At 61.9% G+C, this 57,671-nt stretch carries 53 protein-coding genes (1 of these 53 running past the window's edge); 52 read left to right on the top strand and 1 reads right to left on the bottom strand.

Annotation, left to right across the window (positions count from 1 at the left end):
* The 34 genes from OXG98_06555 to OXG98_06390 form a co-directional block, all read left to right on the top strand.
* Positions 1–197 carry the 3' portion of a type II toxin-antitoxin system VapC family toxin gene (locus OXG98_06555; protein MCY3771663.1) on the top strand. It extends 181 nt beyond the left edge of the window, so the window shows 197 of its 378 coding nt (coding positions 182–378); the start codon falls outside the window, past its left edge; its stop codon occupies positions 195–197.
* A 218-nt stretch (positions 198–415) separates the two neighbouring features.
* Positions 416–766 carry an NADH-quinone oxidoreductase subunit A gene (locus OXG98_06550; protein ID MCY3771662.1) on the top strand — a complete coding sequence of 117 codons (351 nt, stop codon included), beginning with the start codon at positions 416–418 and terminating at the stop codon, positions 764–766.
* Positions 757–1,227, top strand: a complete 471-nt coding sequence (locus OXG98_06545; protein MCY3771661.1) for an NADH-quinone oxidoreductase subunit B — start codon at positions 757–759, stop codon at positions 1,225–1,227. The genes OXG98_06550 and OXG98_06545 overlap by 10 nt, the downstream gene beginning before the upstream one ends.
* Entirely contained in the window at positions 1,227–1,868 is a 642-nt protein-coding gene (locus OXG98_06540; protein MCY3771660.1) for an orotate phosphoribosyltransferase, read from the top strand. Before OXG98_06545 ends, OXG98_06540 begins: the two co-directional genes overlap by 1 nt.
* A 13-nt stretch (positions 1,869–1,881) precedes the next feature.
* The gene (locus OXG98_06535) at positions 1,882–2,418 is read left to right on the top strand and encodes an NADH-quinone oxidoreductase subunit C (protein ID MCY3771659.1); all 537 of its coding nucleotides are present in this window, start codon (positions 1,882–1,884) and stop codon (positions 2,416–2,418) included.
* A 72-nt stretch (positions 2,419–2,490) separates the two neighbouring features.
* Positions 2,491–3,768 carry an NADH dehydrogenase (quinone) subunit D gene (gene nuoD / locus OXG98_06530; protein ID MCY3771658.1) on the top strand — a complete coding sequence of 426 codons (1,278 nt, stop codon included), beginning with the start codon at positions 2,491–2,493 and terminating at the stop codon, positions 3,766–3,768.
* A 1-nt stretch (position 3,769) separates the two neighbouring features.
* Positions 3,770–4,261, top strand: a complete 492-nt coding sequence (locus OXG98_06525; GenBank protein MCY3771657.1) for an NAD(P)H-dependent oxidoreductase subunit E — start codon at positions 3,770–3,772, stop codon at positions 4,259–4,261.
* Between the two features lie 4 nt (positions 4,262–4,265).
* Positions 4,266–5,642 carry an NADH-quinone oxidoreductase subunit NuoF gene (gene nuoF / locus OXG98_06520; GenBank protein MCY3771656.1) on the top strand — a complete coding sequence of 459 codons (1,377 nt, stop codon included), beginning with the start codon at positions 4,266–4,268 and terminating at the stop codon, positions 5,640–5,642.
* A gap of 7 nt (positions 5,643–5,649) precedes the next feature.
* Positions 5,650–7,260 (top strand): molybdopterin-dependent oxidoreductase, encoded by a 1,611-nt coding sequence (locus OXG98_06515; GenBank protein ID MCY3771655.1) that lies wholly within the window; start codon positions 5,650–5,652, stop codon positions 7,258–7,260.
* Between the two features lie 10 nt (positions 7,261–7,270).
* Positions 7,271–8,323 (top strand): NADH-quinone oxidoreductase subunit NuoH, encoded by a 1,053-nt coding sequence (gene nuoH, locus OXG98_06510; GenBank protein MCY3771654.1) that lies wholly within the window; start codon positions 7,271–7,273, stop codon positions 8,321–8,323.
* A gap of 16 nt (positions 8,324–8,339) precedes the next feature.
* Positions 8,340–8,909 (top strand): NADH-quinone oxidoreductase subunit I, encoded by a 570-nt coding sequence (locus OXG98_06505; protein MCY3771653.1) that lies wholly within the window; start codon positions 8,340–8,342, stop codon positions 8,907–8,909.
* 30 nt (positions 8,910–8,939) lie between these two features.
* Entirely contained in the window at positions 8,940–9,455 is a 516-nt protein-coding gene (locus tag OXG98_06500) for an NADH-quinone oxidoreductase subunit J (GenBank protein MCY3771652.1), read from the top strand.
* A gap of 29 nt (positions 9,456–9,484) precedes the next feature.
* Positions 9,485–9,787 carry an NADH-quinone oxidoreductase subunit NuoK gene (nuoK, locus tag OXG98_06495; protein MCY3771651.1) on the top strand — a complete coding sequence of 101 codons (303 nt, stop codon included), beginning with the start codon at positions 9,485–9,487 and terminating at the stop codon, positions 9,785–9,787.
* A 55-nt stretch (positions 9,788–9,842) separates the two neighbouring features.
* Positions 9,843–11,768, top strand: coding sequence for an NADH-quinone oxidoreductase subunit L (nuoL, locus tag OXG98_06490; protein ID MCY3771650.1), 1,926 nt, complete (start codon positions 9,843–9,845; stop codon positions 11,766–11,768).
* Between the two features lie 24 nt (positions 11,769–11,792).
* The gene (locus OXG98_06485; protein ID MCY3771649.1) at positions 11,793–13,397 is read left to right on the top strand and encodes an NADH-quinone oxidoreductase subunit M; all 1,605 of its coding nucleotides are present in this window, start codon (positions 11,793–11,795) and stop codon (positions 13,395–13,397) included.
* Complete coding sequence (locus tag OXG98_06480) at positions 13,394–14,860, top strand: NADH-quinone oxidoreductase subunit N (protein ID MCY3771648.1); 1,467 nt, start codon at positions 13,394–13,396, stop codon at positions 14,858–14,860. Before OXG98_06485 ends, OXG98_06480 begins: the two co-directional genes overlap by 4 nt.
* 211 nt (positions 14,861–15,071) lie before the next feature.
* Complete coding sequence (locus OXG98_06475) at positions 15,072–15,959, top strand: polyprenyl synthetase family protein (GenBank protein MCY3771647.1); 888 nt, start codon at positions 15,072–15,074, stop codon at positions 15,957–15,959.
* Between the two features lie 7 nt (positions 15,960–15,966).
* Positions 15,967–16,842, top strand: coding sequence for a glycosyltransferase family 2 protein (locus tag OXG98_06470; protein ID MCY3771646.1), 876 nt, complete (start codon positions 15,967–15,969; stop codon positions 16,840–16,842).
* A 6-nt stretch (positions 16,843–16,848) separates the two neighbouring features.
* Positions 16,849–17,835 (top strand): radical SAM protein, encoded by a 987-nt coding sequence (locus OXG98_06465; GenBank protein MCY3771645.1) that lies wholly within the window; start codon positions 16,849–16,851, stop codon positions 17,833–17,835.
* A 165-nt stretch (positions 17,836–18,000) separates the two neighbouring features.
* Entirely contained in the window at positions 18,001–19,146 is a 1,146-nt protein-coding gene (locus OXG98_06460) for a glycosyltransferase family 4 protein (protein ID MCY3771644.1), read from the top strand.
* 18 nt (positions 19,147–19,164) lie between these two features.
* Positions 19,165–21,108, top strand: a complete 1,944-nt coding sequence (locus OXG98_06455; protein ID MCY3771643.1) for an ABC transporter transmembrane domain-containing protein — start codon at positions 19,165–19,167, stop codon at positions 21,106–21,108.
* Between the two features lie 16 nt (positions 21,109–21,124).
* Positions 21,125–22,270 carry a glycosyltransferase family 9 protein gene (locus OXG98_06450; protein MCY3771642.1) on the top strand — a complete coding sequence of 382 codons (1,146 nt, stop codon included), beginning with the start codon at positions 21,125–21,127 and terminating at the stop codon, positions 22,268–22,270.
* A 103-nt stretch (positions 22,271–22,373) separates the two neighbouring features.
* Positions 22,374–22,874, top strand: coding sequence for a methyltransferase domain-containing protein (locus tag OXG98_06445; GenBank protein MCY3771641.1), 501 nt, complete (start codon positions 22,374–22,376; stop codon positions 22,872–22,874).
* A 103-nt stretch (positions 22,875–22,977) separates the two neighbouring features.
* On the top strand, positions 22,978–23,244 hold the full coding sequence (locus tag OXG98_06440) for a DUF4212 domain-containing protein (protein MCY3771640.1): 267 nt from the start codon (positions 22,978–22,980) through the stop codon (positions 23,242–23,244).
* A gap of 9 nt (positions 23,245–23,253) precedes the next feature.
* Positions 23,254–25,107 carry a cation acetate symporter gene (locus OXG98_06435; protein MCY3771639.1) on the top strand — a complete coding sequence of 618 codons (1,854 nt, stop codon included), beginning with the start codon at positions 23,254–23,256 and terminating at the stop codon, positions 25,105–25,107.
* Between the two features lie 18 nt (positions 25,108–25,125).
* On the top strand, positions 25,126–25,914 hold the full coding sequence (locus OXG98_06430) for a glycosyltransferase family 2 protein (protein ID MCY3771638.1): 789 nt from the start codon (positions 25,126–25,128) through the stop codon (positions 25,912–25,914).
* Between the two features lie 25 nt (positions 25,915–25,939).
* Positions 25,940–26,728, top strand: coding sequence for a glycosyltransferase family 2 protein (locus OXG98_06425; protein MCY3771637.1), 789 nt, complete (start codon positions 25,940–25,942; stop codon positions 26,726–26,728).
* A gap of 20 nt (positions 26,729–26,748) precedes the next feature.
* On the top strand, positions 26,749–27,774 hold the full coding sequence (locus tag OXG98_06420) for a glycosyltransferase family 2 protein (GenBank protein MCY3771636.1): 1,026 nt from the start codon (positions 26,749–26,751) through the stop codon (positions 27,772–27,774).
* Positions 27,775–27,823: 49 nt separating this feature from the next.
* Positions 27,824–28,867 (top strand): glycosyltransferase family 9 protein, encoded by a 1,044-nt coding sequence (locus OXG98_06415; protein MCY3771635.1) that lies wholly within the window; start codon positions 27,824–27,826, stop codon positions 28,865–28,867.
* Positions 28,868–28,890: 23 nt separating this feature from the next.
* On the top strand, positions 28,891–29,931 hold the full coding sequence (locus OXG98_06410) for a glycosyltransferase family 9 protein (protein MCY3771634.1): 1,041 nt from the start codon (positions 28,891–28,893) through the stop codon (positions 29,929–29,931).
* A gap of 86 nt (positions 29,932–30,017) precedes the next feature.
* Entirely contained in the window at positions 30,018–31,550 is a 1,533-nt protein-coding gene (locus tag OXG98_06405) for an Rne/Rng family ribonuclease (protein ID MCY3771633.1), read from the top strand.
* Between the two features lie 35 nt (positions 31,551–31,585).
* On the top strand, positions 31,586–31,912 hold the full coding sequence (gene rplU, locus OXG98_06400; protein ID MCY3771632.1) for a 50S ribosomal protein L21: 327 nt from the start codon (positions 31,586–31,588) through the stop codon (positions 31,910–31,912).
* An 18-nt stretch (positions 31,913–31,930) separates the two neighbouring features.
* The gene (gene rpmA, locus OXG98_06395) at positions 31,931–32,185 is read left to right on the top strand and encodes a 50S ribosomal protein L27 (GenBank protein ID MCY3771631.1); all 255 of its coding nucleotides are present in this window, start codon (positions 31,931–31,933) and stop codon (positions 32,183–32,185) included.
* A 4-nt stretch (positions 32,186–32,189) separates the two neighbouring features.
* Positions 32,190–34,409, top strand: a complete 2,220-nt coding sequence (locus OXG98_06390; GenBank protein ID MCY3771630.1) for a hypothetical protein — start codon at positions 32,190–32,192, stop codon at positions 34,407–34,409.
* Between the two features lie 89 nt (positions 34,410–34,498).
* Here OXG98_06390 and OXG98_06385 read toward each other — a convergent pair whose 3' ends face one another.
* Positions 34,499–36,319 (bottom strand): peptidylprolyl isomerase, encoded by a 1,821-nt coding sequence (locus OXG98_06385; GenBank protein ID MCY3771629.1) that lies wholly within the window; start codon positions 36,317–36,319, stop codon positions 34,499–34,501.
* A gap of 243 nt (positions 36,320–36,562) precedes the next feature.
* On the opposite strand from OXG98_06385, the gene rpmE reads away from it, so the two are divergent.
* The 18 genes from rpmE to OXG98_06295 form a co-directional block, all read left to right on the top strand.
* On the top strand, positions 36,563–36,766 hold the full coding sequence (rpmE, locus tag OXG98_06380; protein MCY3771628.1) for a 50S ribosomal protein L31: 204 nt from the start codon (positions 36,563–36,565) through the stop codon (positions 36,764–36,766).
* Between the two features lie 123 nt (positions 36,767–36,889).
* Positions 36,890–38,008, top strand: a complete 1,119-nt coding sequence (prfA, locus tag OXG98_06375; GenBank protein MCY3771627.1) for a peptide chain release factor 1 — start codon at positions 36,890–36,892, stop codon at positions 38,006–38,008.
* Positions 38,009–38,023: 15 nt separating this feature from the next.
* Entirely contained in the window at positions 38,024–39,004 is a 981-nt protein-coding gene (prmC, locus tag OXG98_06370) for a peptide chain release factor N(5)-glutamine methyltransferase (protein MCY3771626.1), read from the top strand.
* A 29-nt stretch (positions 39,005–39,033) separates the two neighbouring features.
* Positions 39,034–39,852 (top strand): pyrroline-5-carboxylate reductase, encoded by an 819-nt coding sequence (proC, locus tag OXG98_06365; protein ID MCY3771625.1) that lies wholly within the window; start codon positions 39,034–39,036, stop codon positions 39,850–39,852.
* A gap of 480 nt (positions 39,853–40,332) precedes the next feature.
* A complete protein-coding gene (mraZ, locus tag OXG98_06360) occupies positions 40,333–40,773 on the top strand; it encodes a division/cell wall cluster transcriptional repressor MraZ (protein ID MCY3771624.1) in 441 nt (146 codons plus the stop codon).
* Between the two features lie 38 nt (positions 40,774–40,811).
* The gene (gene rsmH / locus OXG98_06355) at positions 40,812–41,774 is read left to right on the top strand and encodes a 16S rRNA (cytosine(1402)-N(4))-methyltransferase RsmH (GenBank protein ID MCY3771623.1); all 963 of its coding nucleotides are present in this window, start codon (positions 40,812–40,814) and stop codon (positions 41,772–41,774) included.
* A gap of 36 nt (positions 41,775–41,810) precedes the next feature.
* A complete protein-coding gene (locus OXG98_06350; GenBank protein MCY3771622.1) occupies positions 41,811–42,233 on the top strand; it encodes a hypothetical protein in 423 nt (140 codons plus the stop codon).
* 12 nt (positions 42,234–42,245) lie between these two features.
* Positions 42,246–44,315, top strand: a complete 2,070-nt coding sequence (locus OXG98_06345; protein MCY3771621.1) for a penicillin-binding protein — start codon at positions 42,246–42,248, stop codon at positions 44,313–44,315.
* A 50-nt stretch (positions 44,316–44,365) separates the two neighbouring features.
* The gene (locus OXG98_06340; GenBank protein ID MCY3771620.1) at positions 44,366–45,847 is read left to right on the top strand and encodes a UDP-N-acetylmuramoyl-L-alanyl-D-glutamate--2,6-diaminopimelate ligase; all 1,482 of its coding nucleotides are present in this window, start codon (positions 44,366–44,368) and stop codon (positions 45,845–45,847) included.
* Entirely contained in the window at positions 45,840–47,258 is a 1,419-nt protein-coding gene (locus tag OXG98_06335; GenBank protein ID MCY3771619.1) for a UDP-N-acetylmuramoyl-tripeptide--D-alanyl-D-alanine ligase, read from the top strand. Before OXG98_06340 ends, OXG98_06335 begins: the two co-directional genes overlap by 8 nt.
* A gap of 4 nt (positions 47,259–47,262) precedes the next feature.
* The gene (ftsW, locus tag OXG98_06330) at positions 47,263–48,405 is read left to right on the top strand and encodes a putative lipid II flippase FtsW (protein MCY3771618.1); all 1,143 of its coding nucleotides are present in this window, start codon (positions 47,263–47,265) and stop codon (positions 48,403–48,405) included.
* Positions 48,398–49,798, top strand: coding sequence for a UDP-N-acetylmuramate--L-alanine ligase (murC, locus tag OXG98_06325; protein ID MCY3771617.1), 1,401 nt, complete (start codon positions 48,398–48,400; stop codon positions 49,796–49,798). The genes ftsW and murC overlap by 8 nt, the downstream gene beginning before the upstream one ends.
* 4 nt (positions 49,799–49,802) lie before the next feature.
* The gene (gene murB / locus OXG98_06320) at positions 49,803–50,729 is read left to right on the top strand and encodes a UDP-N-acetylmuramate dehydrogenase (protein MCY3771616.1); all 927 of its coding nucleotides are present in this window, start codon (positions 49,803–49,805) and stop codon (positions 50,727–50,729) included.
* Entirely contained in the window at positions 50,726–51,568 is an 843-nt protein-coding gene (locus tag OXG98_06315; protein MCY3771615.1) for an FtsQ-type POTRA domain-containing protein, read from the top strand. The genes murB and OXG98_06315 overlap by 4 nt, the downstream gene beginning before the upstream one ends.
* 17 nt (positions 51,569–51,585) lie before the next feature.
* Positions 51,586–52,806, top strand: a complete 1,221-nt coding sequence (ftsA, locus tag OXG98_06310) for a cell division protein FtsA (protein MCY3771614.1) — start codon at positions 51,586–51,588, stop codon at positions 52,804–52,806.
* 71 nt (positions 52,807–52,877) lie between these two features.
* Positions 52,878–54,050, top strand: a complete 1,173-nt coding sequence (gene ftsZ / locus OXG98_06305) for a cell division protein FtsZ (GenBank protein ID MCY3771613.1) — start codon at positions 52,878–52,880, stop codon at positions 54,048–54,050.
* A gap of 238 nt (positions 54,051–54,288) precedes the next feature.
* Positions 54,289–56,958, top strand: coding sequence for a valine--tRNA ligase (locus tag OXG98_06300; protein MCY3771612.1), 2,670 nt, complete (start codon positions 54,289–54,291; stop codon positions 56,956–56,958).
* A 5-nt stretch (positions 56,959–56,963) separates the two neighbouring features.
* The coding region (locus OXG98_06295; GenBank protein ID MCY3771611.1) for a PHP domain-containing protein at positions 56,964–57,671 on the top strand (708 nt) is incomplete at its 3' end.

Raw genomic sequence — 57,671 nt, 5'->3', positions numbered from 1 at the left:
AGACTCTGCCTCTCACAGAAAACATCGGACACAGAGCGTCCGTCTATATGGAAGAATACACGCTCAAGACGGCGCTGTACCTGGCCGACGCCCTGATTGCGGCAACCGCAGTCGAACATCATTTGACCCTCTGCGCGGCCAATAGAAAACATTATCGGGAAATCAACGATCTCAATCTGAAGATCTTCCGTTCCTGACCACGTTCGCGATGGCCGATTTCCCGACATCTCATGCATGGCGTATCTCGGAGAAGCAACGACTTAGAGACTCCTGAAGGGACGCTCAAAGATAAAATCGATTAGTCCTTGACAACTTCCCCCGGCGGTTTATCTTGATCGGCGAGTTCAAGGATAGATGTACCCAGGAAGTTGCGTTTCGTCGACCGATCTTTCCGTACATCCAGTAATTCGGTTCAATGTCCTACCTTCCCCTTATCCTGCTCGTCGTCCTCGTCCTCCTCGTGGCGGCCGTAATCGTTACCCTTTCCTCTTTCATCGGCAGAAAAAAAACCAGTGCATCCAAGCTAGCGTCTTACGAATGCGGCGTTCCGATCAAGGATTCCGCGCGAAAGAACTTCTCCGTCAAGTTCTACCTGATCGCCATACTTTTCATCCTTTTCGACGTGGAGATCATTTACCTCTACCCATGGGCCGTGGTTTATAGCGATCTTCAGTTATACGGCGCCGCGGCCATGGGCGTGTTCTTCCTCCTGCTCGTCATCGGATTCCTATACGAATGGAAACGGGGAGCCCTTGAATGGGATTAGAAGACCAGTTACAGGAAAACGTCATGACCACCAAGGTCGACGAGATGGTCGGCTGGGCCCGTAAGAACTCCCTCTGGCCCATGCCCTTCGGCACCGCGTGCTGCGCCATTGAGCTCATGGCGACCCTGGCTTCCCGGTTCGACCTGGCCCGCTTCGGAGCCGAAGCCATCCGGTTTTCCCCCCGCCAGTCCGATCTGCTGATCGTTTCAGGGCGGGTATCCATCAAGATGATGCCCGTGCTGAAGAAGATCTATGACCAGATGCCAGAGCCCAAGTGGGTCATCTCCATGGGGGCCTGCGCCTCCTCCGGCGGCGTGTTCAATACCTATACGCTGGTCCAGGGCGTGGACCAGTACATCCCGGTGGACGTGTATATACCCGGCTGTCCGCCCAGACCCGAGAACGTCATCCAGGCGTTGATGAAGATCCAGGAGAAAGTCGCCCAGGCTAAAGCGAACTAATGAACAGAAAAGCCATCGCAGAGCTCTTGCTCGAGATCAAAGCCGTCACCATCAACGTCGAAGCGCCCTACCATTATAGTTCCGGTATCATCTCGCCGATATACTGCGACAACCGGCTGATCATTTCCTGCCTGGAAGAGCGCAAGGTGGTTATCGACGCCTTTCTCGAGATCATCGACGCGCTCGATACGCCTCCGGATGTCATCGCGGGAACCGCCACCGCCGCCATTCCCTTCGCGGCCTGGGTTTCCGACCGGCTGGACCTGCCGATGGTCTACGCGCGTTCGGGCCAGAAGGGGTACGGCAAGGAGCATCGGATCGAGGGCACGCTGGTTCCGGGCCAGAAGGTGCTGTTCACCGAAGACCTCGTCACTACGGGCGGGGGCGTCCTGAAGGCCGCCGAAGACGCGGTCAAATTCAACGTGGAAGTGATCGGCGTGGCCACCATATTCGAGTATGGCCTTCCCGCCGCCGCGGAGGGATTTCAGAACGCGGGTCTGCCGAAATGGAGCATGGCGGACTTCGTGACCATTCTGGACGTGATGAGCGAACGGGGCGAGCTTTCGGACGACGACCGGAATATCGCCATGGACTGGCAGGCGGATCCGCGGGGCTGGGGCAGCAAGATGGGGTTCGAATAAAAAGGGGACGAACGTGGATAACCAGGAGGAACTCCAGACCGAAGGCGTTGGCCGGCCCGAATCAGACCCGGGCGCAGTCGCGATGCGCATCCGGGCCCGGTTCGGCGACGCGTCGGTCCGCAGCGGCAACGCGGTGGGTTGCGAAAGCGTCGTCGCGGAGCGGGATACGCTTCTTCCGTTCATGATCTTCCTGAGAGACGATCCGGAACTATCCTTCGATTATCTCGTCGACGTGACCGTCGTGGACCGTCTGCGGCTCGACGAGGCCATCCGGTTCGCCGTGGTTTACCAGCTCTATTCCTACAAACATAACCGCCGTTTCAGCGTCAGCGTTCCCGTGCCGGAAGCGGATCCCCGGATCCAGTCGGTGGTATCCGTCTGGCCGGGCGCCAACTGGCTGGAGCGGGAGGCGTACGATATGTATGGGATCGTCTTCGAAGGCCATCCCGACCTGCGCCGAATCCTGATGCCCGATGATTTCGGTTCCTATCCCTTGCGGAAGGACTATCCCCTCCATGGCAGGGGGGAGAGAGACAACTTCGTTTTCTAGCGCTCACTGTTTACCCCGGTTATGCCGGACTGCCTGGACCGCCCATCCCGGGCGGATCGGACGGACCGGTCATTGGAAGCACGTACCGTGAATGCCACGCCGATCGACAAGCTCTCCGAGGCGGACCTCGAGGAAATCCGGAACGAACGGGTGACCTTCGAGCGCACGCCCGACATGCCCTCCGAGCACATGATCCTCAATTTCGGTCCCCAGCACCCGGCGACCCACGGGACGCTGCACATGGTGCTTGAACTGGACGGGGAAAAAGTCGCGGGCGCCACGCCGCACCTGGGCTACCTGCACACCGGCTTTGAGAAACTGGGCGAGTACCGGAGCTACAACCAGTTCGTGACCCTGACCGACCGGATGAATTACCTGTCCCCCCTCTGCAACAACATCGGATACACCCACGCGGTCGAGAAGCTGATGAACATCGAAATCACGCCGCGCTGTCGTGTGGTAAGGGTCGCCCTGGCCGAACTTTCCCGCCTCGCCGACCACCTGCTTTGCGTCGGTACGGCCGCTCTCGATATCGGGGCTTTCACCGCCTTCCTTTACGGATTCCGGGCGCGGGAAGTGCTGTACGACCTGTTCGAAGCGGTATGCGGCACCCGGCTCACCACCAGCTATACGCGCGTGGGCGGGCTCCTGCGTGACGTACCCGAAAACTTCGCGGAAATGGCGCGGGAGTCCGTGGACGAAACCCTGCGGGCCACCGCGGAAATCGACCGGCTCCTGACGCACAACCGCATCTGGCGCGACCGGACCGAAGGCGTGGGCGTCCTTTCCCCGGAAGACGCCGTGGCCTGGGGCGCCACGGGACCGGTGCTCAGGGCGTCCGGCGTCGAATGGGACATCCGGAAGAACGAGCCGTACCTCGGGTACGAAGCCTACGATTTCGACCTCCCCATCGGCCGCAACGGGGACGTGTACGACCGCTATCTCGTGCGGATGGAGGAGATCAGGCAGAGTGCGAAGATCATCCGTCAGGCCGTGGAGGACCTGCCTGCGGGATCCGTGAACGCCGAGGAGGAGCACGCCGTATTGCCCGAGAAATCGGAAGTGTACGAATCCATGGAATCGCTGATCTACCATTTCAAGATGACCATGGAAGGACACGGGCCGACGCCGCCGGTGGGCGAGGTATACGCCGCCACCGAGGCGCCGAACGGAGAACTCGGGTTTTTCATCGTCAGCGACGGCAGCCGGGAACCCTACCGGATCCGGGTGCGTCCGCCGTCGTTCGTGAACTTTTCGATGTTCCCCATGTTGATCAGGGGGCATATGCTATCGGACGTGGTGGCGGTACTGGGCAGCCTGAACGTCATCGCCGGAGAACTGGACCGCTAGATTGGCGACACCGCTTGAGTTTACGGACGCGGCACGGGAGCGCGCCGAGAAGATCCTGGGCCGATACCCCGAAGAATACAGGAAATCGGCCGTCGTGCCGCTCCTGCATCTCGCGCAGGAAGAGTGGGGATACATCTCGCCCGAGGCCATGGCCTGCGTGGCAAGGCTGATCGGCTGCTCGCCCGTCAAGGTCGCGGAGATCGCGACGTTCTATCCCATGTTCAACAAGGAACCCGTGGGCGAGCACATCCTGGCGGTCTGCCACACGCTTCCCTGCGCGCTGACCGGCTGCGCGGGCATTTTCGATCACCTGTCGGAAAAGCTCGGCGTCGGGCTCGGGGAAACCACGGCGGATGGCCGATTCACCCTGCGGAAGTCGGAGTGCCTCGCGGCCTGCGACCGGGGCCCGGTGCTCCTGGTCAACCGCCGTCTGCACACCCATCTCACCACGGATAAGGTCGACGAGATACTCGAAGGTCTGGGAGAGAGATAGCGTAATGGCCGCAAAGCTCGAAATCCTGACGGCACCGATCCCGGCGGGCGCCGACCCCGGCGACATCGACGCCTACATGGCCGGCGGCGGTTACGGCGTGGTACGGAAGGCGCTCACGGCCATGAGCCAGGCCGAGTTGATCGAGGAGATCAACGCCTCGGGCATCAAGGGCCGCGGCGGGGCCGGGTTCTCGACGGGGATGAAATGGAACCTGTGCGCCGATCGCTATCCCCGCTACCTGTGCGCCAACGCCGACGAAAGCGAACCGGGCAGCTTCAAGGACCGGCTCTTGCTGGAATCGAAGCCCCACCAGATCATCGAAGGCATGATCATCACCAGCTACGCCCTGGGGATCAACCTGGGCTACGTCTATATCCGGGGCGAGTTCTTCCAGATCATCGACCAGATGGAAGCCGCCCTCGAGGACGCCCGCAAGAACGGCTTTCTCGGTGCCAACATACTCGATACGGGCTTCGACCTGGAACTTTACGTCCATCCCGGAGCCGGAGCCTACATCTGCGGCGAAGAGACGGGACTGATCGAATCCCTCGAGGGCAACCGCCCCTACCCCCGGCTGAAGCCGCCGTATTTCCCCGCCGCCATCGGTCTCTGGGGCCAGCCCACGATCGTCAACAACGTAGAAACCATGGCCCAGATCACGACCATCGTCGAAATGGGCGCGGAGGCCTACAAGGCCATCGGCACGGAGGAGGATACCACCGGGCCGCGGCTCTTCGGCCTGTGCGGCCACGTGAAGAACCCCGGTATCTACGAGTACGATTCCGATGTCACGCTGCGGGAACTGATCTACGACGCGGCCGGCGGCATCCGGGACGACAACCGGCTGAAAGGCGTCATTCCGGGCGGTATCTCGGCGCCGATCCTGACGCCGGAGGAAATCGACACGCCCATGGGATTCGGCGCCCTGGGCAAGCTGGGGTCCATGGGCGGCACCGGCGGCATCATCGTGATGGACGAGACCACCAGCATGGTGGACGCCCTGCTCAACGCGTCGTCCTTCGCCGCCCACGAGTCCTGCGGCCAATGCACGCCCTGCCGCGAAGGGGTGCCCTGGATGAACGACATCCTGCGGCGGATCCGCAACGGACAGGGCCGCGAAGAGGACCTGGACCTGCTGCTCGATATCTGCAAGCAGATACACGGCCACACCGTCTGCGTATTCGGACAGGCGCCGGGCGTCTGGCCTGTACGCACGATACTCGTCAAGTACTGGCCCGAATTCAGGGCCTGCATCGAACGGAAAGAACTGGTCGTCCTGCCCGTGGAGGAATCGTACCTGCGGCCCGGCCAGTATGAACACATACCTCCCTTGCCCGGCAATTTCCGTCTAAAGACAGATGAAGCCGACGCGGCTGGATGAGATCCTCATGGCGACCATTACCATAGACGAACAGCAGTACACCGTGGAAGAGGGGCGCAACCTGATCGACGCCGCGGCGGACCTGGGCATCGACATCCCCCATTTCTGCTATCACCCGGGCCTGGCGCCGGACGGAAACTGCCGGATGTGCCTCACCGAGATGGAGATCCGGCCCGGACAGTTCGGCATCGTCACCTCGTGCACGATACGGATCAAGGACGGGATGAACTTCCGGTTCAATTCCCCGGCGGTACTGGACAACCGCAAGGGAATCATGGAGTTCCTGCTCATCAACCACCCCCTGGACTGCCCCTGGTGCGACCAGGCTGGGGAGTGCAAGCTGCAGGACCATTCCTTCGACCACGGCCGCGGCCACAGCCGGTTCGTCGAGACCAAGCGCGTCCCGCCGAAGAAGGACCTCGGTCCGCACATCACGCTGTACACGACGCGCTGCATCCTGTGCCAGCGCTGCACCCGTTTCTGCGACGAGATCTCGGGAACGTCGGAACTGGGCGTCGTCCAGATGGGAAGCAAGTCCGAGATCGCGACCTTCGAAGGCCTTCCCCTGGACAACAAGATGTCAGCGAACGTGGCGGACATCTGTCCCGTGGGCGCCCTGGTCACCAAGGATTTCCTCTACAAGCCCCGCATCTGGCATTATGAAAAGGTGGACACCGTGTGCCCGGGATGCGCCACGGGGTGCAACACCACGCTGGAAGTCCTGCACCAGAAGATCTACCGTACCAAGCCCCGGCACAACGAGGCGGTAAACGGGTACTGGATGTGCGACGAAGGGCGGTTCTGCTACCACGGCTGGCAGGACGCGGACCGGCTGACGGCGCCGCTGATGCGGGTGGACGGTGAACTCGTGCAGGCCACGTGGCCCGATGCCATGGACGCGGCCATCAGCGGCATCCGGGCCGTCCTGGACGGTGAAGGGGATTCCGCCATGGGGGTGGTCGGATCGTCCATGGCGACCAACGAGGAGAACTACCTGCTGTGCAAACTGGGCGCAGAGGCCTTCGGATCGCCTCGGACCGGCCTCGCCCGCAAGCCCGATGGAGAAGCGTGGACGTCGAAAAGCGGATTCCACATCGACGCGGACAGGACGCCCAACACCCGGGGCGCGAGTGACATGCTGGGCGCCGACTCGCTGGACGACCTCCTGCAGGGTATCGGCGACGGGACAATACAGGGGCTCTACGTGCTGGGCGGAGATATCGGCCAGACCCTGTCGCCGGAGGTGGCGGAGGCCTTCCGCAAGCTCGAATTTCTGGTGGTGCACGACATGCATCGCTCCGACCTCGCCGACCTGGCCGACGTGGTCTTCCCCGGGACGACTCCCTTCGAGAAGAACGGTACCATGACCAATGCGAAGGGCCGCGTGCAGCGGCTGAACCCCACCTTTCCACCGCCCGGCGGCGCGCGCGAGGACGGCGCGATACTCAGGTATGTGGGACAGCGCATGGGAGCCGACCTGGGTGGGACGGAGCCCGCAGAAATCCTGGAGGAAATCGCCGGCCGCGTGGAAGGATACACGGGACTCACCTATGACCTGATCGGCGATCAGGGCGCCATGAAGGGCGGCGAAGAACCGTCCGAGGCAGCGGGAGGTTAGTGGATTGGTCGTGGACCCCATAATCCTGGAAGGTGCCATCGCCCTGGTCAAAATCGGCATTCTGCTGGTGGTGGTGTTCACAACCGTTGCCTACCTCACCTTCATGGAACGCCGGGTGAGTGCCCTGATCCAGGACCGGCTCGGCCCCAATCGCGTCGGTCCCATGGGTCTGCTGCAGCCGCTGGCCGACGGCATCAAGTTCATGTGGAAGGAAGAGTTCATACCGGCAAACGCCGATCGTATCCTCTTCGCCATCGCTCCGGCCCTTATCCTCGTTCCCGCCCTGCTGATCTTCGCGGTGATTCCCGCGGGCGGCGAAGTGACCATTCCGGCTTTCGATCTCTTCGGCCTGCAGATCCAGGAAACCACGACCACGCTGCAGATCATCGATCTGAACGTCGGGATCCTGTATGTCCTGGGCATGACCTCCATAGCCGTGTACGGGATCGCCCTGGGCGGGTGGAGCGCCAACAACAAGTTCACCCTGCTGGGCGGGATACGGTCGTCGGCGCAGATGATCAGCTACGAGCTCTCGCTGGGCCTGTCGATCGTCGGCATCCTCATGCTCACGGGATCGCTGCAGATGAGCCAGATCGTCGCGGCGCAGGACGGGTTCCTCGACTGGTTCATCTTCCGCCAGCCGCTGGCCTTCGTGATCTTCGTTATCGCGGCCTTCGCCGAAAACAACCGCCTGCCTTTCGACCTGGTCGAATGCGAGCAGGAACTCGTCGGCGGCTACCACACGGAATACAGCAGCATGCGTTTCTCCATGTTCATGATCTCGGAATACGCCAGCATGATCGCGGCCTCCGCCCTGATGGCGACCCTCTTCTTCGGCGGATGGCACATGCCCTTCGAGGACCAGGTCGGGTCTGGCCTGGTGACGCTGTACCAGGTGGCGGGATTCCTGCTCAAGACGGGTTTCTTCCTTTTTGTCTATATCTGGGTGAGGTGGTCGCTGCCCCGGTTCCGGTACGACCAGCTGATGGCGATCGGATGGAAGGTGCTGCTGCCGCTGGCCCTGTTGAACGTCGTAATCACCGGTATCTGGATGCTGGTCTGATACGGGAGTGTGATCCATGGCAATCGTCGTTGAAGCGCGCAAGATGACCCTGTCGGAAAGGCTGTACCTGCCGGCGGTGATCAAGGGCATGCTCCTGACCCTCGCGCACCTCTTCAGGAAGAAGATTACGATGCAGTACCCGGAGGTGCAGAAGATCCTGCCGCCCGGCTACCGCGGCGCCCATCGGCTCAACAAGGACGACCAGGACCGGATCAAGTGCGTGGCGTGCGAAATGTGCGCCGTGGCCTGTCCCGCCGACTGCATCACCATAGAAGGCATGGAAACCGAGTGGAGCGACCGGGAGAAGATTCCCCGCACCTTCCAGATCGACATGCTCCGGTGCATATTCTGCGGCATGTGCGTAGAGGCCTGTCCCGAGGACGCCATCGACATGACGGACGACATCGATCTCGTGGCCACGACGCGGGAAGAGATGATCTGGGACCGTGAGCGCTTGCTGAAAAACTATGATGACACACGGGACCAGGAAGGCACGCTGGGCCAGGTCCTTCGAAAAAACCGGAAGCCCTTTACACGCCCCAGGGGAGATCAGCTTTCCAGTCCCGGGGGACCGGGCGGCCACTGAAAGGCCGGGGTCCGTGCCCCGACGAATACTATGGAACTCTACTTCTTCCTTTTTTTCGCCATCGTAGCCGTGGTGAGCAGCGTGGCGATGATCCTGCAGCGCAACCCGATCTACTGCGTGCTGTTGCTCATCATGGTCATGATCTCCATTGCCGGCCTGTACCTGATGCTGGATGCCCAGTTCGTCGCGATCATCCAGATCGTCGTGTACGCCGGCGCCATCATGGTCCTGTTCCTCTTCGTCATCATGCTGCTGAACCTGAGTCGCGAGGAAGGCGGGACGTTCCGGATCCAGAAACCGCTGGCCGTCATCCTGGCCGCGCTCCTGTTCCTTCCCGTGGCGGCCATGGTGATGTCTTACGCGGGCGGCGGAACGGCTTCGCCGGCGGACGGGGGCCAGGCCGGATACGGCGAAGTGGAACAGATCGGGTCTTTGCTTTTCACGAAGTACCTGCTGCCCGTGGAGATTGCGGCCGTCCTCCTGCTGATCGCCATCGTGGGGGCGGTGGTGCTGACCCGCAAGGGCACGGTTTCCGTGGGCGAATAAACGCTGGCTGTGATGGAACCGATCAATTCATGATCCCGATTTCCTACTATCTGATTCTGAGCGCGGTGCTCTTCCTGGTGGGCGCGACCGGCGTGCTGGTCCGGCGAAACGCCATTATCGTGCTCATGAGCATAGAATTGATGCTCAACGGGGCGAATCTGTCCTTCGTGGCCTTCGCCCGGCAGTTCGGCATGGCCGACGGTCACATCTACGTGTTCCTGGTGATTACGGTGGCGGCCGCCGAGGTGGCGATCGGCCTCGCCCTGGTGATCCTGCTGTTCCGCAATCGCGGAACGGTCAACATTGACGAGGTCCGGTCCCTGCGCTGGTAGTTCGCTGTCCGGCCTGATCGGCCTGTCCGGCCTGTCCGGCTTCTTTGAGAACGACATGACAGAATCCTTCAGCTACGTCTGGTTGATTCCGCTCCTGCCCCTGCTGGGTGCCTTCATCAACGTGTTCTGCAACCGGAACCCCAGGGTCTCCGGGATGATCGCCTGCGCCGCGGTTGCGGTATCCTTCCTGCTCGCGTTGGGCGTCTTCTTCCGGCTCATCGGGATGCCGGCGGGGGAGCGCAGCATCGACGTGGTCGTCTATTCGTGGATTACGGCGGGAACCTTCGCGGTGGACGTGGCCTTCCTGATCGATCCGCTGTCGACGGTCATGATGCTGGTCGTGACGGGCGTCGGACTGCTGATCCACGTCTATTCCATCGGATACATGGGCAAGGATACCTGCTGCGTCCGGTATTTCTCCTACCTGAACCTGTTCATGTTCGCCATGCTCATCCTCGTGATGGGCAACAACTTCCTGCTGATGTTCGTCGGCTGGGAAGGAGTCGGACTCTGTTCCTATCTGCTGATCGGATTCTGGTGCGAACGGCAGTCCGCGGCGAACGCGGGCATGAAGGCCTTCGTGGTGAACCGCGTCGGCGATTTCGCCTTCATCCTCGGCCTGCTCATGATATTCCTGTTCGCCGGATCGCTCACCTACGCCGACGTGTTCGCGACGGACCCGGCCGTACTCGCGCCGGTCGTCACGGCGATCACCCTGCTGCTCTTCATCGGGGCCATGGGCAAGTCCGCCCAGGTGCCCCTCCACGTCTGGCTGCCCGACGCCATGGAAGGCCCCACGCCGGTCAGCGCGCTGATCCACGCGGCCACCATGGTGACCGCGGGCGTGTACATGGTGGCCCGCTGTCACGCGCTCTTCGTGCAGTCCGCCACGGTCATGACCGTCGTGGCCGTCATCGGCGCGGTCACGGCCGTATTCGCCGCGTACATCGCCCTGACCCAGTTCGATATCAAGCGCGTCCTGGCCTATTCCACCGTGAGCCAGCTGGGGTACATGTTTCTGGCCTGCGGCGTCGGATATTTCACCGCGGGCATCTTCCATCTGGTCACTCACGCGTTCTTCAAGGCCCTGCTGTTCATGGGCGCGGGCAGCGTCATTCACGTCCTGGAACACGCCCTGGAAGACGGCAAGGATCCACAGGACCTGCGCAACATGGGCGGCCTCAGCGGCCTCATGCCGGTGACCTACAAATCCATGCTGCTGGCCACCCTTGCCATCGCGGGGATCGCGCCTTTCGCGGGTTTCTTCAGCAAGGACCTGATCCTCCTGGGCGCCTTCGTCAACGCCCCCGTACTGTGGTTTGTGGGGTTGATCACCGCGGTGATGACCTCCTTCTACATGTTCCGGCTGCTCTTCATGACCTTCGGCGGCAAAACCCGGCTGAACGCGCAGGAAACGGAGAAGGTGCACGAATCGTCCCGGGTCATGACCATACCGCTGGTCCTGCTGGCCATGCTGTCCACCGTGGGCGGATTCATCGGCATTCCCCACGTGTTCGCGTCCGGCATGGACCGTTTCGGCGAGTTTCTGGCCCCCGTGTTTTCCGGACTGACGGAAGTGCCGGTTCCGTCCTCGAGCGTCGAGATGGCCCTGATGGTCCTGACCCTGCTTCTGGCCGCGGCCGGCATCTGGGGCGCTTATGCCGTGTACATCCGCGGCAACACGGTTTTCGACCGCCTGGTTCCTCGTGCGCTGTACACGCTTTCGCTGAGGAAGTTCTACGTCGACGAGATTTATGATGCCCTGATCGTCGGGCCGCTCAGGAAGATCGCCTGGGGATTCTGGCGTATCGTGGATACCGCGATCATCGACGGAGGGCTGACCCTGGCCGCCCTCACGGTGCGCGGCGTGGGCAGCGTGATCCGGTACACGCAAACGGGTGTCGTACAGAACTACGCGCTGATCATGCTCGTCGGCGCACTGGTGGTATTCGCCTACCTCACCGGTTACCTGGGACCGTAGCCGAAGGATTAGAAGGTGCTCTTCATGACCGATCTGCCCCTGCTTTCCCTCATCATCTGGCTGCCCGTACTCGGCGCGGTGCTCCTCCTCGTCGTCAAAGGAGACACGGCCGCCAGGTGGGTGGGGTTCGGCGTCTCCGCCCTGGTGCTCGTCCTATTTGCGGCCTGTTTCGGCGCATTCAAGTCCCACGTGGGCGATCCGCAGTTCGTGGAGCGCATACCCTGGATCGAGTCCCTTGGCGTGTCCTATCACGTCGGGGCGGACGGCATCAGCATCCTCCTCGCCGGGATCACCGCACTCATGTGGCCCCTGGCGCTGCTCGGTACCTGGACGATCGTAAGCGAGCGGGTGCGGGCCTACCAGGTCTTCATGCTGCTGATGGAAACCACGCTGATGGGCGTGTTCTTCTCCCTCGACCTGTTCCTGTTCTTCCTCTTCTGGGAAGGCATGCTGATCCCCATGTACTTTCTGATCGGCATCTGGGGTTACGAAAACAGCGCCCGGGCGGCCCTGAAGTTCTTCCTGTTCGCCGTGTTCGGCAGCCTGCTGATGCTGGCCGCGGTCATCACGCTGGCCTTTCTCTATCACCAGGCCCATGGGGTTCTCACCTTCGAGATGGCCGCGCTGTACCAGCTTGCCATCCCTCCGGAAGTTCAGTTCTGGCTCGCCCTCGCCTTCATCGCCGCCTTCGCGGTGAAGGTGCCCATGGTGCCCTTTCATACGTGGTTGCCCGATGCTATCGTCCTTGCCGTGGTACTCGTCAAGATGGCGGCCTACGGGTTCATTCGCCTGACCCTTCCCCTGTTTCCCGATGCCCTGGCCGAGCTGGCGCCCCTGATGTGCGCGGTGGCCGCGGCCGGAATCGTCTACGGCGCCCTGATCGCCCTGGCACAGTCGGATATCCGGAGGCTGATCGCCTATTCGACGATCAGTCACGCGGGGTTTGTGGTGCTGGGCGTTTTCGCCCTGAACCAGCACGGCATCCAGGGCGCGGTCGTTCACATCGTCAGCCTGGCGCTCTCCACGGGCGGACTTTTCCTGGCGGCCATGATGCTCGCGCAGCGCCGGGATTCCTGGGACATGGAATCGTACGGCGGGCTGTGGCATACGATACCGGTTTTCTCCGCGTTCCTGCTTGTATTCACCCTGGCCTCCGTCGGCCTGCCGGGCCTGAGCAATTTCGTCGGGGAATTCCTCATTCTGGTCGGCGTGTTTCAGAAACACGTGGTGATCGCGGTAGTCGCCGCCACCGGAATCATCCTGGCGGCCGCCTACATGCTCAGGATGTACAGGAAGGTCGTCTTCGGTCCGTTGACCAGGGAAGAGAATCGGGGAATCAAGGACCTGTCGTTTCGGGAGTCGGCCGTGCTGGCCTGCATGACGCTCTTCATCGTCTGGATCGGGGTGTATCCCAATCCATTCCTGCGGACCATGGAGGCCTCGGTGCAGAAACTGCTGGTCCAGACCCACCGGCTGGCCGAGACGCCGCCTGCCGGCATGCCCCGGACATCCATCGAATCGGCGTTGCCGCCGGACGGAACAACCCGGTTACCCATCGAATCGGCGTCGCTGCCGGCCAGCCTGGACGGCCTGGACGCGACCCGTGAAACCGGCCAGGATACGCCATGAATACGGTACTGCCCGCGATCAATCTCTACGCCGTGATGCCGCAGATCTTCCTCGTGTCCGCCGCGACCGTGGTCCTGATCATCGGCCTGTTCGAGCGGTTTCGCAAGGGCATCCCCTACCTGAGCCTGCTGCTCCTGGCGGTCTCCGGCGTGGTTGCCGTGAACCAGCTGGGACAGGGCCCCGTCGCCTTCTCGGACACGTCGCCCATGATGGTGATGGACGACTTCAGCCTGGTGGCCACCCTGGTGTTCATCGCCGGCGCCGTGCTGACCGTACTGATTTCCATCTCCTATGCCGAAGCCCGTTCGATCGACCGCGGGGAGTACTACGCGCTGCTGATCTACGCCGTATCGGGCATGAGCATGATGGCGGCGAGTACCGACCTCTTCTCCTTCTTCCTGGGCCTGGAAGTGCTCTCCATCTCGCTCTACGTGCTGATCGGCTTCGAACAGCGGGACGCGGGTTCGAACGAAGGCGCGTTGAAGTACTTCCTGCTGGGCGCCTTCGCCAGCGGGTTCATTCTATACGGCATGGCCCTGCTCTACGGCGCCAGCGGCAGCACCGGGTACGGCGCCATAGCGCGTACCCTGGCCGGGGAGCGAAGCGACGCCGTGAATCTCCTGCTGCTCGGCGGACTGGGCCTGCTCCTGGTCGGCATCGGATTCAAGATCTCCATGGTCCCGTTCCACGCTTGGACCCCGGACGTGTACCAAGGCGCTCCGACCCCCGTCGCCGCCTTTCTGTCCACCGGCTCCAAGGCCGCCGCCTTCGTAGTGTTGATACGGCTGCTCGTGACGGTCTTCCCCGGGCTTCAGATGGAGTGGATCCCGCTGATTTCGGTGCTGGCCGTCCTCACGATTGCCGTCGGCAACATCGTGGCGCTGGTACAGACCAACCTGAAACGGCTGCTGGCCTATTCGAGCATCGCCCACGCCGGCTATATGCTGCTGCCGTTCGTGTCGAACAGCCAGGACGGAAGCGCGAGCATCATCTTCTACCTGATCGTATACACGGCGATGAATCTGGGCGCCTTCGGCGTGCTGGCCGTGCTCTCGGCCCGCGGAGCTGAATGCGCGACACTGGATGACCTGGCCGGCCTGGGCAGCCGCCATCCCCTCCTCGCCGCGGTCATGGCCGTGGTCATGTTCTCCCTGGCCGGCATACCGCCCACGGCCGGGTTCATGGCAAAGTTCTACCTCTTCAGCGCGGTGGTGACCGGGGGATATATCGCGCTGGCGGTGATCGGCCTGCTGTTCAGCGGCGTATCGCTATACTATTACCTCCGTGTCGTGGTCTGGATGTACATGCGGCCCGCGGCTGGAGCGCCCGCCGAGGCGGTCGGGCGTCTGTCCTTCAGCGGCATGACCGCGCTCTGTCTCTCCGCCCTGGCCATTCTGGCCATGGGCGTTTTCCCCTCGGAATTGCTGCAACTGGCCGAACGGGCGGTCGTGACGCTGCCGTAACCCCTTCCTTTCCGCCACCCCCCGCCCCTGCGCCCAAACCGGCGAATTGGGTTGACTTTCAGGCGGTTTTGCGCCATATATTCATGTATTCCAGCGGGCCGTACCGTGTAGCCAATCGGGGGTATTCATAGACTTCAGGACCATCAGCGCGCCGGTACAGGGGCATCTCGACGAGTTTGAATGCAAGATCAGGGAGATATCCCAGTCCGACGTGGAAGTCATCAACCAGATCTGGTCCCACCTGGTTCGTACCAAGGGCAAGCGGCTGAGACCCGCACTGGTTTTCCTGTCCGCTTCGGCATACGGCTCGCCGTGCAGAGAGACCATGCTGGCGGCGTTCATTATCGAACTTTGCCATACCGCGACGCTGATACACGATGACGTGGTGGACCGGGCTACGACCCGTCGCGGATTGCCCACGCTGAATTCCATCTGGGACAATCACGTCTCGGTGCTCATGGGCGACAACGTCATCGCCAGGGTGTTGACGCTGATCGCGAAGCTGGACTGTTCGAGGATCACGTCGAAAATCGCGGAATGCGTCGAACGGCTTACCGAGGGCGAATTGCACCAGGCCATACGCCGGTTCAACATCAAGACTTCGGAGACCGAGTACTATCGCATCATTAGCAACAAGACGTCTTCACTCATCGCGTGCGGCTGCGACTCCGGGGCCTTTCTTACGAGCCGTTCGACCGAAACGGCCTGCCGGTTCGGCGCCTTCGGCGAGAAGCTCGGCATGGCTTTCCAGATTACCGACGACATCCTGAATTTCACGGGAGACGAAGACGTCATCGGCAAACCGAGGGGGAACGATTTTCGGGAGGGCACGGTTACCCTGCCGCTCATCCATGCCCTGGGGAACGCTTCGACCGACGGAAGCAGGCGCGTGGAGCAGTTGCTTGAAGCCGAGTGGAGCGAAGGGGTCTGCGATGAAATCGTCGACTTCGTGCATGTGCACGACGGCATCCGCTACGCGAGGAGCAAGGCGCTGGAATACGCCGAAGAGGCCAAGGCGATCCTCGTCGACGAACCGGAGAGCCCGGCGAAACATGCGCTGTTGAACATGGTTGATTACGCCATTGAACGGGATCGATGACGCGTGTATGGATTCCATATCCGTAATCGTCATTACTTATAACGAAGAACCGCATATCGATACCTGTTTGCGAAGTGTTTCCTGGGCCGATGAAATCGTGGTGGTGGATTGCGGAAGCACTGATCGGACGGTCGAGATCTGCAACCGCCACGAAAAGGTCCGGCTGTTTCACGAAGACCGGCACGGCAGCGGGCAGCAGAAACAGCAGGCGCTGGACCGGGCGGTTTCCGAATGGGTGTTGAATCTGGACGCGGACGAGTGGCTCAGCGAATCCCTGGCGTCGGAGATCCAGGGTCTTCTCGCGTCGCCAGCGCCCTGCGACGGCTATCATGTTCCGCGGGAGAACTACTTCCTCTCCCGTCACATCCGGCACGCGGCGGGATGGGGAGACGACCGGCCGCTGAGGTTGTTCCGCCGGACGAAAACAAGCGTCACCAGGACCCAGGTACACGAGACCTTTGTCGTGGACGGACCGACCGGCGGTCTTGATTCACCCCTGATACACGATGCCTATACCAGTCTGTACCAGTATATCGAGAAGCTGAACGAGTATACGTCGATCGAGGTGAGAAACCGGCTGAAGGCGCATCCGGACCGCAGCATAACCTGGGTGCACATCGCCCTAGCCCCCCTGGGCGCGTTCTGGAAGATGTACGTGGTGAAAAGGGGCTATCTCGATGGGATGCAGGGGCTTCTGCTCTGCCTGCTTTCCTCGGTGTCGGTCATGTCCGGATACGCGAAAACCTGGGAGTACCGGATGTACAGGGAGCGGGGCAGCCGGATGTTCCCGCCCATACGTACCGAAGAGGTAAGGACGCGGCAGCCGGGCTACAACCGGCTGATAAGGGACGGTGACGAAGAATTCAACTGGAAGGATGGTTGATACCGGATGAGCCTGAAAGACACGCTTTATAAAACCGCATCGCGATACGAACCGCTTCAGCGGGTCCTTCGGGATTCCATTGTAGCGCGGAAACTGAGGTTCCCGGAAGTGATCAGCATCGAGGGGTCGAGTTTCTGCAACGCCGACTGCATCATGTGCCCGCGTGAACTATTGAGCCGCAAGAAGGGCAACATGTCCATGGACCTGTACCGCAAGATCATCGACGAATGTGCCGAAAACGCCCGGTACATCCGGCTCATACAGCCCTTCATGTTCGGGGAGTCCTTTATCAACAGGCAGCTCGTCGAGATGATCGCGTATACGAAACGAAAACTGCCCCGCGTGCCGGTCAGCGTGAGTACCAACGGTTCCCTGATCACGCCACAGAAGGCGCAGGAGCTCATCGACTGCGGGCTGGACAAGATCAACATCGACATCGACGGGGCGACGGCGGAGACCTTTGAAGCGGTGCGCGTCGGGCTCGATTACGAACAGGTGGTGGAGAACGCGCGGTACCTGATGGAACTGAAACGGTCCGTCCGCAGCAAGACGCCGGAAATCACGGTGACCATCATCAACATGGCCGAGACCCAGCACGAGATCGATGCGTTCCGGGACCTGTGGACGCCCATCGCCGACAACGTAGTGGTGCAGAGCTATACCACCTGGACGGGCAGCGTGGAAGACAAGAACGTGGGCGACCAGGCCGCGGCATCGGCCACGGGCGGTTTCACCTTTCCCTGCAAGCATCCCTGGGAGGAATTCGTCATCGCCAACGACGGCCGCGTGTCCATCTGCTGTCTCGATTTCGACTTCAAGGTAGAGGTGGGCGACGTCTCGAAGCAATCGATCAGGGAAGTCTGGAACGGCGCTCCGATCCAGGAAATCCGCCAGAAGATGATCGAGAACCGGTACGACGAGCTCGAAATCTGCAGCCAGTGCAACAACTACATCTTTCAGACGGAATGCGCCTGGCACCAGGTGTGGAAGTGATGCCAGCAGACCCGCAATCTGCCGGTCCGCCTGGACCGCTTGGACCGCATGGTCTGCGTGGGCCGCATGGATCCAGTGGACCTGCCGGGCCGCACCGGCCGCATGGGCCGCCCGGGTGCCCGCAATCGCCCCCTGTCTGATTTACCTGCGCCAAAAGGAATGCCCATGGCCGGCCTGGCGCCCACGCGCATTCTGCAGGTGTGTTCCTCCCTGGCCTGGGGCGGCACGGAGATGCACGTGCCGATCCTTTCCGAAAAGCTCAGGAATCGCGGCCACGACGTGCGTCTCGTGCTCCACCCCGGGGGATCCATCGTCCGGGAAGCACGGGGGCGGGATATTCCGACCGAGACCATCCGCGCAGGCGGATATGTGAATCTCGCTTCGACCTGGGCGCTTCAGCGTTGCATACGGCGCTTCCGGCCCGGCGTCATCCATCTCCATCTGTCACGCGACCTCTGGCAGACGGTGCCCGCCGCGCTGCTGGCGGGTTTCGACGGACCGATCCTCCTCACCAAACACGTCGGTTCATACGTGACGAAGAGGGACCCGCTGCACCGGTGGCTGTATCGGCGCGTTTCCCGCATCATCACGGTGTCGGAGACACTGAACAGGAACGTGCGGGAGACCTGTCCTGTCCCACCGGACCGCGTGGTGACCGTCCATCCGGCCGTGGACATGGACCGTTTCGATCCGGCCCGCTACGACCGGGAGGACACGAGAAGATCGCTTGGTATTCCGGTCGGCGCTATCGTGGCGGGTACCGTGGGACGCGTTTCGCCGGGAAAGGGTTACGAGGAGTTCCTGCAGGCCGCCCGGATGCTTCGGGACCGCCATCCGGATAAGCCTCTACGATTCCTGGTCGTGGGTTCGGCCAGCTACGGCGAGGAAGCATACCACGACGGAATCGTACAATACGCCCGGGAACTGGATATCGCTGAAACCGTACTCTTCACGGGCTTCAGACGGGATATTCCCGCCTTGCTCAAGGCCATGGACGTTTTTATATTTCCCTCCAGAGCGGAGGGATTCGGCGCGACCGTCATCGAGGCGATGGCCATGGGCGTGGCCTGCGTTTCGACCCGGTCCGACGGAACGCTGGACACGGTTGTGGAAGGCGAGACGGGCCTGGTCTTTCAGGGTGGAGACGCGGAAGGGCTGGCGCGGTCGGTCGAATCGCTGCTGACGGACGAGCGTCTGCGCGAACGTATCGCGGAGAACGGTTACCGGCAGGCCAGAGAGCGCTTCAATCTCGATGCCATGACCGACCGCGTGGAAGCGCTCTATGCCACTTCAACGGTCCATCCCGCCTGATCCGGTCCCGGCTTCTTCATGAACCTGTACCTCCGAATACTGTCCTATGTGAAGCCCTACTGGTACTTCATGGCCGGCGCCATGGTCTGCATGGCCTGCTTCGCGATCACCAGCAGCGCCACGGTCTGGGTGGCCCTGCCCTTTCTGCAGACCCTCTTCGGCCAGGAGACGGTGCAGACGGAACCATCCGGTCAGCCTGGGCAGGCCGGGCGGACCGGGCGGACCGGGCGGACCGGGCGGACCGGGCGGACCGGACAGCTCGACCTGGCACAGGATTCGGCGAACCGGCTTGAACAGCGGACGGGGATGACGGACCTGCGGGAGTCGTTGAAAGAACGAACCAGCGACCTGATCACCCGGCCCACCAAGCAGGCGACCCTCGAACGCCTCTGCCTGATCATTCTGGCCATCCTCCTGCTCAAGAACATCAGCAGCTACCTGCAGGCCTACCTCATGGCCTTCGCCGAGAACGGCGTCATAAAAGACCTGAGGAACCACCTATACATCCATCTGCACCGTCTTTCCCTGTCCTACTTCCACGGGGAACGCACGGGGGAGCTCATCTCCCGCGTATCCTACGACGTCATGAAGATCAACGGGACGATCTCGGCCGCTTTCGGCACGCTGATCAAAGAACCCATGCTGGTGGTGGTCTTTCTCGCGATCCTCCTGATCCTGAGCTGGCAACTGACGCTGGTCTCCCTGGTCCTGCTTCCCTTGAGCGTCCTTGTCATTACCACGGTGGGCAGGCGGCTGCGCCGGAGCAGCACGGCCTCCCAGGAAGCCATGGCCGATCTGACCTCGACGCTTCAGGAGACCGTGGCCGGCGTGCGGGTGGTCAAGGCCTTCAACATGGAGTCTTTTGAAATAGGCAAGTTCAAGCGGCAGACGCAGCACTACTTCCGCACGCTGCTCCGCCTGACCCACATGCACAACCTGGCGAGCCCCATAACGGAAATCCTGGGCAGCGCTGTCGGCCTGGCGATTCTCTGGTACGGGGGGCGTCAGGTCCTGGAAGGCGACCTGCTGGCGCCCGAGGACTTCCTGACTTTCTTCCTCGCCCTCTTTTCCATGATGAAACCGGTGAAGGAACTCGGACAGGTACACAACCGGATCCAGGAAGGGATCGCCGCCGCCGACCGCGTTTTCTCGATCCTGGACACGGCGCCCGAGATCACGGACGCGCCGGATGCGCAGCCGCTACCCGACCTACGGCGGGAAATCCGCTTCAATCGTGTTACCTTCCGGTACCATCAGGCCTCCGGGCCCGCCCTGGAGGAGATCGACCTCGAGGTCCGGTCGGGAGAAACCGTGGCCCTGGTGGGGCCCAGCGGGGGAGGCAAGTCCACCCTGGTGGACCTGGTCGCCCGGTTCTATGACCCGACCGGCGGCCGCATCGAGATCGACGGGCGCGACCTGCGGTCGGTCACCGTGGCTTCCCTGCGGGAGAAGATGGGCATCGTGACACAGGACGTCATCCTGTTCAACGACACGGTCCGCAACAACATCGCCTACGGCGTGGAGACCACGCCCCTGGACCGGATTCGATCCGCCGCGGCCGCCGCCAACGCGGATGCTTTCATCGATCAGTTGCCCGCCGGATACGATACCTTTCTCGGGGAGCGGGGCGTGCGTCTCTCCGGGGGCCAGCGCCAGCGGATCGCCATCGCCCGGGCCATCCTGAAGGATCCCCAGATCCTCATATTCGACGAGGCCACCTCCAGCCTGGACACGGAGTCCGAACTGCTGGTCCAGGAGGCCATCGACCGGCTGATGAGGGGGAGGACGGCCCTGGTCATCGCCCATCGCCTGTCGACGGTGCAGAAGGCGGATCGGGTGGCCGTGGTCGACCGCGGCCGGATCGTCCAGGCCGGCGTCCACGGTTCGCTGATCCAGGAAGACGGCCTGTACAGGAAGCTTTACAACCTGCAGTTCCGGGACCAGGAACCGGTCGCGGAATAACGGACGGCGGACGGCGATGATGTGGTATCCTATCGAGAAGCGTTTCAAGACCCGGGTACTCAAATGGCTGGCCAGCCACCCCCTGGGGAAACGCCGTACGCCGCCCGGGGCGATCGACCCGGACGGCATCAGGCGGATCCTGATCATCCGGCAACACGATCAGTTCGGCGATTTCCTGCTGACCACCCCCGCGATCTACGCGCTACGGACGCGGTTTCCGGACGCCCACCTGTCCCTGGTGATCCGCGCCTACCTGTCCCCCGTGGCCCGGGGAAATCCGGACGTGGACGAAGTACTGGTCTTCCACGAATCCGGCTGGAGATGGCGGCCCCGGGACATCGGGTCCTTCGTCGGCCTGATGCGTGATCCCGTCGACCTGGCGGTCGTGTTCAATACGGTCTCCCACTCCTTTTCGAGCGACCTCATCGCCTGGCTGTCCGGCGCTCCGGTGGTCATGGGGCCTGCCACCCCCACTTTCGATCATCTCGATCATAATCCGTTCTACACGATTAACGTACCCGTGGATCCCGAACCCAGGCACCAGATCCAGCGCAACCTGGACGTGGTGCGGCACATCGGTGCGGATACGGACGATCTTTCCTACCGGTACGTCATGTCCGAGGAGGAACAGACCGGAGGCCGCGAGGTAATCGAAAGCCTGGCGGGAGGCCCCGGAAAGCCCCGCGGACCCGTGGTCGCCGTCCATTTCGGTACCGGGGACGTGAGAAAAAGATACCCCGTCGGACAACTGGCCCGCGTCTGCGATGAACTGGCCGACCGCTTCCCGGTGCGGATCGTGGTCATACCGGCGCCGGGTGAAGATGATTTGCTGCGTACGTTCCGAGAAGCTACATCGACCCCGGCGCACAGCGCGCCGCCCCTGTCGCTGCGAGAGGTCGCGGGCGTGATCCACGCCGCGGATCTGCTCGTATGCAACGATACCGGCGTGCTCCACCTGGCCGCCGCCGTGAAGACGCCCACCCTGTCCTTCCACGCCACCAGCGATCCGGCCTGCTGGAAACCGCCCGGCACTCGGCACCGCGCCTTTTACGCGGAAAGTCAACGGATCGACGAGATCCCGCCGGACCGGGTGTGCCGCGAAATCATCGCCATGCTGGCTGATTCCCACGGCGCCGAACAGGACGGGATAATCCGGGTCTGAGCCTGGGGCGGGCCCGGCCTAATTCACTTGACACGACCCCGGCCCGCCCGTACCATGTTGCCCGCTCAGGCGAACGCCTTAAAAGGCACGGGAACGGGTGAACATGGCGACGAAACTTGATCTGGGCTGCGGACCTTTCGGGAAGCTGGAGGGGGCCATCGGCCTGGATGTCAATGATGCGGCGCACGTGGACGTGGTCCACGACCTGGACGAATATCCCTATCCCTTCGACGACCAACAATTCGACCACATCGAGATGTCCCACATACTGGAACACATCCGCCAGCCGTCCCGGGCCATGGACGAAGTGCACCGCATCGCGCGGCCGGGCGCGTCGGTCCGCATCGTCACGCCCCATTACTCTTCGCAGTTGTCCTATGGCGACCTGACCCACTATCATCATTTCGGTTACGTGACGATCACCCAGATGTGCCGGGACGGCCGGTTCCGAATGGACGGCTGCAGGCTGATCTTCAGCGACATCTACCGGGTGCTCGGCGTCAGCCTGCTCGCGAACTGGTTTCCCCGCCGGTGGGAGAAATACCTCGCGTTCATATTGCCCGGCATGTACGTCGAGGCGAATCTGACCGTGGTCAAGCCTTGAACGGGATGGGATGAACCGGAGGAATTAAATGTCTGATTCGACGGACGCCGCCGGCAGCAGGGCTGCCTCGCCGGATGCCGCCGGCAGCAGGGCCGCCGCGGCGCTGCGCCGCTACTGGCGGGCGAACATACGGATCATGGCCTTGTTGCTCGGGCTGTGGGCCCTGGCCGGACTGGGGGCCGGCATCCTGTTCGCAGACACGCTCAACGCGTATCGCATATCCGGCACAGGCTTTCCCCTGGGGTTCTGGTTCGCTCACCAGGGCAGCATCATCGTGTTCGTGCTGCTCATACTGGCCTACTGCCTGTACATGAATCGCCTGGACAACCGGCATCGCCGGGAACTCGAAACCACCAGACAGGAAGGGTAGACGCGGCCGATGTCGGTACAGGCTTGGACCTATTTCTTCGTAGCCCTCTCTTTCGGCCTCTACCTCTTTATCGCGTGGCGGACCCGGGTCCGGGACACCCGGGGCTTCTACGTGGCCGGGCGGGGCGTGCCCGCGGCGGCCAACGGCATGGCCACGGCCGCCGACTGGATGAGCGCGGCTTCCTTTATTTCCATGGCCGGCCTGATTTCCACCATGGGGTACGCCGGCGGCGTCTACCTCATGGGCTGGACGGGCGGCTACGTGCTGCTGGCGCTGCTGCTCGCCCCGTACCTGCGGAAATTCGGCCACTACACCGTGCCGGATTTCGTGGGCGACCGTTACGCGTCGGACCTGGCGCGCGTGGTGGCCGTCTCGTGTGCCATTTTCATCAGCTTTACCTACGTGGCGGGGCAGATGCGCGGCGTGGGCGTCGTCTTCAGCCGGTTCCTCGAAGTGGACATTCATATCGGCGTCATCATCGGGATGGCCATTGTCTTCATCTACGCCACGCTCGGGGGAATGAAGGGCATCACGTGGACCCAGGTCGCCCAGTACTGGGTGCTCATCACCGCGTTTCTCATCCCCGCAATCGCCATCAGCATCAAGCTCACGGGCAGCCCCCTGCCGCAGGCGGGACTCGGCAGCACGCTGGAGCCTTCGATCGCGGGCGAGACGGGCGTATACCTGCTGGAGAAGCTCAACCAGATACAGGCCGACCTGGGGTTCAGCAGCTACACGGCCACCTTCGTGGGAGGGTGGGACAAGGTCAACGTATTCTGCGTGGCCCTCGCCCTCATGGTGGGCACGGCGGGCCTGCCCCACGTGCTCGTCCGGTTCTATACCGTCAAATCGGTCAAGGCGGCCCGGTGGAGCGCCTTCTGGGCGCTGCTCTTCATCTCCCTGCTGTACCTTACCGCGCCCGCGACCGCGGCCTTCGCGCGGTACTACATGATCGACAGCCTGAACGGGAAGACTGTCCAGGAACTTCCGTCCTGGTTCGAGAACTGGGAGAAGACCGGCCTGATCCTGTGGATGGACGACGGAGACGGCGTCATGCGGTATTCGGCCGGTGACGACAACGAGATTTTCCGCGGCGGGTCCCTGTCGCACACGGAACTGTCCTCCATACAGGTCGACCACCAGTCCTGGCTCGATTCGGACGGCGCGGAGGGTGCGGATGGGCGCACGGCCCTCAGGGCCCGGGGGCTTTCCGGTCCGGACCGTGACATCATCGTGTTGGCGACGCCGGAAATGGCCGAACTGGCCAGCTGGATCATCGCGCTCGTCGCGGCTGGCGGTCTGGCGGCGGCCCTGTCCACGGCCAGCGGGCTGCTGCTCGTTATTTCGTCCAGTGTTTCCCACGACCTGTACTACCGCGTATTGCGCCCGAACGCGAGCGAGAGCCAGCGCCTTTCCGTGGGCCGCAGCGTGATCGGCGTAGCCGTGATCGTGGCCGGTGTATTCGGTATCTACCCGCCGGGTTTCGTCAGCCAGGTGGTAGCCTTCGCCTTCGGCCTCGCCGCCGCGAGCTTCTTCCCCGCCATCGTACTGGGCATTTTCAGCAAGCGCGTGGGTACGATACCCGCCGTGTGCGGTATCCTGGCCGGTATCGGCTTTACGGCTTTCTACATCATCGCGTGCGTGTTCTTCGGCATGGAAACCTGGACCTTCGGGCTGTTCGCCAACGGCATCAGTCCCCAGGGGATCGGGACGATCGGCATGCTGATCAACTTCGCCGTGACCCTGTCGCTCACGCCGCTCTTCCCCAGGCCCGGCCGGGAAATCGAGGCCATGATCGACTCGGTCAGAGAACCGGAGGACGCGGGTCCCGCGGTGATGATCGAGGCGGCCCCGGAACACTGATCCACGGGAGCCGGCAGCATGTCCATTTCCATCATAATCATAGCACGGAATGAAGCGGATCGGATCGAACCCTGCCTCCGGAGCGCCCGGTTCGCCGACGAGATCGTGCTGGTGGACTCGGGGAGCACGGACGATACCGTGGCCATAGCGCAGAAGTACGCCGACCGCGTCATCGAAACGGAGTGGCTGGGCTACGGGCCGACCAAGCAGGTGGCCTTGGAGCACGTCACGGGGGAGTGGGTGCTCTGGCTGGACGCGGACGAGCACGTGCCCACGGACCTGCGCGATGAAATCCTCGCCGTTGTGGATACGGGCGCGCACGCCGGATACCATATCGCCCGGAAGACGCTGTTCCTCGGGCACTGGATCCGGCACTGCGGCTGGTATCCCGGCTACGTGCTGCGCCTCTTCCGGCGCGGGGCCGCCCCCCGGTTCACGGACGACGAGGTCCACGAGTCGCTGCGCATCCGGGGCACGACCGGATATCTGAAGCACCCCATGATCCACGATACCGATCCCACTCTCCATCACTACCTTTCCAAGTTCAACAGCTTTACCAGTCTCGGCGCGCGCCAGCTCTACCTGTCGGGCAGGCGTTTCCGTTTGACAGATCTGGTGTTCCGTCCGATTTTTACCCTGTTCAAGATGTACGTGTTGAAGCGGGGTTTCCGGGACGGCCTGCCGGGCTTCATCCTGTGCGGCCTTTCCGCGTGTCACGTTTTCACCAAGTACGCCAAGCTATGGCACCTGCACGTCCGCGGCTCCGCCGACGTCGAGTCTGGACCGGCGGGCAGTCGATCCTCCTGAAACCGCACATCCACCGGCGTCTCCCATGCAATCGCTGTCCGTCGTCGTAATCACGTACAATGAGGAGCGGAAGCTCCGGCGGTGCCTGGAACCGGTTTCCTGGGCCGATGACATCGTCGTGGTCGACAGCTTCAGTACCGACGCCACGTTGGAAATCGCGGGAAACTACACCGGCCGCGTGTTTCAGCGGGCGTGGCCGGGCTTCGCCGGCCAGCGAAACTTCGGCATGGAGCAGGCCCGCGGGGACTGGATCCTCTTTCTCGACGCCGACGAATACGTCACCGGCGGTCTCGAAGAGCGAATCCGCAACCTGCTGCGGGACGGCGGGGACTACGACGCGTACAAGATCCACCGGCTGGAACACTTCCTTGGGTTTCCCATACGGCACGGGACCCTGAACCCCAGCTACCAGCCCCGGCTGATGAGAAAGGGGAAGGGGTACTGGATGGGGGGCGCCCACGCGCACATCGAGCTAAACGCTCACGGCGAGCTGGGGCTCATCCACGAAGACCTCTACCACGATTCGCACAACACGCTCTCCGATTTCATCTCCCGGATCAACCAGTACAGTTCGGTGGACGCCGGAGAGCGCATAGAGGCGGGCCAGCGCGTGGGACGTCTGCGCCTGGTGCTTTCTCCCCTCGGGATGGCCTGGAAGTGCTACATCGTGAAGGGGGCGTACAGGGACGGTTTTCCCGGTCTTCTCTTCAGCCTGTGCATGGGGATCTACTCGTTCCTGAGGCTGGTCAAGGTATGGCAGCGTGAATCCGCGGCGGAGGACGGGACGGAACGCCGGGAGCGGTCCTCCGCGTGACGGCCGATTCGGACTGAATCATGGCACAGGGCAAGCGATGCAGTATCGTGATTCCGACGTGGAACGCGGGTCCTCTGGTCGAAAGGTGCCTGCGCGCGCTGAAAGATCACGGGGAAGCGGACCGGGCGGAGATCGTCGTCGTCGACGATGGCGGCACGGACGACACCGCCTCAAGGATACGGGCTGCCTGTCCGGATTCGGTCCTGGTGAGGCACGATGAGAACAGGGGTTTCGCCGCGGCGTGCAACACGGGCGTGTCCCGGGCTTCGCACGAGGTCGTGGTCCTGCTCAACAACGACGTCATCGCGACCGGGCCGTTCTTGGACCCGCTCCTGTCGCACTTCCGCGACGAGCGGGTGTTCGCCGTCAATGCCCGGGTCTACCAGGCCGGGGACGGCCGTCCCGGCGGTGGGCTGGTGCGGGGTACCATGCACTGCGGGCTGCTTCGGCTCAGGTGGGCCGAGCGGGAGTCCCAGAGAGAAGCCGGTGGGCTGACGTTGTACGCCAACGGGGCCGCCATGGCGGTCTCCCGGGACAAGTACCTGGCGCTGGGTGGATTCGACACGCTGTACGCCCCCTTCTACTCGGAAGACCTGGACCTGTCCTACCGCGCGTACCTCCGGGGCTGGACCGTGCGCTACGAACCGGAAAGCCGGGTTGACCACGACCACGGCGCGACGATCGGCTCCCGGCACGACCAGGCCCTCATCGACCGCGTCAGCATGAGAAACCGGATCCTGTTCGTGTGGCGCAACGTGCGGGACGGGCGTTACCTGGTCCAACATGCCTTCTGGATGGTCGCGCGGTTTCTCGGTGCGGTGTTGAAGGGCGACCTGACTTTTCCGGGCGCGCTGGCGGACGCGGCGCGCCTCAGGGATGCGGTGATGACGCGGCGGCGGTCCGACCCGGATCCCGTCGTATCCGACCGCGAGATTCTGCGGTCGACATCCCGTTGGGCGGCGCGCGACGACGCTGGACCGGCGCGCGAAAACCGGAACGGCGCGCGAGACCGCCGGACCAGTGCGCGAAAACCGGACGACGCGTGAAGACGTCCGATCGACGGACACCGGACTCGAAGGAAACACTTGATACCCGATGGAAGCTCCCGAAGCAAAACGGATCCTCCTTTCCCGGTTGCGGTTCATCGGCGACGTGGTACTTACCACGCCGGTGATCAGGGCGCTGAAGCGGCAGTACCCGGAAGCGGGCCTGTACTACCTGGCGGAGGCGGGACCCGCGGCGGTCCTCGCCCACAACCCCCACCTGGAGGAGGTGATCGTGCTGCCGGACGAACTCCTTCCGGCCCGGTCCGTCCTGACCCGGTGCCGGGAACAGGCACGTTTTCTCCGTTCCCTGCGGCAGCGGCGATTCGACCTGGCGATCGATCTCTTCGGGAATCCGCGTAGCGCGCTGTTGACCCTGGCCACGGGGGCCAGGTACCGGGTCGGCTACGATGTGCGGGGACGGGGCAGGGCGTACAATGTCAAAATCAGGCGGTCGGCTTCCCCTCGGGCAGTGGATGCCTGCCTGGACGCCATCCGCACGATCGGCGTTCCCGCGGATGATGACCGCACCGAAGTCCATTTCTCCGCCGAAGACGCGAATTGGGCCGAATCCTGGCTGGTGGAGCGGGGAATCGACGGCACGCGCCCGACAGTCGCACTGAACCCCGGCGCCAGCTGGCCGGCCAAGACCTGGAGCGTGGAGCGGTTCGCCGAACTGGCCCGGGGACTGATCGAGGAATTGAACGTCACGGTCCTGCTGGTCGCGGGACCCGGGCAGTGGGAGACCATGGCCGGTTTGAACGCGTGGTCGGGCCATGTCTGTCCCGTCGTGGAAACCGATTCACTCACCCGGCTGGCGGCGTTGATTCGCCGTTGCGATCTGTACGTTGCCAATGACTGCGGTCCGATGCATATCGCCGTCGCCGTGGGTACGCCCACGATCGGCCTCTTCGGTCCGAGCCGTCCGGAAATCTGGTTTCCCTACCCCAATGCGGACGGGCACGTGGCATTGCGGGCGGAAACGGACACCTGCTGCGGCCGCGATTACTGCATCAGGCCGACGCCGTGCATCGAATCGATATCGCCGCGTACAGTGCTCGAGACCGCCGCGTCCGCGCTCGGGCGGTCCACTTAGTCACCCCTCTCCGGGATACGTCCATGTCCGCCGATCCCGACCGCATCCTGGTCATCAAACTGCGCGCCACCGGGGACGTCGTCCTCGCGACACCGGTCATCGAGAACCTGAAGCGGCGGTTCCCCCGGGCCCGTCTCTCTTTTCTGACGGAAGAGGCCTCCGCGGACATCGTGCGCTGGAATCCGTTCCTGGATGAACTCATCGCGCTGCCGATTCGACGCTGGGAACGCGCCGGTTTCCGGGGATCCTGGCGCGAGCAGGCGCGGTTCTACCGAAACCTGCGCCGGAGACGCTTCGATCTCGCGATCGACCTGTTCGGCAATCCGCGCAGCGCCGTGCTGACCTGGCTGACCGGGGCGCCTGAACGGGTCGGTTACGCCTTCCGGGGGCGCCGCCACGCCTACAACACCGTGATCACGCCCTCGGGCCAGACCAGACACGAGGTCCTGTTCCACCTGGAAGCCCTGGAGGCGATCGACGTCCCGGTTGCCGCCGACCGGCCGAGTGTCGCCATTCCCGGGACGGCCGACGGAAAGGCTGTCCGGTGGCTGCGTGAAAACGCCCGGGGAGGGCGAGCGGTCATCGGGCTGAATCCCGGAGGAGGATGGGCCGTCAAGCGTTGGCCGCCCGAGTTTTTCGGCCGCCTCGCCGATGCCCTGATCGATGAATACGGCGCCGACGTCCTGATCCTGTGGGGGCCGGGCGAGGAAGGGCTCGCCGGGCAGGTCGCCGGGGCCATGAACAACCGCCCCCTCCTTCTTCCGGCGGTGACGCTTTCGGAACTGGGCGCCTTCCTGAAACGCTGTCGTCTGCTGGTCAGCAACGACAGCGGTCCGATGCACATGGCCGCGGCGCTGAACGTCCCGACGCTCGGTATCTTCGGGCCCACCGACCCCCGGGCCCAGGGCCCCTGGGGCGATGGACACGGGGTGGTGCGGCAGGAAACCGTCGACTGTCTCGGCTGCAACCGGGTCGACTGTCCCATCGGCAACATATGCATGACGACCCTGGAACCCCGGGAGGTACTGGCGAAGGTGCGTTCGTTCATGCCAGTCGAAGCTTGACACCACATGGTCCACATGTTATATTTGACTACTTTGGAAGGTCTACGTCAGCCGGTCTCTAAAAGGATCAGACAGAAGGTAGCTATTTGCGGAAAGATATCGTAGTTGAAACGGCCACGCATGAAACGCGTATCGCCATGCTCGAAGACAATCATCTCGTCGAGCTTCTGGTCGAACGCCCGGAACACGAACGCGTGGTCGGGAATATCTGCAAGGGCGTTGTAACAGCGGTCATACCGAGCATACAGGCGGCCTTTGTGGATATCGGAATGGACAAGGCGGCCTTCCTGCAGGCATCGGACGTCACCGGGGGGGCCGACTGGATAGATTTTGACGACGACGAGAATCAGGATTCCGGATCGGGCCGGGGCAGGGACCGGGAGTACCGGATCCAGGAGATGGTCAAGGAAGGCCAGGAAATCGTCGTCCAGATCACGAAGGAGTCCATAGGCACCAAGGGACCGCGGGTCACCTCTCAGATTTCTCTGCCGGGGAGGTTTCTCGTGGTGGTTCCTCATGCCAATTACGTCGGCGTTTCGCGACGGATCGACGACTGGAGCGAAAAGCGCAGGCTGAGAGACCTGGCGAGAATGCTCAAATCCGACGACTGCGGGGTCATCGTGCGGACCGCCGCTCTCGGAAAATCGGATTCCGAGTTGAAGAACGATCTGAAGCAATTGACCAGGACGTGGCGGAACATAGAGAAACAGGTCGGGAAAACACCTGCTCCCGCCATGATCCACAAGGACGTCGAGATGACGTCCGGGATGATACGCGACCTGTTCACGCCCGACATCGACAGCGTGATCATCGATTCGAAGCCGGTGTACAAGGAGATCTTGGCGTACCTCAAGGGGGTGGCCCCCCAACTTCGCGAACGCGTCCACATGTACGACGGGACGGCACCGGTGTTCGACGCCTACGGGATCGAGAACGAAATCGGCAAGGCGCTGCACCGGAAGGTCTGGCTGAAGAACGGCGGATACATCCTCATCGAACCGACCGAAGCCCTGGTTACGATAGACGTGAATTCGGGGCGGTACGCGGGATCCAGGGGGCACGAGGAAACCGTGTTCCAGACCAATCTGGAAGCTTGCGCGGAGGTCGCGCGGCAGCTTCGACTCAGGGATATCGGGGGCATTATCGTCATCGACTTCATCGATATGGAAGATCGCGGAAACCGGCGGCAGGTGCACCAGGAGATGGAGCGGGCCATGTCCCACGACCGCGCGAGGACGCGCATGTCCAAGGAGATCAGCGAATTCGGACTGATCGAAATGACCCGCCAGCGGATTCGTCCGAGCCTGCTGTTCACCTTCAGCGAAGCGTGCCCGGTGTGCGACGGAACGGGACGAATCATGTCGCGCATCACCATGGTGACCCAGATAGGCCGGTGGCTGAAGCGGGCCAGGCCGGGGTTGAGAGAACGGAAACTCAAGCTCAAGGTACATCCCACCGTGGCATTGAGTCTGAACGAAAACGGCCAGGAGAAACTGGTGAACCTGCAGGACGAATACAAGATGCAACTTCAGGTCGAGGAAGATCCGTTTCTGCACGTGGAAGAGTTTCGCGTGTTTTCGGGTAAACGGGACCTGGACGTAACCGACGAGTTCAAGTAAGCGGACCACCGGACCAAAGGGACAAGGAGCAATAGATGTACGCTGTCATCAGATCGGGCGATCAGCAGTTCAGTGTCAACGAAGGGGACACGATCGAGGTCGAGAAGATCGCCGCCGAAGTGGGAGACGAGATCACCATCGACCAGGTGCTGCTCCTGGGCGGCGGAGAGACGCTGGTCGGTACGCCGACGGTGGCCGGCGCCACCGTGACGGCCAGGGTAACGGAGCAGGGGCGTCATCCTAAGATCGTGGTGTTCAAGATGAAGCGCCGTAAGAACTACCGCCGGAAGAGAGGGCACAGGCAGCCTTATACCGCCCTTGAAATAACCGGTATCAACTACGATCCAAGCGCAGCGAACTGATTGGAAAGGAACCTCGACATGGCCCACAAGAAAGGTGTAGGGAGCTCTCGAAACGGTAGAGACAGCAACCCCAAGTTTCTCGGGGTGAAAACCGGAGACGGCATGCGCGTCCGGGCCGGCAACATCCTCGTGCGCCAGCGTGGAACGCGGATTCTGCCCGGCAACAACGTGGGGCGCGGCAACGACGACACCCTGTTCGCCCTGACAGACGGCATCGTCCAGTTCCGCCGGTACGGGAAGAACCGCACACAGGTCCATATCGCCGACGGGTGATCCCATGGCGATCGACGACGCCGCCGTCGTTCGGAAGGCGAAAGTCGGTGTTTTCGCCTTCCTGGCCGAGCAGTTCCGCCGCGGCCTGATAGATGAAGGACTGTACGACCAGGCCCGCCAGAACGTAATCCCCGGTTTTCGTCACTGGCTGACTGACCAACACATCAACCGACTGTCCCCCAGGCTCAGAGACGGATTGAGAACCGCTGTCGAAGAGGCGAGGTGGGCCGATCTGGTTGAAGCCTACGTGGACGAGATCAAGTTCGGCACAGCGGGCATACGCGGCAAAGCCGCGATGACGGACGAAGAACTGCTGATCCTCTCCCGCGACGGCATGGATGCCCCCATCCTCAAGGGGCCGAATACCCTCAACAACATCGTTCTCCTGTTGAAGTCCACCGGCGTGGCGAAGTACGCCACCGATCATGGTCTCCGGTCCATCGTCATCGGCTATGACAGCCGGGTCGCGGGCCAGGATTTCGCCCGGCTGGTATCCCGGGTATTCCTCGCCGCGGGACTGAAAGTCTATCTGTTTGACGAAGCCTGCCCTTATCCGGAGATGACCTTCGCCATTCCGACGCTGGACGCCGACATGGGCATCCTGATTTCGGCGAGCCATAACGACCGAAGATACAACGGATACAAGCTTTCCGCCGGGACCGGATCGCAGTTTCCTCCACGGGAACGTTCGATCATCTACAACGACTACATCCGGAAAACGACTCCGGCCCATGTGACCCTCGTGGACTTCGATGAAGCCGGTGCCGATCCGGGTCGTCCCGACGATCCTTACCTGGACGGCAACAAACTCGTATTCCTCGGTGGCGGCGCCCCGCTGCCCGGATTCGACTATTCAGACCGCCCCCTCGTCAATATCCACCAGATGCATCAGGATCAGATCAGGACATTCATATCCAACCCGGCGATGATGAAGTCGTGGGCGCCTTCCATCGGGATCGGGTATTGCGCGTTTCACGGGGCCGGACGAAGAGCCGTGCCCCGGTTGCTGGACGATTTTGGCTTTACCCGCGTGGCCAGGGTGACGAGTCGCCGGTTGGACGAGCTTGACGGCCTCTTCCCCGCGTTTCAGGACCATCCGGAACAGCAACCGGATCCCGGTGATCCCATGGCGGCCGAGATTGCGGTGAATGCGTACGGCGAACAGTACGGCGCGGAGTCCATGGAACGCCTCGACATGATGATAGGGACCGATCCGGACGCCGACCGGGCGGGACTCGTGATCAAGGTCCCCCGGAAAGACCGCGCATACCACGAGAACCGGTCCCATGTCCTGCTCTCGGCGGACGACGCCTGGTCCCTGCTGCTCTGGTACCGCCTGTCCCAGGGGGCCGTGGATTCAGGGGAAAGCCAGCCGAGGCGGGAGGAGGCCTTCATCGTGCTTTCCCACATAACGACCGATGCGCTGGTCCGGCTTGCCCGAAAGTATGGGGTCGGCGTCATCAGGACCTGGGTCGGTTTCGGTTTGATAGCCAACGCGGTGGAGCGCGTGTGGTCGGGAGACGACCTGTCCGATCCTCGGTTCGGGGACATCATCTACCAGACCGTGGATATGGACGATAAGCCTCGGAGCTACAACGTGGCCTGCCTGGAGCAGAGTAACGGCTTCAGTATCCTGGGCGGCCCGCCGGCCACGGCCACGGCCATGGGAAGGAACGGACACGTTCGCGACAAGGACGGGGTCTTCGCCGCGATCCTGCTCGCCGAGGTGGCGGCCTACGCCGCGTCTCAAGGGACGACGATCTACGATCTGATCGACGAGCAGATCTACCTGGATCCCGACATCGGGGGTTTCGTGACCGATGTCGTGCCCGTTCCGCAGTGGGGAGAATTCAAGGGTCTGGAGGGATTGACGCGGAAGATCGATATCCTGAAAAGATGCGCCGAGCTGGGAGAACGCGTCAGGGCCGGCGAATCCCTTTCGCTGGACGGCCTCCCCGTGCTCTCGTCGGAAACTTTCGTGGCGGGCAAGTACGCGGATGCGCACCAGTGGCCCGGCTTTCCCGATGAAGGCATTCGATTCTACTTCGACGAGGAGAGACTCAATTACCTGACCGTGCGTCCTTCGGGCACGTCCCAGTGCTTCAGGTTTCACATACAGTTGAAGGCGGAGAACCTGTCGCGGAGCCGCCTCGCGGAACAGAAGCAGGAGGCGAGGCTGCGTGCCCGGAGGGTTATCGCCGCGATGGGCGAACTGGTCATGTAGGGTGCTTCATCCGGTGACGGCCGGGCTGACCGGGCTGACCGGGCTGACCGCTGGTATCCGAGGATGGCCGATGGAATCGGAGGGTGCCGCTATATGGCGAAGAAGGACCTCAGGTTATTCTCGATGTTCGCGTCTTCCCGCAGCTTGGACAGCCATTCCTGGTACAACTGATTCTGCTTCTGAAGCAGGAGTTGCCGTTTCAGGCTTTCCTTCATTATTTCGTAAGTTGATTCATCAATCGGTACCCTGGTTTCCAGCTGAATCAGGTAGTAACCCCGCTCTCCCTCGACCAGTTCGCTCAGCGCTCCGGTGCCGGCCAGTTGAAAGGCACCCCTGATGAAAGCCAGATCCTGGCCGATTCGAGGAATGAAAGCCTGTTGCCGGGTGATGAGATCCGTGGTGGCGATCCGGTCCGTCCACTCACCGGTCAACGCGTCCAGGTTTCCGCCGCCGAGACCCGCCCTGACCTCTTCTCCCCGCAACCTGGCCTTTTCCATCTTCTGATTCCGCACGAGGATCGACCGGATGCGCAGCTCCACTTCCTCGAGGGGCAGCACGCCCGCCGGCTTTTCCCCCGCGTTCGCAAGGACGTAATAGCCGTTGGCGTTTTCCAGTACTTCGCCGATGTCGCCGGGTTCCGATCCGAAGGCGAAGGACGAAGCGCCGGCCAAGTACCCGATGCCGCGGATGAACCCGTCGGGGCGGTCGGCGAAGTATCCGGTGGCCTCGGTTTCCAGGGAATCCGGCATGCTCAGGGCGGCTTCCTCCAGGTTGCTTTCGAGTGCCCGGCTCCGAAGCTGCCTCGCCTGCTCGAGCAGGGTGCTCAGGGTCTGCTGGCCGGTAACGGTCTTCAAAAGAATATGGCGGGCGCGGACCTGTTCCTCGCCGTCCCTGACCGTGGTCTCTTCCACCTGGATGATGTGCCAGCCGTGCTGCGTCTTCACGGGTCTGGAGATGGTGCCGGGCGGCGTTTCGAAGGCGACCGCCTCGAATTCCGGGACCATGATGTTTCTGCCGAAGAATCCCAGGTCGCCACCATCGGCGGCATTGGACATGTCCTCGGAGAAGTCTCTGGCCAGCGTTTCGAAATCGGCGCCTTTCGCGAGTTGGTCATAAAGCTCGTTGATCTGCCGTTCTACACGCTGGGAATCGGCCACGCTCGGCTGCTTCGGAATCATGACGTAGGACAGCGAAACCTGGGCGTCCTCCATGAACGCTTCGGGGTGTTCCCCGTAGTACGAGGCGATGTCATCGTCGGACACAGATTCCGGTTCCACCTCCTGGTCTTCCGGATCGAAAAAGAGATATTTCGCCGTCAACTGTTCGTTCTGCTGCACAAAGGCCTGACGGACTTCGAGGTCCGTTACGCGGGCGCCCGATATCACTCGTTTGACGAGCTTCTGCCGGGGCAGCGACATGCGATACTGGTCTTCCAGATACGCCCAGCCTTCGACGGCCGGATCGTTCAGCGCCTGCAGATACTTGGTCTCGTCGAATTCGCCATCCGTCTGGAACATTTCCTGCTGCCTGACGAATTCCGGCGGACTGTTGCGAATCGCTTCGAGTATTTCGGCGTCGGTGACGACGATACCCTGCTTTTGCACACTCTGTTCCAGCAGCGTGAGGTCTATCCGCCGGTCCCATACCTCGTTTATGATCTCCCGGCTCCTGAATTCGTCCAGGCTTCCGCCCTGTTGCTGGCGATCGAACTCCTGCAATCGTTCCACTTCAAACCGGATCTCTTCATAGGACACCGACTCGCCGTTGATCGATCCCACGGCGTTCTGTCCGCCCGGGCCCCTGCCTGTCATGTCGGCGCCCCATTCCAGGCCGATCAGTCCCACGAACGCGATCACCAGGATAATCATGACGACGTGGGTTCGCTCTCTCAACAGTTTCATTAGGGCCATCTTGCCACCGCTCCTTGCGGACATGTGCCGTTCGTGCTTTCAGCGTAATTCGAAACGAATCGAAAAAGACAAGTAAATATAACAGACCGGTCCTGTGCCGGCAACTCATTTGTCCCGGAAGGCCGGAGCACGGGCAAAAGATGCTTGACAGTCCCGGCTCCTTCGCCTATTTTTGCCAGCGCGTTTCAACCAGCGGTCCGGAAATCTCGTTCTCCCGGCCGAAGATCCCAAGGAGTCAGCCAAATGAAGACCGGCATTCATCCGGAATACAAGGAAATCACGGTAACCTGCGCCTGCGGCAATACGTTCCAGACACGCTCGACGATTGACACGATCCACGTGGAGATCTGTTCGGCCTGCCATCCCTTCTATACCGGAAAGCAGAAAATGGTCGACAGCGCGGGCCGCGTGGAACGCTTCAACAGGAAGTACGGAATCGACGAGTAGGTCGCAGCCGAAGTTGCTGGTCCGCCTGGTCCGCCTGGTCCGCCTGGTCCGCCTGGTCCGCCTGGCTCGTCGGACCGCCCTGGCCTGGCAGGCGCGCCGGACCAGGCTGTCCTCGATCGTAGGATGGCGCCTCTCCTCCCTTCCCTCTCCCATGCCTCCATGCTACTCCGTCAACTCGAAAATATCGCTCGGCGCTTCGAATCCCTCGACCGTCAACTGGCGGACCCGGCCGTAACGACGAATCCGAATAAACTACGTGAAGTCGGGCGGGAGTACCGCGAGCTGACCCCGGTGATGGATCAGTATCGCGTGTACCGGAAAGTCCTGGAAGACCTGGAATCGGCTCGGTCGGTGCTGCAGGAATCCGATACCGATCCCGACATGGCCGAACTTGCCCGGGACGAAGTGGAAAGCCTGGACCGGGAAAGGACGGCCATCGAGGAAGAACTCACGCAGTTGCTCGTTCCCAGGGATCCCGAGGACGAGCGAAACATCATCTGCGAGATTCGGGCGGGGACGGGAGGCGACGAAGCGGCGATTTTCGCCGGAGAACTGTACCGTATGTACAGCAGGTACGCGGACGGCCGGGGCTGGAAGACAGAAGTACTGAACTCCAACGGAGCTGAAAGGGGCGGTGTGAAGGAGGTCATTTTCCAGATCGAGGGCAAGGGCGTCTACGGCAGGCTAAAGAACGAAAGCGGGGTCCATCGCGTGCAGCGGGTTCCCGTGACGGAAACGCAGGGGCGGGTGCACACCTCCGCCGCATCGGTGGTCATACTGCCCGAAGCGGAAGAGGTAGAGGTGGAGATCGACGAGAAAAAAGACCTCGTTTTCGACGTTTTCCGTTCCTCCGGTCCGGGCGGCCAGAGCGTCAATACGACGGATTCGGCGGTGCGCATCACCCATGTGCCGACGGGCCTGGTCGTATCGTGCCAGGACGAGAAGTCGCAGCACAAGAACAAGGCCAAGGCCATGAAGGTGTTGCGGGCCCGCCTGCTTGACGTGGCCCGGCAGGAACAGGAAGCGGAGATGGCGAGCAGCCGCAGGTCCCAGGTGAGGACGGGAGACCGCAGCGAAAAGATCCGCACCTACAATTTCCCGCAGGGAAGGGTCACCGATCACCGCATCGGTCTGACCCTGTACAAGATCGACCAGATCATGGAAGGCGACATAGAAGAGATTACGCAGTCCCTGGCGGAGGCGGAACGGGCGGAAAAGGTGGCCCAGCTCACGTCGAAATGATCCTGGATGTGTCCCATGAACGGATTTGAATGCCCTGCCTCGTCGACCGTGCTCCAGGCGGTCGCCTGGGCGGCCCGGAAACTGGACGGACGGGCGGATCACGGCAGCCGGACAGATCCCGCCGGTCGGGTCGAATCGGAATTGTTGCTCGGGAAGGTGTGCGCATCGAGCCGCCTCGATCTGTACCTGAATCATGACAGGCGGCTCGATTTGCTCGAGTCTTCCCGGTTTTCAGCGCTGGTAGACCGAAGAGTGCGCGGGGAACCCGTCCAGTATCTCACGGAAAGCACGGAGTTTTACGGACGCGAGTTCGCGGTTTCACCCGCCGTGCTGATCCCCCGGCCCGAGACCGAACGGCTCGTCGATCACGCGCGTCCCTTCCTGGATGCGCTTCGGCGCCGGAGGACCGAAGAGGCGGCCGCGCATGTCCGGCCTCGAACGGCTGGCGAAACCCGTTTCGGCCTCCCGGTGAGATTCGCGGATATCGGTACGGGCGCGGGTGTCCTCGCGGTAACGCTCGCCCTGGAATGTCCGTTCGCGCAGGGGTATGCTACCGATGTTTCCGATGAAGCCCTCGGCGTCGCGCGTAAGAATGCCGAAAACCTGCTGCGGGACCGGGGCAGCCGGATTACCTTCAGGCAGGGTTCGCTGCTGGCGCCGCTGAACGCCCTTTCCGTCCCGGCGCTGGACCTGATCGTGTCGAATCCGCCCTATGTCGCTTCCGGTGAAATGGATGGCCTGCCGGAGGAGGTTCACGAGTTCGAACCCCGGCTCGCGCTCCACGGCGGCGAAGATGGCCTGGAATGCCATCGCGCGCTCATCGGGCGGGCTCCGCGCTACCTGAACAAAGGCGGGATGATCGCCCTGGAGATCGGCGCGGAACAGTCCGGGGAAGTGACCCGTTTAATGACCGACAGCCGTGTGTATGGAAACATGAAGATCGTCAAGGACTACAATGGCCTGGACCGAATCGTGTCCGCCATATACGCCGGGTGACTCCGGCATCACCGACCGGAAGGTGCAAAATGCTTAATAACCGCCGCATCATGATACTCGGAACGGGAAACATGGGATCCTGTCTGCTCGGCGGCATACGAAGAGCGAATCTCGTTCCCCCGGATCAAATCGTGATCACCGGCCTGCGGTCCGATCATCTGAAGGACCTGGCGGATAAATGGGACGTACGCTGGACCACGGACAACCGGGAAGCGGTACGGGAAGCGGATATTGTCATGATCTGTCTCAAGCCCCAGGCCATCGAGCGCGTGGCGGAACATGTGCGCGACTGTCTCCGTCCCGATCAACTGCTGATCACGATCGCGGCGGGTGTGACGACTTCGGGGATCACCGAAATGGTACGCACCGAGAATCCCGTCGTCCGGGTGATGCCGAATATCGCCTCCCTGGTGGACGAAGGGGCCGCCGCCATTTCTCCCGGCAGGTATGCCGGCGAAGAACACAAGCAGATGGCGGCCCGGATCTTCCAGGCCGTGGGACGCGTCGTCTTCGTCAACGAACATCTCCTGGACGCCGTAACCGGACTCAGCGGCAGCGGCCCCGCCTATATATATATGGTAATAGAGGCGCTGTCCGACGGCGGAGTGAAAATGGGCCTGCCCAGGGACGTCGCCCTGGACCTGGCGGCCCAGACCGTACTCGGGGCCGCGCGGCTGATTCAAGAGACCGGCAAGCATCCGGCGGTGTTACGCGACCAGGTCCTGACGCCGGGCGGTACCACCATTGCGGCGGTACACGACCTGGAAATCCGCGGATTGCGCAGCATGCTGATCAGCGCGGTCGAAACGGCCACCCAGCGGTCGAGAGAGCTCCGGGACGGCAAATAGACCCGCCCCCTGGGTCTTATATGTGGGACAAGCAGGCCGATGGGTGTCTGCAAACCGGCCTGCCTCGCGGCGCATCATCTCGATATAGCAGACCCCTTCGCTTTTTCAACGTACAGACTGGATAGCAGGCTTCGCGATCAGGAGGATTCTGCCTCCAGGGTAGCTTTCTGCGCTTCCGGCGCCATATAGTGCCAGGCCAGGCGAAATGCCATAGTATATGGTGTCAACGTATGATGTGTATCAACATTTATATAGTCTTTTGAGCACTGGGAGTTACAGAGTTTTCCTTATCCAAAGGTAAAGAAAATCGCCGTAAGTCTATTTTTTGTTGACAACATGGGGGGCACAATATAGTATAGTGGGTGAAAGTGGGACAAAGTGGGTCTCATAACACCTTAATTACCAAACACTTGTATAGTATTACTGGATAAACACCTCAGGTCAAGGTGTTAACTCCTTCGTATTTCAGGGAGATCGCGGATGGTCAACTTCCTGGGTTCATACACATACACCGTGGATCATAAAGGCCGGGTGAATGTCCCTGTGAAGTTTCGCAAGCACATCCGGACCGACGAGGATGACACCCTGATCATTACGCGGGGACTCGACGGATGTCTTTTTGTCTATCCGATCGACGAATGGGAACAGATCGACACCCGCTTGCGCGAACTGCCCATCACCAGGCAGAACACGCGGATCTTCATCAGGATGCTCTCGTCCCAGGCAGTGGCGGTTTCCATGGACAAGCAGGGGCGCATCGCCCTGCCCCGGCAGCTGATCGAACTCGCCGGCATCGAAACCGAGGTGCTGATCGTCGGAACGCTCGACCATTTCGAACTCTGGAGTCCCAGGGAATACGAGAAAGCGATGAACGAATCAGGGCACACGTACGAATCGATCGCGGAGTCCCTGTTCGTCTGATGTTCCCACCCATGAGGTCTTTCGGAAGTGGAATAACCATGGGGCTGGCAGATACGTACATCCATGTTCCCGTTCTTACCGGGAAGGTAGCCGAAATGCTCGTCTGGAACAAATCCGGCATATACGTGGACGGTACCGTAGGCGGAGGCGGTCATGCGCGCGCCATTCTGGATCGGCTTGACGAGTCCGGACGGCTGATCGGACTCGACAGGGATCCTGAAGCGGTCAGCGTGTCCCGTGCGAGAATCGCGGGCGGAAGAAACCCCCGGGTTAAAGTCATGCATCGCGATTTTACGGAACTGGCGTCCGTCCTGGACGCGGAACGCGTCTCCCGGGTAGACGGCGTGCTGCTGGACCTGGGCGTGTCATCCCACCAGATCGATTCACATGGCCGGGGTTTCTCATACCAGGCGGAAGGTCCGCTTGACATGCGCATGGACCGGGGAGAGGCGTTTACTGCGGCCGATATCGTCAATGGGAGTTCCAGGGATGAAATCGAGCGGATCATACGGGAATACGGCGAGGAAAGGCAGGCGCGCAGTGTCGCGAACGCGATCGTCAGAACCCGCGCAAAGGCACCGATGACCTCCACCGCCAGGCTGGCTGATACGATCAGGTCCGCGGTCCGCCGCCGGTGGGCGACCAAGTCCTGCGCCCGGGTGTTTCAGGCATTTCGAATTGCCGTCAACAAGGAACTGGACAGATTGAAAACGGCGTTGGAGACCATGCTTCCCCTGTTGAGCGACCAGGGTCGTTTCGGCGTCATCTCCTATCATTCTTTAGAGGATCGCATGGTCAAGCGGACGTTCGAAACCTGGGCTTCGGACTGCATTTGCCCGCCCGGCCTTCCGCAATGCGTGTGTCGGCACAGGCGCGTCGCCGTGCTGCACACGAAACGGCCCGTCGTGGCGTCACGGGAAGAGGTCACGACAAATCCACGGGCCCGAAGTGCCAGGTTTCGAATGATTGAACGCTTGCCGAACAACCAACCCGCAGCCTGAAATCCGCATCACGTTATTCGACCGGAGAGGCCAGATATGAAATCCGCTTTAAGATTCCGCAGCGATCACGCCTACATGGGACAACTGATCAGCTGGATCGGTACGATCGCGCTGGCAACATCGTTGAGTATGGGCTACATCTGGCACCAGGTGGAAACCAGGGTACTGATGCGGGAGATCCTCCAACTGGAGCACCGGAAGGAAGCCATGAAGAAGGAAAGCGCCTACCTGCACGTACGTATCGTGCGACTTTCGGAACAGCTCCGGAACGAAACCATGGCCATGAACCGTTTCGAACTGGGTCATGCGGCGGTCGGACAGGTCGTGACCATGGATGCGGTCGACACGGCAATGGCTTTGGCCCACACCGGGCCCGATGTGAGGGCGATCGCGGGAAAACCGACGGATGACGCGTTGATCCTGGCGTCTTACCCGGCGGCTAGAGTGGATACCCGATGAGGAATACCCGTTATGGTCGCGAAATCCTGTATACGCAGGCTGACCCTCCTGGTCGTGGTCGGTGCGGTTCTGTGTGCGGGTCTCGGGATTCGTATCGCACTGATTCAGATTCGCGACGGCGAGACCTACAGGCAGCGAGCGCGTGACCAGCAGCACCGGGTCGTCACCATTGACCCCCGCCGGGGCCGTATCTTCGATCGCAACCGGCATGCCCTGGCGCTGAGCGTCGAGTTCGACTCCTTTGGCATACAGGATCTCGACTGGGATCAGTTGAATGCCTCCGACGTCGGAAATCTGGCCGTTCAACTCTCCCAGATCACGGGAGAGCGTCCCCAGCATATCATCGATCGGATATCCGGAACCTCCGATTTCAGGTACCTGGTACGCTGGGCGAATCCTGAAACCAGCGAACGGATAAGAAGGCTCTCCACCTATCCCCGGTTCGAATCCTACATCCGCATGGAAAAGGAAGCCCGGCGGGTCTATCCCTACCGGACCGCCGCCGGCCAGGTACTGGGTTTCGCGGTGGACGGCATCGGCCAGGCCGGATTCGAAATGGAACACAACCAGTTGCTATCCGGTATAGAAGGATACAGCGTGGTTCAGATCGACGCCCAGAGACGGGCGTATTCGTGGCTGGATTCCTACCAGAAGTCGGCGCAGAATGGCGCGGACGTCGTGCTGACGATCGATATAGCGGCCCAGATGGCCGCGGAAGAGGTGCTGGAAGAGACGATAGCATGGCACGAGGCGCTCGGTGGCATGGTGATCATGATGGATCCGGTCGACGGCGACATTCTGGCTATGGCAAGTGCGCCGAACTTCGATCCGAACACGCCGGGCCGTTTTCCCTTCGAAGCCCAGAAGATCCGGCCGGTGGTGGATATATATGAACCTGGTTCGACTTTCAAGATTGTCGCAGCGACCGCGGCCCTGGAGACCGGCGCGTTCTCGCTGGAGGACCGGATCGACACCAGTGGAGGCCGGATCGAACTGGGTTCTCAGACGATTTCGGACCACGAAGTCTTCGACGAACTGAGCGTGCGGGAAGTCATCGAGCATTCCAGCAACGTGGGTACCGTGAAAATCGCCCTGACGCTCGGTGAGCGGGCGTTCTTCAAATACACCCGGGCATTCGGCTTCGGCATAAAGACGGGCGTGGGGCTTCCCGGCGAGGCCAGGGGGATCCTGCATAAAAGGGCGGACTGGTCCCGGTCGACCCTTCCCGCAATGTCCATCGGCTACGGGGTTTCCGTTACCGGGGTACAACTTGCGTCCGCCTATTGCGCGGTAGCCAACGGTGGGCTGCTCCTGCAACCCCGAATCGTCAAGTCCATCTTGAGAAACGACGGATCCGTGGAATCCACGCCAAGGACGGTCGTTCGCAGGGTAATGAAAGAAGAAACCGCCGAAACCCTGCTGGGCGTATTCGCCGGCGTGGTGGACCGGGGTACGGGCACAAAGGCCGCGGTACCGGGATTCAAAGTCGCCGGAAAGACCGGTACGGCCTGGAAGGCGCGTGAGGACGGCAGGGGATATACCCGGAACTACCGGTCGTCGTTTGTCGGTATGTTTCCCGCGGAGAATCCGGAAATCGTCGTGCTCGTCATGATCGACGAACCGAAAAAACGCGGTTTCTACGGAGGATCGGTGGCCGCGCCTGTTTTCAACAAAATCGTTCGCCGTCTCGTCCATTTACCCGGCGGACCCGTAGAATCGGTACCCGAATCCGAGGATGGTCTGCCTTTGCATCTGGCCTCCATCAAGCCGAATGCCGGCTCCGGCCGCGCTCCGTATATGCCGGATCCAGGCGACGGCGGATCCGCGCGCAAGGAAGCGCTTTCGCTCGGCGGCCCCTGGGAAATCGAAGGGTTCGGCGTCGGCGGCAGGCAGGAACGGGCGCGGATACTGCTGCCGTCCGTGATCGGTATGAGCATACGGGAAGCGGTCAAGACCCTGGCCGAACAGGGTATTGAAGCGACCATCGTGGGAAAGGGCTATGTCCGGCGCCAGATTCCCGCGCCGGGCCGCGTGCTCAACGCGGGCGACCAGTGCCTCATCGAATGCAGTCCCTACAACTAGCCGTTTGATCGTTCGCTTACGCGCGGACGACGACATAGAGGGTCAAGGCGTTGATACAGCTGTCGAAATTGCTGGATGCGCTGCCTCGAAAAACGGTTACAGGCCGGGCGGACCAGACGGATCAGGAAATAAGAACCATTGTACACGATTCGAGGTCCGCAGAGCCCGGCGACGTTTTCGTCGCGCTGCGCGAGCCATCGGGCCGCGACGGCCACAGGTACGCTCGCGACGCGGTGGCGCGGGGCGCCTCGGTTGTGGTCCAGGAAAGTACGGAGCACCTCGATGACGCGACCGTGGTAATCGTCCCGGACACCTCCAGGGCATTGGGTCTGATGGCCGCCGCGTACCACGGACAACCGGCGAGCGGCCTGCGTCTGATCGGCATTACGGGAACCAACGGAAAGACGACCGTATCCCTGCTGATCGAGGCCATACTTCGGGAATGCGGCTGGTCCGTGGGCGGAATCGGCACACTGGGCAGCCGGTTCATGGGCGAAATGCTCGACTGGAAGCTGGGTCATACCACACCCTATCCGATGGAACTGCACCGCACCTTGAGAAAGATACGGGACCGGGGGGCCGAATGGGCCGTCATGGAAGTATCCTCGCACAGCCTGGTCTGGCAGCGGCTGGCAGGCCTGCGGTTCAACACGGGTGTTTTTACGAATCTCTCCCGGGAACATCTGGACGACCACAAGACCTTCGACGCTTACCGGGAAGCCAAGATGTTGCTTTTCTCCGAATACCTCGAGGAGGACGGCCACGCCGCACTGAACATGGATGATCCGGCCTACGTCCATTTCAAGCACGCCGCGCGCGCGCGGGTGCGTTCATACGGACTGGACAAGAAGGCGGACGTCCGCAGAGCGGGGCCGATAGGTTACTACGCGGACCGGACCTCCTTCGAAGTACAGGTTCAATCCGGCCTCTCTTTCAGACTGACCCTGCCGCTGTTGGGCCGTTTCAACGCTTACAACGCCCTGGGGGCGGTTGCCGTGGGACTCGGATTCGGTATCGACTGCAACCTGATGAACCGGGCCATGGCCGGTGTAAGGGTTCCGGGGCGGTTGGAGCGCGTCGACGCCGGACAGCCCTTCAACGTGCTCGTGGATTTTGCCCATACGCCTGACGCGCTCGGCGCCGTGCTGTCAGCCTGCCGCGAATGGACCCGGGGAAACCTGACGGTCGTGTTCGGTTGCGGCGGGGACCGGGATCCGGGGAAGAGGCCGCTTATGGCCCGGGCGGCGTCCACCCATGCCGACGTGGTCATCGTGACGACCGACAACCCGAGAACGGAATCGCCAGACCGGATCATACGGGACATCGAGCCCGGTCTCCTGCCCCATGTCCGGTCCCATATCGTCCAGGACCGCGGCGAAGCGATCCACAAGGCCCTGAGCGAAGCGGGTGAAGGGGACACCGTGCTGATCGCCGGAAGAGGGGACACGGCCTACCAGATCGTGGGCGAATCGCACATCGAGTTCGATGACCGGATCAAGGCCCGGGAATGTCTCGAGGCACACTATGGATAATCGCAACGGGGCGGCTCCCACGCTGCTGGAAATAGCCGGCATCACGGGCGGAAGACTGCACGTTCCCGTCCCGGCACTTCGTGACAGCCGGATCACGGGCGTTTGTTCAGATACCCGGCGTATCCGGGAGGGCAACCTGTTCGTCGCGATTGCTGGCGAACGTTACGACGGTCACGATTTCGTGCCTGAAGCTATGCGATCGGGCGCCTGCGCATCCCTGGTTGCGGCCGACTGGCACGAGGGCCGGCCGGACCGTGAATCTCCGGACGGCGCGCGGATCGTCGTGCCCGAAGTACTTCCGGCGCTGCAGGCGTTCGCGGGCTGGCACCGAAGCCGATTCGAGCTTCCGGTAATCGCGGTCACGGGTTCTAACGGAAAGACTACTACGAAGAACATGATTGCCGCTGTGCTGAGTGAGCGCTACCGGGTTTTCAAGACGCCGGGGAACCTGAATAGTCAACTGGGCGTCTCCGAGGCGCTGTTTACTCTGGAGGAAGGCCACGGCGCCGCGGTGCTCGAACTGGGTATGAACCGGGCAGGCGAACTGGACCGGTTGGCCCGCATGACCCGTCCGTCCGTGGGTGTAATCACCAACGTGGGACCCGCGCATATCGAGTTTTTCGAGTCGATCGAAGGAATCGCCCGGGCCAAGGGCGAGATCCTGGACCACCTGCCGGCGGATGGCCGCGCGATACTGAACGCCGACGACCTTCTCGTCATGAAGCAGTCCGGCCGCAGTCCGGCGCAGGTGACTACGTTTGGGCGCGGCGCCGGAGCTGATGTCAGGCTGGTCCGCTCCGGGACCGAACTGTCGGGATCGATTTTTACTTTGTCGAATGGAGCCGTCTTTCGCACAAACCTGATGGGGGATCACCAGGTCATGAACTCCGTGGCAGCCGTAGCGGTGGGCAGGCTCTTCGGAATCGACGACAAATGCATCGCGCGTGCGCTGCAGCGCGTAGGTCCCACGCCCATGCGGATGGAATACAGGCAGTTGGGCGCCGTGCACCTGATCGACGATACGTACAATGCCAATCCGTCGTCCATGAAAGCGGCCCTGGACGCGCTGGCGGCCACCGACGGCCGTAAACTGGCCGTCCTCGGGGACATGCTGGAACTGGGCGGGACAGGCAAGGCGGCGCACAGGGAAATCGGAAAACACGCCGCCGGCGTGGCGGAACGGATCATCACGGTGGGCGATCTGGCCCGCGACATCGCCGAAGCCGCCGTGGACGAAGGCATGCGGGCCTCTCGCGTCGTGGCCTGTTCATCCAACGACGAGGCGGCCGCCGTGGCACTGGCGGAAATCAGAGACGGCGACGTGGTCCTGGTCAAGGGATCGCGCGGCATGCGAATGGAAACCGTCGTGGAATCCATGACAACAGCGCTTTGCAAGCCCGTAGAGGGGTAAACCCGTGTTACGTCAGCGCATAGATCTTCCCTTGCTGGTCTCGTCCCTGCTCCTGCTGGGCGTGGGATCGGTGATGGTCTACAGCGCGAGTTCGGCCGTTGCCGAAGAGATGTTTTCCGGTGACAGCGGATTCTTCGTAAGACGCTACCTGGTCAGGTTGATCCTCGGGATCGTCATCCTGGTCCTGTTCGCCAGCCTGAATTACCAGAAACAGCAAAAGTGGGCCCCGGTATGGATGGCCGTCGGCCTGGTGTTTCTTCTGCTCCTGTTTGTCCCCGGCATCGGGCTGACCATCCGGGGCGCGACGCGCACGTTGAATCTGTTCTCCATGACGATTCAGCCTGCCGAAGGGATCAAGATCGCCCTGGTGCTGTTCCTGGCCTACTGGCTGGCGAAGCAACAGAACGTGATGGAGAGGTTTGTTGTCGGATTGCTGCCCGGACTTGCCGTGGCGGGAGCCACCTGCCTGTTGATTGTGCTGCAGCCGGATTACGGCACGGCGATCGTCCTGGCGGTAACGGCATTCGCGATGCTGTACGTGGGCCGGGCCCGTCTGCTGCACCTCGCGTGCGCCGTGGGGATCATGCTCCCGGTCCTCTTCTTCAGGCTGTATTCGTCCACGCACAGCCGCCAGCGTCTCATGACCTATATCGACCGGTTTTTCAGCAGTTCCGTCGAACAGGCCGTCAATCTGCAAGGCGCGGATTACCAGTTGCAACAGGCGTTGATCGGCCTGGGCACGGGGGGCGTATTCGGCATCGGCCTGGGGCAAAGCCGGCAGAAGTTCCTGTTTCTTCCCGATCCCCATACGGATTTCGTGTTCGCGGTGATCGGCGAAGAACTCGGATTTCTGGGGTCGCTTGCGGTACTGGGCCTCTTTGGCGTCTTCGCCTGGCGAGGGATCCGCATCGCCCGCCAGGCGCCCGATGACTTCGGCTTCTTCCTGGCATCGGGACTGACCATGCTCATCGCGTTGCACGTACTGGTGAACATCGGAGTGGTGACGGGCATGCTGCCCACTACGGGGCTGCCGCTCCCCTTTCTGAGTTACGGAGGTTCCTGGCTGCTGTTCTGCATGATGAGCATAGGGATCCTGCTGAATATTTCCAGAATGACCTACCGTCGACAGAGACTCCAGTATGACTGACCGGCGTAAGTCTTTGCTTGCATGCCGCCGCGTGCATTTCATCGGTATCGGCGGAATCGGAATGAGCGGACTGGGTGAGCTGATGCTTGATTACGGATACGAAGTAAGCGGGTCGGATCTCCGGCGTACGCCGCTGACGGAACGTCTTCGCGTTCTCGGCGCTTCCGTCTTCTGCGGCCACAAGCCCGATAACGCGTCGGGGGCCGATCTGATCGTATACTCTTCCGCCATACCGGCGGACAATCCCGAGCTCGCGGCCGCCCGCAGGCGGGGCCAGCTTGCCGTCACCCGCGCGGACCTGCTCGGCACGCTGATGCGCGGGACGCAGGGCATCGCCGTGGCGGGCACCCACGGAAAGACTTCTACGTCGGCCATGATCGTCAGGGTGCTCTCCGCCGCCGGCCTGGACCCGACCGCCGCAATAGGCGGGATCATGACGGAAAACGGATCCAACGTGCGGCGTGGAAGCGGCGCCTGGATGGTCGTGGAAGCCGATGAATACGATCGATCGTTCCATGCCCTGGCCCCGAAGATAGCCGTGATCACTTCGATAGATGCTGACCACCTGGAGTACTACGGTTCGCAAGAGGCCATTGATGAAGCCTTCGTCGCCTTCGCCCATCTCGTGCCCGTGGACGGGCCGGTATTCGTGTGCGCGGACGACCCGGGCATAAGCAGAGTAAGTGCTGCGCTGCGGCGCCGGCTGGTCACCTATGGGCTTTCCAGGCATGCCTGTATCCGGGCCGACCGGGTGGTATCGGAGGGTTGGCGCGTTACCGCCGAGGTGTACGTGCGGGATGTTCCGGCCGGTCGACTGGTATTGCCTCAACCGGGCGAGTGCAACCTGCTCAACGCCCTGGCGGCCATCGGCGTGGCCGATTATCTCGAAATACCCGTCGAGCGGGCCGTGGCGGCCCTGGCGGCATACCGGGGACTGAAGAGACGTTTCGAGGTGCTGGACAGGATACAGGGCATCGCGGTGGTGGACGACTATGCCCATCATCCCGTGGAAATCGAGGCGGCGTTGCTCGCCCTTTCCAACACGGGTGCCCGGCGCATGTTCGTGGTGTTCCAACCGCACCTGTACAGCCGTACGCAGCATATGCGCCGTGAATTCGGACGCGTTCTCGGGCTATTCCCGGCATACCGGACGGTCGTGACGGACGTCTACCCTTCCAGGGAAACGCCGCGGGAGGGGGTTACAGGCGAGATGATCGTCCAGGCTTCGCGGGAATTCGGCGGGGACGTCGCGTACGTCTCCGACAAAGACCGGGTGGCGGCCGCCCTCGTGGACGATCTCGAGGAGGGGGATATGGTACTGACGCTCGGCGCCGGGGACATCGACGAGGTCGGACGGCAGATATGCGAACTGTTGCGGAAACGCGGGGCCTAGACCCATGGAGATCTTCGACATCCTCAGCGGGCTGGTCCCCGCGGACCGGCTTCGGCGCAACGAGGGCCTCGACCGGCATACCACCTACCGGGTCGGGGGACCGGCCGACGCGATGTGTCTGCCGGAAACCCGGTCGGAACTGCTGGAAGTCGTCACCGCCGCTCACGTGCGCGAGATACCCTGGCTGGTGTTGGGAAACGGAAGCAACGTCCTCTTTTCAGACGAAGGCTTCCGGGGGCTGGTGATCAAGATACGGGGCTCGACTCCGGCGGAGGGGACGCTGTGGCATTTGAAACAGGAAGGTGAATACATCCGGGCGGGCGCCGGAGTAAGCCTGCCTCGACTCGCCTGGTCCGCAGCCGCGGCCGGACTGAGCGGACTGGAGTTTTGCACGGGGATACCCGGGGTGGTCGGCGGGTCCATCCGGGGCAATGCCGGAGCCCACGGGAGTGACCTGAGCCGGGTGCTGGAGTCCGTAGAGCTGCTTCAGCCTCCCGGTAACGTCGTGACGATCAGGGCTTCCGAGGCCGGGTTTTCCTACCGGGAAAGCGGTATCGACCGGGACAGCATCGTGACCGGAGCCGTGTTCAGATTGACGCCGGACGAACCGGAAAACGTGTATGAACGCATCCGTGTCTTTACCGAGTACAGAAAGCGCACCCAGCCGTCCTCGGACCAGAGTGCGGGATGCATGTTCAAGAACCCGATGGGCGACAAGGCCGGAAGGCTGATCGACGCGGCCGGTTGCAAGGGCCTTCAGGTCGGCGGGGCCCGGGTGTCCGACGTCCACGGGAATTTCGTTGTCAACCAGGGAGGCGCTACGGCTACGGACGCGTTGCGGCTGATCGATCTGGTTCGCGAGCGCGTCTTCGAGCGGACCGGCGTAGCCCTTGAACTCGAGGTGCGCGTGATGAAATCGGGTGTAGTATGAATCTGAACAGGAAGCGGCCCATATACCGGTTGGTGCGCGGACTGGCCATCGTCCTGCTCACGGCCGGCGCGACAACGGGGATTATCCTTGGAAGCCTGACATTGTCCAAGTGGACGAAAACCTCGCCGGCGTTCAATCTGGACACCATTGTCGTAACGGGGAACATGAACGTCGGCAAAGAAGACATCGTCACGATTTCCGGCCTTGAAAGGGGGCGGAACATCTGGTCGGCCAACCTGGCGGCGATCGAACGGCGGCTGATGCTGGACCGCCGGTTCGCACACGTCGCGCTGACGAGGCGGCTGCCCGGTACCGTCGTCGTGTGGGTGAAAGAACTGCAGCCTGTCGCCTTCGTACAGCTGAATCGACTCTATGGCGTCACCGAGCGCGCCGAATTGATCCCGCTGTCGCCGGGAAACGGACTGCCGGACCTCCCCGTGATCACGGTCGGCGCGCCAGGCGACCACCCCGCGCAAGACAACACGACCCGGCAGGACCAAGTGTTCGAAACGCTCAGGGATGCCATGCTGGTTAATCCCGAGGTGGGCCGCGCGCTCTACCTGATGCGAGTGCTGAGAACGCTTTCTCCGGGGCTGTATGACGAATTGTCCGAGGTTCACGTATCGAGCCAGCATGATCCGATCGCCTACATGGTCGAAGGCGGATTGGCCATAAGATTCGGGACGGGCCACTACCCCAGGAAGATCGAGATGCTGAAACGAACGGTGGACCGGTTGGAAGCCGACGCCATCAGGACCAGGCTGATCGATCTGCGGTTCAAGGACCAGGTGATTGTCCGGCCGATCGTGTCCGCCCGGTCTCCGGAGCGGCGTTCGTAGCGGTAAAGGAGTTTCACATGGCCGGTGAATTCATAGCCGCCCTCGACATGGGCACTACCAAGACCGTCGTGCTGATCGGCGAGATGACAGACGACGGCCTCCATATTCTGGGCGAAGGAACCTGTCCTTCACACGGCATCAGGCGAGGTGTCGTGGTGAATATGGACGAGGCCACCCGCACGATCATGCAGGCGCTCGATGCGGCGGAACAGGCGGCGGGAGTCAAGGTAAACGACGTCGTCGCCGGGATCTCCGGCGAGCACATCGAAAGTGTCAACAGCAGAGGCGCCGTGGCCATCGCGTCCGACGGGGACGGCGGCGTGACGCAAGAGGACGTTGCACGCGCGCATGACTCCGCGACGGCCCTGAAGATTTTACCCGACCGCCAGGTCCTCCACGTGATCGCGCAGGACTACATCGTGGACGACCAGCACGGGATTCCCGACCCGTGCGGCATGTCGGGCGTCCGTCTCGAAGTGCTGGTGCACATCGTCACGGGAGCGGTTACCCCCCTTCAGAATGTCCGTAAATGCATCATGGAGTCCGGAATGCGCGTCACGGACCTCGTCCTGGATTCGATGGCGGCGGGCCACGCGGTGCTCACAAGCGATGAGAAGGAACTGGGTGTCGTTCTCCTCGACCTGGGAGGAGGAACCACGGGCGTCGCGTTGTTCCACGGGGGCAGCATCCGGCATTCGTCGGTAATCCCGGCCGGTGGGGTCAATCTGACGAACGATATCGCGATCGGGCTCCGCACGCCCCATGAGGATGCCGAACGAATAAAGCGCCGCTACGCAAGTGCGGTCTATGTCCGTCCGGACAGGGAGGACATGATCGAAGTGCCCGGAGTCGGCGGCCGTCCGTCGCGGCAGGTGACACGGGAAGAACTGGCGTTCGTCGCAGGACCGCGGATAAAGGAGCTTCTGATCCTCGCCCGGCAGGAGATCAGGAGAAGTGGATACGAACACCTGATCGGTACCGGTATCGTAATCACAGGCGGTGGCGCCCAGATACCGGGCATTGCGAAACTGGCGGAACAGGTCTTCGGCATGTCCGCGAAAATCGGTGCGCCAGTTGAAGTTACCGGCCTGGCCAGAGATGAGGACGCGCCAGTGTACGCGACGGGTGCGGGCCTGTTGCGCTACGTCATGGGCAACCCGTCGGGAAAGGAGTGGCGAAATGGTACGGAAGGAGGATGGCTGGATCGTGTGAGAAGCCGGATCGTGGCCATGCTGTAACACCCCACGATGCGTCGTGATTATGAAGGTCTTGCAGGTTGCTGCTTTTACACCAACGAACGGAGGCAATAATGTCTACTTTCGATTTCGATGCGGAACCGGGACTGTTTGCTCGCATGAAAATCATCGGCGTGGGAGGTGCGGGCAAAAACGCCGTCAACCACATGGTTGAAATCGGCGTTCCGGGTGTGGATTTCCTCGTCGCAAACACGGACGCGCAGGACCTGGCAGGGTCCAATGTGAAGTACAAGATTCAACTGGGACACGAAATCACCCGGGGACTGGGCGCCGGCGCCAACCCCGACGTGGGCCGAAAGTCCGCGGAGGAAAGCCGGGACGTCATCTCGGAACACCTGACCGATATCGACATGGTCTTTATTACCGCGGGCATGGGTGGAGGTACGGGAACCGGTGCCGCGCCGGTGATCGCGCAGATCGCGAAGGAACTGGGCGTGCTGGCCGTCGGGATCGTGACCAAGCCCTTTGCCTTCGAGGGGCCCAAGCGGGCGGCGAACGCCGAAACCGGCCTGGCCGCATTAAAGGAACATGTGGATACGGTAGTCATTATTCCTAACCAGAAACTCAAAGAAACCGTAAGCCACACCACGTCTTTCAAAGACGCGCTCAAGGTAGCCGACGAGGTCCTGTTGCAGGCCACGCGCGGCATATCGGATCTGGTAACCCTGCCCGGACTGATCAACGTCGATTTCGCCGATATCAAGACAACCATGGAGAACAAGGGCGAAGCCCTGATGGGAACCGGCGAAGCCGAGGGAGACAAGCGCGCACTCGAAGCCGCGGAACGGGCCATGAAGCACCCGCTGCTGGCGGACATGGACATAGACGGCGCCAAGGACATTCTGCTCAATATATCGGGTGGCGAGGATATGACCCTGTTCGAGGTGGAAGAGGTAATGACCACGGTACAGGCGGCCGCGGGGCATACCAACATCATCATGGGGACGGTCCTCGACGAAAGCCTCGAGGGCAGGATCCGGGTAACGTTGATCGCCACGGGACTGGATCATGCGATTGCTTCCCATGACGAGATGTTGACGCGCAACATCCTGAAATTCCAGCCCGACCGCCCGGACGAGCTGGAAACTCCGGCCTTTCAGCGGGTCAAGCGCAACGGGTTCGATACGGAAGAAGTGGCCGGCGGCGACCCTTCCGACGATGCGGTCGACAACAACGGACTGGATGTGCCGACCTACATGCGCCGCAGACGGGCCTTCGGTTCGTAGAAAGCCGAATCACCCGACATCCCCGGGGAGATTCGGGTATCTGAGCCGCCGGGCAATTTAAATTGACAGGTCCGCGTCGGGACGATATTTTGAGGCAGGCGATTCAGGCGTTGCTGGATTCGAGATATCATCACGATGGAGGGCGTAGTCTTTCCTGTCCGGTACCCGGTCTGATTACGGTCATTCCATAACCTGTTATATGCTGTGACGCTCGATACGACAGGGAGAAACACCCGATATGGCCGAGGGCCTGCCCCCGCAATACGACCCGGGAACCGTGGAACGGAAGTGGTACGCTTTCTGGGAAGAGAACCAGTTCTTTCACGCCGACCCGGTTTCCGACAAGCCGCCCTACACCATCGTCATTCCCCCTCCGAACATTACCGGCATACTTCATCTCGGCCACGTGCTGAACAATACGATCCAGGATATCCTCGTGCGCTTCAAGCGCATGCAGGGCTTCGAAACCCTTTGGATGCCAGGAACGGATCATGCTGGCATTGCCACGCACGTGGTGGTGGAGAGGATGCTCGCCGAGCAAGGCATCGACCGGGAGGAAATAGGCCGGGAAAGATTCGTTGAAGAAGTATGGAAGTGGCGGGAGCAATACGGTGGCACTATTGTCCGCCAATTGAAGGAACTGGGTTGCTCCTGTGACTGGAAGCGCGAGCGTTTCACCATGGATGAAGGGCTGTCCAGGGCGGTTGCCACGGTATTCATCGAGCTATTCGAAAAGAAGATGATTTATCGGGGCTATCGCATCATAAACTGGTGCCCCCGTTGCAATACCGCCCTGTCCAACGAAGAGGCCGTTCCCCTGGACGAGCGGGGTTCGCTGTGGCATATCCGGTATCCCCTGGCAGACGGCGAAGGAGGGATCAGCATCGCCACGACGAGGCCGGAGACCATGCTCGGCGATACGGCCGTGGCCGTCCATCCGGACGACGAACGTCACGCGCACCTGATCGGCAAACGGGTAAGACTGCCTCTGACGGACCGTACGATCCCGATCATTGCCGACGCCGAACTGGTCGACCCGGAATTCGGTTCGGGCGCCGTGAAAGTGACGCCGGCCCACGATTTCAATGACTTCATGCTGGGAAACAAACACGATCTGCCCCAGATCGTGATCATGGACGAGGACGGCGTGATGAACGAAGCCGCCGGCCCCGCCTACCGGGGATCGGACCGGTTCGACTGCAGGCGCAGAGTCGTGAAGGATCTGGAGGATCTCGGCCTGCTCGAACGGGTCGACGGGCACGTCCACGCCGTTCGCCACTGCCAGCGCTGCGATTCGACCCTCGAACCCCGGCTTTCACGCCAGTGGTTTCTGAAGACCCGTCCCCTCGCGCAGCGTCTGCTTCGCGCCCTGGAAGAAGATGGATTCCCGCGCTTCACGCCGGATCACTGGGAGAAGACGTACTGCCACTGGCTCGAGCATATCGAGGACTGGTGTCTGTCGCGGCAGCTTTGGTGGGGGCACCGCATTCCGATCTGGTATTGCGGTTCGTGTGAAAGCGTGCACGCGAGCGTCGAGGCGCCGGATCGCTGCGGCCGCTGCGGTCACGAAGTCCTGATCCAGGACGAAGACGTGCTCGACACGTGGTTTTCTTCGGCCCTGTGGCCCTTTTCGACCATGGGCTGGCCGGAGCGGACCGCGGAACTCGAGGCCTTCTATCCCACCTCCACGTTGGTTACCGGCCACGATATCCTCTTCTTCTGGGTCGTTCGCATGATGATGATGGGCTATGAATTCATGGATGACCGGCCCTTCGACGATGTCTATCTCACGAGCCTGTTACGTGACATCAAGGGACGCAAACTGAGCAAATCGCTGGGCAATTCGCCCGATCCGCTCGAGGTCATGGACACCTATGGCACGGACGCGCTGAGATACGCGATGATGCTGATCGCGCCCCACGGCCAGGATGTGCTCTATTCCAATGAACAGGTTGAAGTAGGGCGGAATTTCGCGAACAAGATGTGGAATGCCGCGCGGCTGGTGCTCATGCATCAGAAGCGGCCGGAAACCGGAACCTTATGTCCTGAAAACCTCTGGGACCGTTGGATTCTGTCACGTCTGGCGCGGACCGTCGAGCAGGTGACGCATTCCCTGACGAAGTATGCCTTCCACGAGGCGGCGCTGCTGCTTTACGATTTTTTCTGGCACGACTACTGCGATTGGTATCTCGAGGCGATCAAGCAGCGCGTCTACGACGAAACCGACTTCGATTCCGGGGATCAGGCGCGGCGCACGGCCCTGTTCGTGCTGGAGCGGACGCTACGCCTGTTTCATCCGTTCATGCCGTTCATCACCGAGGAAATCTGGCAGCAGTTGAGACCTTATCAACCGGCTGAGGAAGCGGGACCGGTCAGCATCGTCGTAGCGCCCTGGCCGGAGACGGACCCGGATCGGATTGAGGTGGGCGCCGAACGGAACGTACGCCTCATCCAGGAACTGATCGGGGCCATCCGGGGCGTGCGCGCGGATTTCAGGGTGCATCCGACCCATGAAATGACGGTGTACTGCCAGGTTGGCGACACGGGCCTGATTGACGTGTTCTCCCGTCAGGCCGCCACAGTCCAGTCCCTCGCCAGAAGCGCCCTGGTGTTCGTCGATGGGGACGAGGCCCGGCCCGCCGGCTGCGCGTCCGGCGTGCTCCGGGACATGGAGTTCTACATTCCTCTCAGCGGCCTGATCGACCTGGAAATCGAAACGGAACGCCTGTCCAGGGAGCGGACCCGGGTCGAGCAGGAGCTGGAAAAGGTCCTCAAGCGCCTCTCAAACGGCCAGTTCCTTGAAAGAGCGCCGGCAGAGGTCGTCGAGAAAGAGAAGAAAAAACAGGACAGCTACGAGGACATGATCGGCAGACTGAATCGCAATCTCGAAATGATTTGTGCTGGATAAGCGTCATGTGCTATATTGACTTACACGCCCACAGCGACTGTTCCGACGGCGTCCATTCCCCGGAAGAACTCGTTTCGGAAGCCCGCGGCGCAGGTTTGCGCGCCCTGGCGATTACGGACCACGACGCGGTGGACGGCGTCGAACGGGCCCGGCGTGTTTCGCCTCAGGGCCTGGAGATCGTACCGGGCGTGGAACTCAGTGCGCGGGAAGGCGCTTTCGACGTGCACATCCTGGGTTACTGCTTCGATCCCGCGAACCAGGCGTTGCTTTCGTACCTGGAAACCTTCAGGTCGCACCGGTTGAGCCGGGCGAAGGGTATCGTGCGGAAGCTCAACGACCTGGGAGTGGCGCTCGAACTGGAGTCGGTGATCGCATGCGCACAGGACGGAAGAACCAGCATCGGCAGACCGCATGTCGCCCGCGCTCTGCTGGAGAATAACCACGTCGAATCGATACAGGATGCCTTTGTCCGGTACCTCGGAAATCACGCGCCCGCATACGTGCCCAAGGTCTTTTTTGCCGTAGAGGACGCGATTGAGATCATACACGGGGCCGGCGGCATGGCGGTGCTTGCCCATCCGGGCTCCCTTCGGCGGGACGAACTGATCCCCGGTTTTATCGAACGTGGCCTAGATGGCCTGGAGGTCATCCATCCGGAACACACCGAAACAGCCCGTCGCCATTACGGGCAACTGGCGTCGAAGTACGGATTG

This window comes from Gemmatimonadota bacterium (assembly GCA_026706345.1).
Lineage (GTDB): Bacteria > JAAXHH01 > JAAXHH01 > JAAXHH01 > JAAXHH01 > JAAXHH01.
The sequence above is the reverse complement of the archived record's forward strand: the minus strand, read 5'-3'. Positions and strand labels throughout refer to the sequence as shown.

Coding starts and splice junctions, on each gene's coding strand:
- rpmE (MCY3771628.1), top strand. CDS start 36,563: ATGAAGACCGGCATTCATCCGGAATACAAGGAAATCACGGTAACCTGC.
- nuoL (MCY3771650.1), top strand. CDS start 9,843: ATGACAGAATCCTTCAGCTACGTCTGGTTGATTCCGCTCCTGCCCCTG.
- OXG98_06335 (MCY3771619.1), top strand. CDS start 45,840: ATGGATAATCGCAACGGGGCGGCTCCCACGCTGCTGGAAATAGCCGGC.
- OXG98_06315 (MCY3771615.1), top strand. CDS start 50,726: ATGAATCTGAACAGGAAGCGGCCCATATACCGGTTGGTGCGCGGACTG.
- OXG98_06425 (MCY3771637.1), top strand. CDS start 25,940: ATGCAATCGCTGTCCGTCGTCGTAATCACGTACAATGAGGAGCGGAAG.
- OXG98_06460 (MCY3771644.1), top strand. CDS start 18,001: ATGGCCGGCCTGGCGCCCACGCGCATTCTGCAGGTGTGTTCCTCCCTG.
- OXG98_06415 (MCY3771635.1), top strand. CDS start 27,824: ATGGAAGCTCCCGAAGCAAAACGGATCCTCCTTTCCCGGTTGCGGTTC.
- rplU (MCY3771632.1), top strand. CDS start 31,586: ATGTACGCTGTCATCAGATCGGGCGATCAGCAGTTCAGTGTCAACGAA.
- murB (MCY3771616.1), top strand. CDS start 49,803: ATGGAGATCTTCGACATCCTCAGCGGGCTGGTCCCCGCGGACCGGCTT.
- prmC (MCY3771626.1), top strand. CDS start 38,024: ATGAACGGATTTGAATGCCCTGCCTCGTCGACCGTGCTCCAGGCGGTC.
- OXG98_06465 (MCY3771645.1), top strand. CDS start 16,849: ATGAGCCTGAAAGACACGCTTTATAAAACCGCATCGCGATACGAACCG.
- OXG98_06455 (MCY3771643.1), top strand. CDS start 19,165: ATGAACCTGTACCTCCGAATACTGTCCTATGTGAAGCCCTACTGGTAC.
- OXG98_06345 (MCY3771621.1), top strand. CDS start 42,246: ATGGTCGCGAAATCCTGTATACGCAGGCTGACCCTCCTGGTCGTGGTC.
- murC (MCY3771617.1), top strand. CDS start 48,398: ATGACTGACCGGCGTAAGTCTTTGCTTGCATGCCGCCGCGTGCATTTC.
- proC (MCY3771625.1), top strand. CDS start 39,034: ATGCTTAATAACCGCCGCATCATGATACTCGGAACGGGAAACATGGGA.
- OXG98_06410 (MCY3771634.1), top strand. CDS start 28,891: ATGTCCGCCGATCCCGACCGCATCCTGGTCATCAAACTGCGCGCCACC.
- OXG98_06485 (MCY3771649.1), top strand. CDS start 11,793: ATGACCGATCTGCCCCTGCTTTCCCTCATCATCTGGCTGCCCGTACTC.
- OXG98_06500 (MCY3771652.1), top strand. CDS start 8,940: ATGGAACTCTACTTCTTCCTTTTTTTCGCCATCGTAGCCGTGGTGAGC.
- OXG98_06385 (MCY3771629.1), bottom strand. CDS start 36,319: ATGGCCCTAATGAAACTGTTGAGAGAGCGAACCCACGTCGTCATGATT.
- OXG98_06445 (MCY3771641.1), top strand. CDS start 22,374: ATGGCGACGAAACTTGATCTGGGCTGCGGACCTTTCGGGAAGCTGGAG.
- mraZ (MCY3771624.1), top strand. CDS start 40,333: ATGGTCAACTTCCTGGGTTCATACACATACACCGTGGATCATAAAGGC.
- OXG98_06420 (MCY3771636.1), top strand. CDS start 26,749: ATGGCACAGGGCAAGCGATGCAGTATCGTGATTCCGACGTGGAACGCG.
- OXG98_06480 (MCY3771648.1), top strand. CDS start 13,394: ATGAATACGGTACTGCCCGCGATCAATCTCTACGCCGTGATGCCGCAG.
- OXG98_06545 (MCY3771661.1), top strand. CDS start 757: ATGGGATTAGAAGACCAGTTACAGGAAAACGTCATGACCACCAAGGTC.
- OXG98_06350 (MCY3771622.1), top strand. CDS start 41,811: ATGAAATCCGCTTTAAGATTCCGCAGCGATCACGCCTACATGGGACAA.
- OXG98_06550 (MCY3771662.1), top strand. CDS start 416: ATGTCCTACCTTCCCCTTATCCTGCTCGTCGTCCTCGTCCTCCTCGTG.
- OXG98_06450 (MCY3771642.1), top strand. CDS start 21,125: ATGATGTGGTATCCTATCGAGAAGCGTTTCAAGACCCGGGTACTCAAA.
- nuoK (MCY3771651.1), top strand. CDS start 9,485: ATGATCCCGATTTCCTACTATCTGATTCTGAGCGCGGTGCTCTTCCTG.
- OXG98_06515 (MCY3771655.1), top strand. CDS start 5,650: ATGGCGACCATTACCATAGACGAACAGCAGTACACCGTGGAAGAGGGG.
- prfA (MCY3771627.1), top strand. CDS start 36,890: ATGGCGCCTCTCCTCCCTTCCCTCTCCCATGCCTCCATGCTACTCCGT.
- OXG98_06430 (MCY3771638.1), top strand. CDS start 25,126: ATGTCCATTTCCATCATAATCATAGCACGGAATGAAGCGGATCGGATC.
- nuoF (MCY3771656.1), top strand. CDS start 4,266: ATGGCCGCAAAGCTCGAAATCCTGACGGCACCGATCCCGGCGGGCGCC.
- OXG98_06470 (MCY3771646.1), top strand. CDS start 15,967: ATGGATTCCATATCCGTAATCGTCATTACTTATAACGAAGAACCGCAT.
- ftsZ (MCY3771613.1), top strand. CDS start 52,878: ATGTCTACTTTCGATTTCGATGCGGAACCGGGACTGTTTGCTCGCATG.
- OXG98_06435 (MCY3771639.1), top strand. CDS start 23,254: ATGTCGGTACAGGCTTGGACCTATTTCTTCGTAGCCCTCTCTTTCGGC.
- ftsA (MCY3771614.1), top strand. CDS start 51,586: ATGGCCGGTGAATTCATAGCCGCCCTCGACATGGGCACTACCAAGACC.
- rpmA (MCY3771631.1), top strand. CDS start 31,931: ATGGCCCACAAGAAAGGTGTAGGGAGCTCTCGAAACGGTAGAGACAGC.
- OXG98_06300 (MCY3771612.1), top strand. CDS start 54,289: ATGGCCGAGGGCCTGCCCCCGCAATACGACCCGGGAACCGTGGAACGG.
- OXG98_06505 (MCY3771653.1), top strand. CDS start 8,340: ATGGCAATCGTCGTTGAAGCGCGCAAGATGACCCTGTCGGAAAGGCTG.
- OXG98_06540 (MCY3771660.1), top strand. CDS start 1,227: ATGAACAGAAAAGCCATCGCAGAGCTCTTGCTCGAGATCAAAGCCGTC.
- OXG98_06390 (MCY3771630.1), top strand. CDS start 32,190: ATGGCGATCGACGACGCCGCCGTCGTTCGGAAGGCGAAAGTCGGTGTT.
- rsmH (MCY3771623.1), top strand. CDS start 40,812: ATGGGGCTGGCAGATACGTACATCCATGTTCCCGTTCTTACCGGGAAG.